Annotated in this window: 51 protein-coding genes (1 of these 51 running past the window's edge); 37 read left to right on the forward strand and 14 right to left on the reverse strand. The window is 38.3% G+C overall.

The window, feature by feature from the left end; all coding sequences use genetic code 11:
- Nucleotides 1-141: 141 nt before the first annotated feature.
- From GHI93_RS04955 to recU, 3 genes are read right to left on the reverse strand one after another with little or no spacing between them, the layout of a single operon-like run.
- The gene (locus GHI93_RS04955; protein ID WP_153495970.1) at nt 142-771 is read right to left on the reverse strand and encodes an MBL fold metallo-hydrolase; all 630 of its coding nucleotides are present in this window, start codon (nt 769-771) and stop codon (nt 142-144) included.
- Nucleotides 772-777: 6 nt separating this feature from the next.
- On the reverse strand, nt 778-2,805 hold the full coding sequence (locus GHI93_RS04960; RefSeq protein WP_153495971.1) for a transglycosylase domain-containing protein: 2,028 nt from the start codon (nt 2,803-2,805) through the stop codon (nt 778-780).
- Nucleotides 2,795-3,481 carry a Holliday junction resolvase RecU gene (gene recU / locus GHI93_RS04965; RefSeq protein ID WP_153495972.1) on the reverse strand — a complete coding sequence of 229 codons (687 nt, stop codon included), beginning with the start codon at nt 3,479-3,481 and terminating at the stop codon, nt 2,795-2,797. Before recU ends, GHI93_RS04960 begins: the two co-directional genes overlap by 11 nt.
- 74 nt (nt 3,482-3,555) lie before the next feature.
- On the opposite strand from recU, the gene GHI93_RS04970 reads away from it, so the two are divergent.
- The 6 genes from GHI93_RS04970 (at nt 3,556) to GHI93_RS04995 (ending at nt 7,255) form a co-directional block, all read left to right on the forward strand.
- Nucleotides 3,556-4,080: an SLOG family protein gene (locus tag GHI93_RS04970; RefSeq protein ID WP_153495973.1), complete on the forward strand. Its 525-nt coding sequence runs from the start codon at nt 3,556-3,558 to the stop codon at nt 4,078-4,080.
- A 202-nt stretch (nt 4,081-4,282) separates the two neighbouring features.
- A complete protein-coding gene (gene spx / locus GHI93_RS04975) occupies nt 4,283-4,672 on the forward strand; it encodes a transcriptional regulator Spx (RefSeq protein ID WP_343030315.1) in 390 nt (129 codons plus the stop codon).
- Between the two features lie 2 nt (nt 4,673-4,674).
- Nucleotides 4,675-4,956, forward strand: coding sequence for a UPF0223 family protein (locus GHI93_RS04980; RefSeq protein ID WP_153495974.1), 282 nt, complete (start codon nt 4,675-4,677; stop codon nt 4,954-4,956).
- Nucleotides 4,922-5,710: an inositol monophosphatase family protein gene (locus tag GHI93_RS04985; protein ID WP_343030316.1), complete on the forward strand. Its 789-nt coding sequence runs from the start codon at nt 4,922-4,924 to the stop codon at nt 5,708-5,710. Before GHI93_RS04980 ends, GHI93_RS04985 begins: the two co-directional genes overlap by 35 nt.
- A gap of 73 nt (nt 5,711-5,783) precedes the next feature.
- Nucleotides 5,784-7,067, forward strand: a complete 1,284-nt coding sequence (murA, locus tag GHI93_RS04990) for a UDP-N-acetylglucosamine 1-carboxyvinyltransferase (RefSeq protein ID WP_153495975.1) — start codon at nt 5,784-5,786, stop codon at nt 7,065-7,067.
- Nucleotides 7,067-7,255, forward strand: coding sequence for a DNA-directed RNA polymerase subunit beta (locus tag GHI93_RS04995; protein ID WP_153495976.1), 189 nt, complete (start codon nt 7,067-7,069; stop codon nt 7,253-7,255). The genes murA and GHI93_RS04995 overlap by 1 nt, the downstream gene beginning before the upstream one ends.
- A gap of 123 nt (nt 7,256-7,378) precedes the next feature.
- Here the strand turns inward: GHI93_RS04995 and GHI93_RS05000 are convergent, their stop codons facing one another.
- Nucleotides 7,379-8,611 (reverse strand): MFS transporter, encoded by a 1,233-nt coding sequence (locus GHI93_RS05000; protein ID WP_153495977.1) that lies wholly within the window; start codon nt 8,609-8,611, stop codon nt 7,379-7,381.
- Nucleotides 8,612-8,854: 243 nt separating this feature from the next.
- On the opposite strand from GHI93_RS05000, the gene tig reads away from it, so the two are divergent.
- Together tig and pflA are read left to right on the forward strand one after the other, a co-directional pair.
- Nucleotides 8,855-10,138 (forward strand): trigger factor, encoded by a 1,284-nt coding sequence (tig, locus tag GHI93_RS05005; RefSeq protein ID WP_153495978.1) that lies wholly within the window; start codon nt 8,855-8,857, stop codon nt 10,136-10,138.
- Nucleotides 10,139-10,366: 228 nt separating this feature from the next.
- On the forward strand, nt 10,367-11,149 hold the full coding sequence (pflA, locus tag GHI93_RS05010) for a pyruvate formate-lyase-activating protein (protein ID WP_153495979.1): 783 nt from the start codon (nt 10,367-10,369) through the stop codon (nt 11,147-11,149).
- Between the two features lie 325 nt (nt 11,150-11,474).
- Here the strand turns inward: pflA and GHI93_RS05015 are convergent, their stop codons facing one another.
- On the reverse strand, nt 11,475-11,645 hold the full coding sequence (locus GHI93_RS05015; protein WP_153495980.1) for a hypothetical protein: 171 nt from the start codon (nt 11,643-11,645) through the stop codon (nt 11,475-11,477).
- A gap of 258 nt (nt 11,646-11,903) precedes the next feature.
- Between GHI93_RS05015 and GHI93_RS05020 the strand changes: the two genes are divergently transcribed.
- The 3 genes from GHI93_RS05020 to pepT are packed head-to-tail and all read left to right on the forward strand — an operon-like array spanning nt 11,904 to nt 14,900.
- On the forward strand, nt 11,904-12,848 hold the full coding sequence (locus GHI93_RS05020; RefSeq protein ID WP_153495981.1) for a manganese-dependent inorganic pyrophosphatase: 945 nt from the start codon (nt 11,904-11,906) through the stop codon (nt 12,846-12,848).
- A 7-nt stretch (nt 12,849-12,855) separates the two neighbouring features.
- Nucleotides 12,856-13,644, forward strand: coding sequence for a DUF1803 domain-containing protein (locus GHI93_RS05025; RefSeq protein ID WP_153495982.1), 789 nt, complete (start codon nt 12,856-12,858; stop codon nt 13,642-13,644).
- A gap of 11 nt (nt 13,645-13,655) precedes the next feature.
- On the forward strand, nt 13,656-14,900 hold the full coding sequence (gene pepT / locus GHI93_RS05030) for a peptidase T (RefSeq protein ID WP_153495983.1): 1,245 nt from the start codon (nt 13,656-13,658) through the stop codon (nt 14,898-14,900).
- A 38-nt stretch (nt 14,901-14,938) separates the two neighbouring features.
- Here the strand turns inward: pepT and recQ are convergent, their stop codons facing one another.
- Nucleotides 14,939-16,723 (reverse strand): DNA helicase RecQ, encoded by a 1,785-nt coding sequence (gene recQ / locus GHI93_RS05035; RefSeq protein WP_153495984.1) that lies wholly within the window; start codon nt 16,721-16,723, stop codon nt 14,939-14,941.
- A 339-nt stretch (nt 16,724-17,062) separates the two neighbouring features.
- Here recQ and adhP point away from each other — a divergent pair, with 339 nt between their 5' ends.
- Entirely contained in the window at nt 17,063-18,085 is a 1,023-nt protein-coding gene (gene adhP, locus GHI93_RS05040) for an alcohol dehydrogenase AdhP (RefSeq protein WP_153495985.1), read from the forward strand.
- Between the two features lie 15 nt (nt 18,086-18,100).
- Nucleotides 18,101-18,364, forward strand: coding sequence for a hypothetical protein (locus GHI93_RS05045; RefSeq protein WP_153495986.1), 264 nt, complete (start codon nt 18,101-18,103; stop codon nt 18,362-18,364).
- A 182-nt stretch (nt 18,365-18,546) separates the two neighbouring features.
- Here GHI93_RS05045 and GHI93_RS05050 read toward each other — a convergent pair whose 3' ends face one another.
- On the reverse strand, nt 18,547-19,998 hold the full coding sequence (locus GHI93_RS05050) for a UDP-N-acetylmuramoyl-L-alanyl-D-glutamate--L-lysine ligase (RefSeq protein WP_153495987.1): 1,452 nt from the start codon (nt 19,996-19,998) through the stop codon (nt 18,547-18,549).
- Nucleotides 19,999-20,053: 55 nt separating this feature from the next.
- Between GHI93_RS05050 and GHI93_RS05055 the strand changes: the two genes are divergently transcribed.
- Both GHI93_RS05055 and pepO read left to right on the forward strand, forming a co-directional pair.
- The gene (locus GHI93_RS05055; RefSeq protein ID WP_153496111.1) at nt 20,054-21,721 is read left to right on the forward strand and encodes an oligosaccharide flippase family protein; all 1,668 of its coding nucleotides are present in this window, start codon (nt 20,054-20,056) and stop codon (nt 21,719-21,721) included.
- Between the two features lie 83 nt (nt 21,722-21,804).
- A complete protein-coding gene (pepO, locus tag GHI93_RS05060; protein WP_153495988.1) occupies nt 21,805-23,688 on the forward strand; it encodes an endopeptidase PepO in 1,884 nt (627 codons plus the stop codon).
- 114 nt (nt 23,689-23,802) lie between these two features.
- Here the strand turns inward: pepO and GHI93_RS05065 are convergent, their stop codons facing one another.
- Complete coding sequence (locus tag GHI93_RS05065; RefSeq protein WP_153495989.1) at nt 23,803-24,660, reverse strand: oxidoreductase; 858 nt, start codon at nt 24,658-24,660, stop codon at nt 23,803-23,805.
- Between the two features lie 61 nt (nt 24,661-24,721).
- Nucleotides 24,722-25,105, reverse strand: coding sequence for a MerR family transcriptional regulator (locus GHI93_RS05070; RefSeq protein WP_153495990.1), 384 nt, complete (start codon nt 25,103-25,105; stop codon nt 24,722-24,724).
- A 172-nt stretch (nt 25,106-25,277) separates the two neighbouring features.
- On the opposite strand from GHI93_RS05070, the gene GHI93_RS05075 reads away from it, so the two are divergent.
- From GHI93_RS05075 to rpoC, 3 genes are all read left to right on the forward strand, one after another.
- Nucleotides 25,278-27,395, forward strand: a complete 2,118-nt coding sequence (locus GHI93_RS05075; RefSeq protein ID WP_153495991.1) for a YhgE/Pip domain-containing protein — start codon at nt 25,278-25,280, stop codon at nt 27,393-27,395.
- Nucleotides 27,396-27,724: 329 nt separating this feature from the next.
- Nucleotides 27,725-31,348: a DNA-directed RNA polymerase subunit beta gene (gene rpoB / locus GHI93_RS05080; protein WP_153495992.1), complete on the forward strand. Its 3,624-nt coding sequence runs from the start codon at nt 27,725-27,727 to the stop codon at nt 31,346-31,348.
- 102 nt (nt 31,349-31,450) lie between these two features.
- On the forward strand, nt 31,451-35,086 hold the full coding sequence (rpoC, locus tag GHI93_RS05085; protein ID WP_170272396.1) for a DNA-directed RNA polymerase subunit beta': 3,636 nt from the start codon (nt 31,451-31,453) through the stop codon (nt 35,084-35,086).
- A gap of 175 nt (nt 35,087-35,261) precedes the next feature.
- Here rpoC and GHI93_RS05090 read toward each other — a convergent pair whose 3' ends face one another.
- The 4 genes from GHI93_RS05090 to GHI93_RS05105 form a co-directional block, all read right to left on the reverse strand.
- A complete protein-coding gene (locus tag GHI93_RS05090) occupies nt 35,262-35,885 on the reverse strand; it encodes a putative bacteriocin export ABC transporter (protein WP_153495993.1) in 624 nt (207 codons plus the stop codon).
- A gap of 1 nt (nt 35,886) precedes the next feature.
- The gene (locus GHI93_RS05095; protein ID WP_153495994.1) at nt 35,887-37,881 is read right to left on the reverse strand and encodes a DUF1430 domain-containing protein; all 1,995 of its coding nucleotides are present in this window, start codon (nt 37,879-37,881) and stop codon (nt 35,887-35,889) included.
- A 332-nt stretch (nt 37,882-38,213) separates the two neighbouring features.
- Entirely contained in the window at nt 38,214-39,068 is an 855-nt protein-coding gene (locus GHI93_RS05100; RefSeq protein ID WP_153495995.1) for an Rgg/GadR/MutR family transcriptional regulator, read from the reverse strand.
- A gap of 320 nt (nt 39,069-39,388) precedes the next feature.
- Nucleotides 39,389-40,312, reverse strand: a complete 924-nt coding sequence (locus GHI93_RS05105) for a diacylglycerol/lipid kinase family protein (RefSeq protein ID WP_153495996.1) — start codon at nt 40,310-40,312, stop codon at nt 39,389-39,391.
- Between the two features lie 143 nt (nt 40,313-40,455).
- Between GHI93_RS05105 and GHI93_RS05110 the strand changes: the two genes are divergently transcribed.
- From GHI93_RS05110 to sufB, 11 genes are all read left to right on the forward strand, one after another.
- The gene (locus GHI93_RS05110) at nt 40,456-41,142 is read left to right on the forward strand and encodes an amino acid ABC transporter permease (RefSeq protein WP_153495997.1); all 687 of its coding nucleotides are present in this window, start codon (nt 40,456-40,458) and stop codon (nt 41,140-41,142) included.
- Nucleotides 41,139-41,873, forward strand: a complete 735-nt coding sequence (locus GHI93_RS05115) for an amino acid ABC transporter ATP-binding protein (RefSeq protein ID WP_153495998.1) — start codon at nt 41,139-41,141, stop codon at nt 41,871-41,873. Before GHI93_RS05110 ends, GHI93_RS05115 begins: the two co-directional genes overlap by 4 nt.
- Nucleotides 41,874-42,140: 267 nt before the next feature.
- The gene (locus tag GHI93_RS05120) at nt 42,141-42,845 is read left to right on the forward strand and encodes an adaptor protein MecA (protein WP_153495999.1); all 705 of its coding nucleotides are present in this window, start codon (nt 42,141-42,143) and stop codon (nt 42,843-42,845) included.
- Between the two features lie 9 nt (nt 42,846-42,854).
- Nucleotides 42,855-44,174: a glycosyltransferase family 4 protein gene (locus tag GHI93_RS05125; protein WP_153496000.1), complete on the forward strand. Its 1,320-nt coding sequence runs from the start codon at nt 42,855-42,857 to the stop codon at nt 44,172-44,174.
- Nucleotides 44,175-44,341: 167 nt separating this feature from the next.
- Nucleotides 44,342-45,124: a Fe-S cluster assembly ATPase SufC gene (gene sufC / locus GHI93_RS05130; RefSeq protein ID WP_153496001.1), complete on the forward strand. Its 783-nt coding sequence runs from the start codon at nt 44,342-44,344 to the stop codon at nt 45,122-45,124.
- 68 nt (nt 45,125-45,192) lie between these two features.
- Nucleotides 45,193-46,449 carry a Fe-S cluster assembly protein SufD gene (gene sufD / locus GHI93_RS05135; RefSeq protein WP_153496002.1) on the forward strand — a complete coding sequence of 419 codons (1,257 nt, stop codon included), beginning with the start codon at nt 45,193-45,195 and terminating at the stop codon, nt 46,447-46,449.
- A 1-nt stretch (nt 46,450) separates the two neighbouring features.
- Nucleotides 46,451-47,677 (forward strand): cysteine desulfurase, encoded by a 1,227-nt coding sequence (locus GHI93_RS05140; protein WP_153496003.1) that lies wholly within the window; start codon nt 46,451-46,453, stop codon nt 47,675-47,677.
- A 51-nt stretch (nt 47,678-47,728) separates the two neighbouring features.
- The gene (locus GHI93_RS05145) at nt 47,729-48,457 is read left to right on the forward strand and encodes an SDR family oxidoreductase (RefSeq protein ID WP_153496004.1); all 729 of its coding nucleotides are present in this window, start codon (nt 47,729-47,731) and stop codon (nt 48,455-48,457) included.
- 11 nt (nt 48,458-48,468) lie between these two features.
- Nucleotides 48,469-48,810, forward strand: coding sequence for an FMN-binding protein (locus tag GHI93_RS05150; RefSeq protein WP_153496005.1), 342 nt, complete (start codon nt 48,469-48,471; stop codon nt 48,808-48,810).
- Nucleotides 48,810-49,268: a Fe-S cluster assembly sulfur transfer protein SufU gene (gene sufU / locus GHI93_RS05155; RefSeq protein WP_153496006.1), complete on the forward strand. Its 459-nt coding sequence runs from the start codon at nt 48,810-48,812 to the stop codon at nt 49,266-49,268. Before GHI93_RS05150 ends, sufU begins: the two co-directional genes overlap by 1 nt.
- 56 nt (nt 49,269-49,324) lie before the next feature.
- Nucleotides 49,325-50,722 carry a Fe-S cluster assembly protein SufB gene (sufB, locus tag GHI93_RS05160; protein ID WP_153496007.1) on the forward strand — a complete coding sequence of 466 codons (1,398 nt, stop codon included), beginning with the start codon at nt 49,325-49,327 and terminating at the stop codon, nt 50,720-50,722.
- A 52-nt stretch (nt 50,723-50,774) separates the two neighbouring features.
- On the opposite strand, the gene GHI93_RS05165 is transcribed toward sufB, so the two are convergent.
- Nucleotides 50,775-50,945, reverse strand: a complete 171-nt coding sequence (locus GHI93_RS05165) for a hypothetical protein (protein ID WP_153496008.1) — start codon at nt 50,943-50,945, stop codon at nt 50,775-50,777.
- 242 nt (nt 50,946-51,187) lie between these two features.
- Here GHI93_RS05165 and GHI93_RS05170 point away from each other — a divergent pair, with 242 nt between their 5' ends.
- From GHI93_RS05170 to GHI93_RS05205, 8 genes are all read left to right on the forward strand, one after another.
- Nucleotides 51,188-52,366: an SLC13 family permease gene (locus GHI93_RS05170; protein WP_153496009.1), complete on the forward strand. Its 1,179-nt coding sequence runs from the start codon at nt 51,188-51,190 to the stop codon at nt 52,364-52,366.
- A gap of 96 nt (nt 52,367-52,462) precedes the next feature.
- Entirely contained in the window at nt 52,463-53,023 is a 561-nt protein-coding gene (locus tag GHI93_RS05175; RefSeq protein WP_153496010.1) for a GNAT family N-acetyltransferase, read from the forward strand.
- A 138-nt stretch (nt 53,024-53,161) separates the two neighbouring features.
- Complete coding sequence (locus GHI93_RS05180) at nt 53,162-53,398, forward strand: helix-turn-helix transcriptional regulator (RefSeq protein ID WP_153496011.1); 237 nt, start codon at nt 53,162-53,164, stop codon at nt 53,396-53,398.
- Entirely contained in the window at nt 53,395-53,940 is a 546-nt protein-coding gene (locus GHI93_RS05185; RefSeq protein ID WP_153496012.1) for a hypothetical protein, read from the forward strand. The genes GHI93_RS05180 and GHI93_RS05185 overlap by 4 nt, the downstream gene beginning before the upstream one ends.
- Before the next feature lie 202 nt (nt 53,941-54,142).
- The gene (locus GHI93_RS05190; protein WP_153496013.1) at nt 54,143-55,048 is read left to right on the forward strand and encodes an ABC transporter ATP-binding protein; all 906 of its coding nucleotides are present in this window, start codon (nt 54,143-54,145) and stop codon (nt 55,046-55,048) included.
- Nucleotides 55,049-55,059: 11 nt separating this feature from the next.
- Complete coding sequence (locus tag GHI93_RS05195; RefSeq protein WP_153496014.1) at nt 55,060-56,403, forward strand: ABC transporter permease; 1,344 nt, start codon at nt 55,060-55,062, stop codon at nt 56,401-56,403.
- Between the two features lie 48 nt (nt 56,404-56,451).
- Nucleotides 56,452-57,129: a ComEA family DNA-binding protein gene (locus GHI93_RS05200; protein WP_153496015.1), complete on the forward strand. Its 678-nt coding sequence runs from the start codon at nt 56,452-56,454 to the stop codon at nt 57,127-57,129.
- On the forward strand, nt 57,122-57,671 hold the beginning of the coding sequence (locus tag GHI93_RS05205; protein ID WP_246177035.1) for a DNA internalization-related competence protein ComEC/Rec2. Its footprint extends 1,667 nt past the window's final position; 550 of the gene's 2,217 nt are visible here — the first part of the coding sequence; its start codon is at nt 57,122-57,124; its stop codon lies beyond the right edge, outside the window. Before GHI93_RS05200 ends, GHI93_RS05205 begins: the two co-directional genes overlap by 8 nt.

Below are 57,671 nucleotides of genomic sequence, written 5' to 3' on the forward strand. Positions count from 1 at the left end.
GCGCAAATGGACCGATGGGAATCTTCTTAATCATCGCCTCAACCCTTCTTGTCGCAGCAATGGGACTCGTCATCTCTTATTATTATCGCCCAAAAAGACAAGGGTAAGTTAAAAAAGTTCTGTCAGTGCTGACAGAACTTTTTAACGTCTAAAAAATGGATTAAAGTGTATTTCATGACCGATGCTACTTGAAGAACCGTGTCCAGGAAAAATTTGATAATGCTCAGGGAGGGTAAAAAGTTGTGTTTCAATGGAGTGACGCAGTTGCTCATAATTTCCAGTCGGCAAATCCCAACGACCAATCGCTTCGTAAAAAAGCGCATCCCCTGTGAAGACGAGTTGTGAAGTGTCAAAAACTAAACTTACACCTCCAATGGAATGTCCAGGCGTTTCTAAAACTTTAAAGTGAAACTCACCCAAATCAAGAGAGAGACCAATTTTATAAAAACAATCCGCATCAGGAGCTAAAACATCTTTCCCTAAAAGAAGTCGCGATGCGTTATATTCGGGCGCTTTGGGCCACGTTTTTTCAGCCTCATGAAGATAAATCAAAGCATCAGGAAAATGCTGCTTTAAAGCGGATAAGCCCATGATATGATCAAAATGAGCATGACTCAATAAAATAGCAATCAAAACCAATCCAGATGATGAAATTGCATCAATGACAGCTTTAGGATCACTTCCAGGATCAATCACGATACAAGACGTTTCTCCCTTCAATAAATAAGTGTTTTCCTGTGCGATCGGATTAATAAATCGCTCAATTTCCATTTCTAATTACCCCTTATCATTGATACTTGCAAAGCTCCCATTGACCGTGACGTTACTTGGTGCTGTCCAATCAGAGACTGAAGAAGGATCAGGATAAAGACTTCCCATTACACTGGAGAAGACCTTCGTTGCGCAAAGAATCGTATCCCCATAAACAGGCGTCATGCGATTTTGATAGCCCGTCCAAACCGCCATCGAATACTGCGGCGTATAGCCGACAAAGTTTTCATCAGGAGAAACCATACCAGAAATATCACCATACTTATTTGTAATTTGTGTGCGTTCATCATCTGTATAATTAGAAGTTCCTGTTTTCCCAGCCAAAGCAGTCATCCCAGGAATATTTGCATTTCCACCCACAGAAATAGAAAGCGGTAATTTTACAATGCCTTGCAAGATATTTGTGATAATATAGGCTGTCGAAGGTTTCATTGCTCGAGAACGTGAAGGTTTATAATCAATCTCACGTCCATCAGGAAAAACAATTTTAGTCACATAGTAAGGTCTTGTATAAACGCCATCGTTTGCAAATGCAGCATAAGCAGCAGCCATAGATTCTGAGCTTGCCCCGTGCTTAGGATTTGAGGTATTACTTGAAATGGCATTTGCCCAATTGAGCGGTCCTAAATCAATGCCTACTTTTTTCAAAAAGTTTGATGAATTTTCTTTTCCCACCTTGACGAAAGTTTCCACAGCTGGAATATTTCTTGAATATTGTAAGGCCGATTTCACAGTCATCGCTCCTAAATAACTATTATCCCAGTTATTCAACGGCGTGCCATCAGGATAAGTTGTTGGCTCATCCATTACTGTATCACTTGTCGAATCATAAACCCCATCTTCAAAAGCCGGACCATAATCGACTAATGGTTTCATTGCAGATCCCCAATCCCGATCGACTCGAAGTGCACCATTTGTTCCAAAAGTAACATTTTTAGGAAGATTTCTCCCCCCAATCTGAGCCACAACAGCTCCAGTTTCAACATTGATTAACGTTGAAGCGACTTGCAAGTCCTTATCTGGAAAATCAACATACTGATTTGTATTTACAACATTATAAAGAGTTTCTTGTGTCGAAGTATTTAAAGTTGTATAAACTTTAACCCCCGCATTTGCTGTATCCACACCAGCTAATTGATCTGCTTGAGCTTTAGCTTCTTTTAAGAAATTATCTGCAAAAGCAGGAATCGAAACACTATGCTTGAGAGGCAAGAGACCGTCTGTGATAGGAGTAGCCAGTGCTTGTGCTTTTTGTGCGGCCGATATTTTATCGTAATTATACATGGCGTTGATAACTAAATCGCGCCGATATTTTGCTGCAGATTGATTGACATAAGGATTATAAGTCGTTGGTGCTTGAGGCATTCCCGCCAATAATGCAATTTGAGCGATCGAGAGTGCCGTCAAATCTTTACCATAATAAGCTTTAGCAGCAGTTCCCATCCCGTAATACCCATTGGCCATATTGACTTTATTGACATAAGCTGTAAAAATTTGCTCTTTTGTCCATTTTTGGTCTAATTGCAATGCAAGCCAAGCTTCTTGAACTTTAACGCGAAGATTTTGATCACTTTTATCCGTTGAAAACATACCAAGTTTCACTAACTGCATGTCTAAAGTGGAACCTCCATTAATGGAATCTCCCTTTAAATTATGCACAAAAGATCCTGCAATCCGGATAGGATCAATGCCACGTGTACTAAAAAATCGATGATCCTCAATGGAAGTCACAGCATTGACCAATTGAATGGGAATATTATTTGCTTGAACTAAAGAACGATTTTCAGCACCCATCGTAGCAATCACAGTATTACTCGAATCAAAATATTGACTTGATGGCGGAGATTCTAGCTTTGAAAGATCTAATTTAGGTGCATCTTTAGCATAATAAACAAAAACAGCACCACCAGCTAAGACCGCTAAAATGATGACAGAAAAGAACACAATAAAAAAGACTTTAATTGCCGTTAACCACGGTCTTTTTTTCAGAGCTGGTGTTTTTTTGGGGGTTTGATTTGAAGTTTTAATTTTCATTTACCTCACACAGTTTTTTTAAAATATCTAAATAAGGGATACGAGGGATTTGTTGTGTTGGAATTTCAAATCCAAATTCTCGAATGTATTGAATGGGAATTGACTTTAAGCCATGTTTCTCATAGTAGAATTTTATCAGATTTATTGAAGGAAGTAAATAAGTTTCTTCGATTGATGCAAAATGAAGCAAAACGAAAGCGATTCCTTTTTGCTCAATGACACGTTCCATATGCACGATTTGATGTTCATGGAAATTTTTGAGTGGAAAAACTGTTTTTTGTTGTGTTTCTTTCGCTTCAAAATCGATATATTTTCCCTGCCAAACGCCAGAATAATCTGTTGTAGAAGCTTGCCTAAAATATGCTTCTGTGATTTTAGCTTTGCTTCGCTTAGGGTAATCCACTTTTACAATCTGGATTGGCGTGGGTTTTTTATGAATCACTGCAATGTGATGTGCCAAATAATAAGCATTTGTTTCATTAATCTCAGACTCAAAGTTCATTCCACGTTTTCCAAATTCAACGAGATTTTGAACTTGTTTTTTGGATAGACGGAGCGCACGTTCTTTTTTTGACTGGTGTGTTGATTCTGTAGCACTCACAAAAGCACGAGCATTTTTTTTGCTCTCTTTTTGAGGGGGACGTGTTCGTGAGAGTCCTTTAGGATAATTAATCATTGATAGCCCTAGTTTTTATTCTATGTGTAGTATAATGTAAATTATAGCATATTTTATATAAGGAAATAAAGTTTATGAATGCACTTTTAATTATGGGTTACACAAATTTTGAATTAGGAATTTTTAAAGCATCAGATCCAAAAATTACTGTGATCAAAAAAGCCTTTAGAAAACGACTGGAATCTTATCTCGCACAAGGGTTGAAATGGGTGATTTTTACAGGTGCTTTGGGGTTTGAGTACTGGGCACTTGAAGAAACAAAAACAATGCAAAAGGATTTTGATTTTGAGATTGCAACACTGTTTGATTTTGAAACACACGGCAAAAACTGGAATGAAGCGAATCAACAAAAGCTAGAAATTTTCAAGTCAGTTAACTTTGTCAAAGCTGCGTATGAAACCTATGAAAATCCAAGTCAATTTCGACAGTATCATGCTTTTTTAATTGAAAATACACAAGGAGCACTCTTGTTTTACGATGACGAAAATGAAACGAAACTTCACTTTTTGATTGACAAAATGAAACAAACACCAGATTATCGACTGGATTTTATTACTTTTGAGAATTTACAAGAAACCTATGAGGAGATGAATGAATAAGGATGTCCCCATTTAATCTCCTCAAAAAAAGAATATTCATTTTATTTTTTCGTTTGCCCTTTTTTTAAAGCGAGGATTTTGATATAATGAAAAAGAAAAGATGCCACTCCGTTTTTAAAAATAAGGGTGGAATTGCGTTATTTTCGAGTGTTTAGTGAGAAAGTAAAGTAAGAAAAAATATTACTAGAGAGCAGGAACAAGAGTGATCGATTTGTATTTGTCTCCTTCATGCACGAGCTGTCGCAAGGCGCGCGCATGGCTTCAAGGACATAAAGTTCCATATATTGAACATAATATATTAACTCAACCTCTAACGCCAGAAGATTTGCGAAAAATTTTAACTAAAACAGAAAATGGCACAGAGGATATCATCTCAACGCGCTCAAAGGTTTTTCAAAAACTGGCCGTTGATGTTGATAATTTAACCATCAACGAACTCATTGAGCTCGTTTCAGAATTTCCTAATTTATTGCGTCGTCCTATTATCACAGATGATAAACGTCTTCAAATCGGTTTTAATGAAGATGAAATCCGTGCTTTTTTGCCGCGAGATTATCGTCGTGCGGAATTGTCAACGTCGGCAGAAAGTTAAAAATGAAAGAAAATTATGCTTATCCGATTGATTTAGATTGGAGTACTGATGAAATGACAGTTGTGCTTGCTTTTTTAAATCAAGTGGAAGATTTTTATGAAACAAAAGTAGAGAAAGTCAAATTTTTAGAAAAGTATCAGGCGTTTAAAACAATCGTCCCCTCAAAAATGCAAGAAAAACAAATCGGTCGAGAATTTGAACAAAAGAGCGGTTATTCTCTCTATCAGGCAGTAAAGGAAGTATCGTCAAGTGAAAGAAAGTACATCAGTCATAAAAAAGCTTGAACAAGCCAAACAATGGGTTCAAGAAGCGGGGCAATTTTTAAGAGAAAATCTAGCAGAACCACTAGAAATTACTGAAAAAACACGCTATGATGATTTAGTGACGAATTATGATAAGGCCGTTCAAAAAAGGATCATCTCCAAAATCTTACAAGCCTACCCTAAAGATTTCATCTTAGCAGAAGAAGATGAAAAGAAAGTTGAATTTTCAGAACAAATTTCTCAGTTGTGGGTGCTTGATCCAATAGATGGAACAACGAATTTTATTGTTCAAAAAGACGATTTTGCAATCATGTTGGCGTACTTTGAAAATGGTGTGGGAAAATTTGGAATTATTTTGGATGTGATGAATGAAAAACTGTATTGGTCAAATGATCACGCAGCATTTTGCAATGAAAAACAGCTCCATGAAAATGTGGCACCACTTCATCAAAGTTTACTTGCAGTGAATGCCTATATGTACCGTACAAATACAGGTGGACTATTAGATTTGAGTCATCACACGCTTGGCGTAAGATCCTGCGGAAGTGCTGGCATTAGTTACACAAAGCTTTTAGATGGAAAAATCATCGGTTATTTTAGTCATCTTCAAGTCTGGGATTATGCAGCAGGTATGATTATTTCAGAAAAATTAGGGTTTGTGACGAAAGCATTAGATGGAGAAAATCCACATTTTAATGGGCGTGAGATGGTTTATACAGTTCCTAAAAGGCTACTTGGACTGATACAAGAAAAAATGCAGGGAAGTGAAAACTAATTTCTCTGTTCATTTTTTATGTTATAATGATTAAGCTTTAAAAATAATCAAAGTTTGAAAAGGGATAATTTAAATGGATAAAATTATTGTAAAAGGTGGAAAAACCAGACTTCAGGGTGAAGTTGAAATTGAAGGGGCAAAAAATGCCGTTCTTCCATTACTTGCTGCGACATTACTTGCAAGCGAAGGAGAGGTTCAATTAGGGAATGTTCCAATCTTGAGCGATGTTTTTATGATGAATAACTTAGTGAAGCACTTGGGAGTGAAGCTGACTTTTGATCAATCCACAAAGCAAATCATTGCAGGGGCTGGAAAAACGATTAAAAGTAATGCGCCATACGAGTATGTCAGTAAAATGCGTGCATCCATTGTTGTTATGGGGCCAATTTTATCAAGAAACGGTGCTGCTCGTGTTTCTATGCCAGGAGGATGCTCAATTGGCTCACGCCCGATTGATTTGCATTTACGTGGCTTTGAATTAATGGGGGCAAAGATTACCCAAAAAGCAGGCTATATCGAGGCTTCTGCGGAACATCTGAGAGGGGCTCAAATCTATCTGGATTTTCCATCCGTTGGAGCGACTCAAAATTTGATGATGGCGGCAACTCTTGCTGATGGGACAACAACGATTGAAAATGCTGCGCGTGAACCAGAAATTGTTGATTTAGCTAATCTCCTCAATAAAATGGGAGCACGCGTCAGAGGAGCTGGGACGGATACCATTGTCATCAAAGGAGTGAAAGCGATGCACGGTGCGCATCATTCTGTGGTTCAAGATCGGATCGAAGCAGGGACATTTATGGTTGCAGCGGCGATGACGAAGGGAGATGTCCTGATTAAAGATGCCATTTCTGAACACAATCGCCCATTAATCTCAAAATTAACAGAAATGGGTGTTAGATTTATTGAGGAGCCAGAAGGAATTCGTGTGATTGGTCCTGAACGCTTGAAGGCAACGAATGTTAAAACACTTCCTCATCCTGGTTTTCCTACAGATATGCAATCTCAAATGACTGCCGCTCAAGCGGTCGCAAAAGGTGAATCTACGATGATCGAAACAGTTTTTGAAAATCGGTTCCAACATCTGGAGGAAATGCGTCGGATGGGATTAAATGTTGAGATTACACGAAATTCTGCATTGATTGAAGGAACCACACAACTTCAAGGTGCTGCAGTAAAATCAACAGATCTGCGTGCTTCAGCAGCATTGATTCTTTTGGGATTAGTAGCGCAAGGGGAAACAGAAGTATTTAAATTAAATCATTTGGATCGTGGGTATTATCAATTCCACGAAAAATTAAAAGCTTTAGGAGCAAACATTGAGCGTGTTAAAGCAGATGAAGATGAGGAAGAATAATGTTTAAAAAAACCATAAAATTTTTAGGAGTTAGAGTTTCTTTATTACTACTCGTTTTGATTTTGTTGGTTGCTGCTGCTGTCTTTGGATTGATGTTGGGATACGGTGTTTTAGGCGGAGGAAATCCAACGCATATATTCGATCGCGGACTTTGGCATGAAGTATTGAATAAGCTGAATCCAAAATAAGAGGTCGGAATTCAAAAATAAGTGTTCAATTTATCATAGAAAAGGCACAAGAGGTCTTTTTTATTTGTAAGATAAAACCAATGGAGTATAAAAATCCATTGGTTTTTTGTGTTATTTACTCATTCAGGTTAAAGGTGGATTAATGTGTTTTGTTGTCGTTAAAAAGTGGACAAAATTAAGTGCGATAAAGAGTGCACCAGTAATAAAAATTCCACGATATCCGAAACGATTGGCCACAAAGGCACCGATTAATGGACCAATCACGCCACCTATTGACATGAAAGATTGATTATATGAAAAAATACGGCTGGTCATTTCGGTTGGGGTTGATTTTGTGAGTAGTGCATTGATTTGTGGGAGCATGGTCGCATCTGAAATTCCAATCATAAAACGAAGAAACATCAATAAAAAAATGCTAGATACAAAAGCTGTGGGAATTTGGACGAGAAAAGCTAAGATAAATCCACCGATTAATAAATATTGTGGTCCGACTTTGTCCCCTAGTTTTCCAAATCTTGGAGCGGCAATGATGGTTGAAATACCAGGAAGTGCAGCAATCATTCCGACAAGGAGTGTGGTATTCATCGTACTGTGATTTATCTCACGTACAAAAAGAGCCATGATGGGATTAATTGAGGTATTCACGATTTGGATGACCATCGTTGTGATAAACATGCCAAAGAGGAGATTTTTATTGGCTAAATGTTTGAATGGATGTCGCTCTTGTGGCATGTTTTGAAATTGGGCTTGTGTGGGGACGTGAGTCTCTGTGACAGCAAAAATAACCAATAGAAAAACGAGAAATAAAAGCGCACCAGTAATTAGAAAAGTACCGCGATAAGAAAAGATGGAAGCAATAATTCCGCCTAATAACGGTCCAATCAGTTGTCCAGAAGTGGTGCCTGTGACAATAATTCCTAAAGCACGTCCAGCTTTGGCTTTTGGCGTTTGTGTCGCAATCAAGGCTGTTGCATTCGAAATGAATCCGCCAAAAAAACCTTGCAGTGCTCTTAAGAGAATTAATTCCCAGACGTTTGTGACACAGGCCATCAAGCTAATGACAATCGCCATGCCTAAAGAGGCACGAAGGAGCATTGGTTTTCGACCATATTTGTCTGCAAGTTTGCCCCAATAAGGAGAGATGAGTGCGGTCATCACAAAACTAATGGCAAATGTGATGCTGGATAAAAGATTTAAAACCGAAGTACTAAAATGTCCCAGTTGCTCAATGTAAAGCGGGAGAAAGGGCATAAAAGCAGAAAATCCCATGCCAGCGATAAAAACGCCAAACCAAAGGACAATGAGATTTTTTTGCGCTTCTGAAGTTGTTTTTTTTGTTAGAAAATGGATGTTCATTATTTAATTATAAGATAACCAAAAACTATTGTCAATAGTTGAAATGCTATGTATGATAATTTTCATAGAGAAGGAGCTTTATTTTTTATAAAATCAGAGAAAGAAATGGTGTAAAGACTTGAAATAAGCGCCAGTTTATGCTATTCTTGAAAGGTATGAAATTCTAGGGGAGCGTAATGCGAACTCGCGAAAGTGCGACAAACGTTGCCATATTAATCCTCTAAAATAAGGAGAATCTAAAAAATGACTGCAAGTTTTGAAAAAACTGGTGTAAATAACGGCACACTTACCTTTTCAATCGATCAAGAAACGATCAAAAAAGGGCTTGATAAAGCGTTTAACAAAGTAAAAGGGAACATCACTGTTCCAGGTTTTCGTAAGGGTAAAATTTCTCGTCAAATGTTTGAACGCATGTACGGTGAAGAAGCATTATACGAAGAAGCTTTGAACGCTGTTCTTCCTGAAGCTTACGATGCTGCTGTTAAAGAAGCTGGAATCGAACCTGTTGCTCAACCTAAAATTGATGTTAAATCATTAAATAAAGGTGAAGATTGGGAATTGACTGGAGATGTTGTTGTAAAACCTGAAGTAAAACTTGGGGAATACAAAGGACTTGAAGTTTCAGTTGATCTTACGAAAGAAGTGACAGATGAAGACGTTGAAGCACGTCTTGCTTCAAGCCAAAATAATCTTGCTGAACTTGTTGTGAAAGAAGAAGCTGCTGAGAATGGAGACACTGTTGTCATCGACTTTGTTGGTTCTGTTGATGGTGTTGAATTTGAAGGAGGAAAAGGGAATAATCACAGTCTTGAACTTGGTTCTGGTCAATTTATTCCTGGCTTTGAAGAACAATTGGTTGGGACTAAAGCAGGAGATGAAGTTGAAGTAAAAGTGACATTCCCTGAGGATTATCAAGCTGCTGATTTAGCTGGAAAAGCTGCTGTTTTTGCAACAAAAGTCAATGAAGTTAAAACAAAAGAAGTGCCTGAACTTGACGATGAACTTGCAAAAGATATCGATGAAGAAGTTGAAACTTTGGATGAATTGAAAGAAAAATTCCGTAAAGAATTGACAGAACAAAAAGCTGAAGCATTTGATGATGCTGTTGAAACTGCTGCGATTGATGCTGCTGTAGAAGCTTCTGAAATCGTTGAAATTCCTGAAGAAATGATTCATGAAGAAGTGCATCGTGCGATGAATGAATTCCTTGGTGGAATGCAACAACAAGGCATCTCTCCAGAAATGTACTTCCAAATCACTGGTCAAACAGAAGACGATCTTCACAAACAGTATGAAGCTGATGCTGACAAACGTGTTCGGACGAATTTAGTTGTTGAAGCGATTGCTGCAGCAGAGAACTTTGTGACGACAGATGCTGAAGTGGAAGCTGAAATCGCTGATTTGGCAGGTCAATATAACATGCCTGTTGATCAAGTGAAAAACTTGTTGCCACTGGATATGTTGAAACATGATATTGCTGTGAAAAAAGCAGTGGATTTGATTACTTCATCTGCTGTTGTAAAATAAAAACGTGTTAAAAATCTGTCAGTACTGACAGATTTTTTTGTACTGTGAAAAACTGTGAAAACGCTTGAAATCTCTTGTTAAAAATGGGAAAATGCGTTATAATAAGACAGTAAAGATGCGAATGATTTTACGTTTTGTTTCATTTGGAAATAAAAATATCAATTTTTTCTTTAGCGCTGGTGAAACAGATGAGCGTAATATTTTGCAATCAATGGATCGGAGACAGAGATGGTTGAGGATGAGAAACAAGTCACAGGATTAATCCATTCAACGGAAACGTTTGGGACAGTCGATGGCCCTGGGGTTCGTTTTGTTGTTTTTGTACAAGGATGCAGGATGCGGTGTAAATATTGTCATAATCCAGATACGTGGGCGATGAAAAATAGTAAAGCCACAACGCGTACTGTTGAGGACGTAATGGAGGAAGCACGGCGTTTTCAAGGATTTTGGGGGACAAAAGGTGGCATTACGGTTTCTGGTGGAGAGGCACTTTTACAAATTGATTTTGTGACAGCGCTGTTTAAATATGCACATGAATTAGGAATTCATACGACACTTGATACAGCAGCACAGCCTTTTAATACGGATCCTTATGTCACGGAGCGGATTGATGATTTGCTTGCTGTGACGGATTTGGTCTTGCTTGATTTGAAAGAAATCAATCCAGAGCGCCATAAAACATTAACGGGAAATAAAGTCGATAACATTTTAGAATTTGCACAGTATCTCTCAGATCATGACAAAGCCATGTGGATCAGACACGTGCTCGTTCCAGGTGAATCTGATTTTGATGAGGATCTGGTCGCATTAGGTGAATTTGTAAAAACATTGAAAAATGTGCTAAAATTTGAAATTTTACCTTATCACACGATGGGAGAATTCAAGTGGCGTGAGCTGGGCTGGAAATACCAACTGGAGGGCGTCAAACCACCAACGAAATCACGTGTTCATAACGCACAAGCTTTGATGGATACAGAATCATACCAAGATTATTTAGAAAGAATTAAATAAAAATCTGTCAGTACTGACAGATTTTATTATTCCAAATTTAAGAAAAATTGAGCGAAAAAGTTGAAACGTCACTAAAAAGAAGAATGAAAAAAAGAGGTGTCTAAAGTGAGAATGTGTGGTATTTTTTTGACATCGCTAGAGATGCTGGATCAGAAATGCTTTTATCACACGCAAAAGTGCAGGGGAGTTTTTGTGTTGATGAGGGAAAACTTGGAGAATTGGATTGACCAGACTCATCAAAGAAAAACTTGCGAAAAACGGTTTTATTCATCGGATCATTTAGTGATTAAATGATTTCTGTCAGTACTGACAGAAATCAAAACGCTTATTCTGAAGAATTTTGATTGATCCAATAATAAATGAAGAGGTCAAAAATAAAAAATAAGAGAAACCACAATCCCATCAGCTGCGGGAAATGGTGATTGAGATAAAGCACAAGAATTAAAAGTACTGCACTAATTGCACCGCCTAAAATCATTTGGTTGTATTTTTTCATTATCATCTCCTTGAGTATCGTATTTATTGTACTACGAAACTTCATGGATTACAACTCAAAAAAGAATGAAACGATGAAATGTTGTGTTTTTTTTGATATAATAGAATGTACACAAATAAAAAGTGTCAAGAAAGCTGAATTTTTGAACCTGCTTGCACAAAAAACAAAACTTCCTTCTTTCTTGCCCCTTTTTGAGCGATTTGCGCTTACATCTTAATATAATAAAAAAAGAATAAAAATTTAAAAAGAGGTATAAAAATGTCAGACAAAATTTTCGTCTTTGGACACCAAAAACCAGATACTGACGCTATTGGCTCATCTATGGCGTTTAGTTACTTATCCAATCACCGTAAAAACATGAAATTGAACACAGAAGTGGTTGCACTTGGCCCTGCCAATGAAGAGACTCAATTTGCATTGGACACGTTTGGACTCGAGTTGCCACGCATCGTCACATCAGCTAAAGCTGAAGGTGTAGATACCGTCATTTTGACAGATCACAATGAATTTCAACAATCGATTTCTGATATCGAATCACTGACGATTATGGGCGTGGTTGATCACCATCGCATCGCCAATTTCCACACGGCAAGTCCATTGTTTATGTCCGTTGAGCCTGTCGGATCTGCTTCATCAATCGTGTATCGTAAATTTCTTGAAGAAGGACTTGAAATTCCTAAAGCACTTGCAGGGATGATGTTATCTGGTTTGATTTCTGATACGCTGCTTTTGAAATCTCCAACAACACACCCAACAGACTTTAAAGTGGCAGAAGAATTAGCTGAAATTGCTGGTGTTGATCTTGAAACGTACGGTCTTGCCATGCTTAAAGCAGGCACGAATCTAGCATCAAAAACAGCAGAACAACTGATTGATATTGATGCAAAAACGTTTGAATTAAACGGTAAAAAAGTACGTGTAGCACAGGTCAATACCGTTGATATTCCTGAAGTTTTAGAACGTTTAGATGAAATTAAATCGGCAATCTCAGCTTACATTGAAGCAGGACATTTTGATGACTTTGTGTTGATGATCACAGATATTGTTAATTCAAATTCTGAAATTGTTGAAGTGGGGACAGATGCTGACAAAGTAGAAGCTGCATTTAACTTCAAATTAGAAGAGGGACATGCATTCTTAAAAGGCGCTGTTTCACGTAAAAAACAAGTCGTTCCACAATTGACTGATGCGTTTAATGATTAATTTTTGAATGAACATAAAAATATATCAAGAAAATCGACTGACCCGTCAGCCGTTTTTCAAAACTTTAATTACTTATTTGTCTGAGAACAATGAAGTTCAGTTGCGCACGCTCCATCAGGAATTTTCAAAAGAAAGTCATTTGGATCGGAAAATTGGAACTTATATTGATGCGGGCTTGATTTTGCGGAAAAATAAACGTTACAGCAACGCATTTCACGTATTTTCTGATGCTGATTTTGAACCCAAGCAAATAGAAATTCACACGAACACGCCACAACATTTATCTTATGATCACCCGTTTTTTGTGGCAAAAGGAAGTCAGATTGAACGTCTTTTGGATGCTTCACAGATTTATCAAACTTTGAGTAATGATGTAAACGCCATTAAACTTCATGAAACGACACAATTCGGCTTTAAAACTCCAGAAAATAATAATCCAGTTAAAGCAACGTTAGCAAATTATTTTATCAAATTAGAAGAAGGGGTGCCTTTGAGTGCTTTTGAGAATGAAATTTATGCACGAATTGGAGATGTTGATCCAAATTATGCCCTCAAATACATGACAACGTTTTTGCTCAAATTTTCCAACCACTCACACATCAAAGCAAGAACGGATATTTTTATTGAAACGCTTGAAAAATATCACTACATTGAGCAGATTTCTGAAAAAGAATATTGTTGCAAACTTAAATTTTCAACGCTTTGCCTTGAAACGAAACATTTTGATGAGGCAAAAGACTTTATTGCTGCTCAAATTGGACAAACTCAAAACTTACCTGATTTTATTGAAATTTAAAAAGGAAAAAAATGAAATACGAAAAATTATTACCCCGTTTTCTTGATTATGTCAAGATCAATACGCGTTCAGATGAAAATTCAACAACCATCCCTTCAGTGCCTGCTTTAGTTGAGTTTGCGCATAAAATGGCAGAAGAACTTCGTGCGCTTGGCGTTCACGATGTTCATTATCTTGAAAGTAATGGCTATGTAATTGGGACTATTCCAGCCACTACAAGCAAAAAGGTACGTAAAATTGGATTGATTGCTCACATGGATACGGCAGATTTCAATGCGGATGGAATCCAGCCACAAGTGCTTGAGAATTATGATGGTAAATCCGTGATTGCGCTTGGAGAGTCAGGATTTAAACTGGATCCTGCTGAATTTCCACAGCTGAAAAACTATGCAGGTCAAACGTTGATTCATACAGATGGAACAACGTTACTTGGATCAGACGATAAATCTGGTATTGCAGAAATCATGACTTTGGCAGATTATTTATTGAATATCGCGCCTGAGTTTGAGCATGGAGAAATTCGGATTGGTTTTGGACCAGATGAAGAAATTGGAACAGGGGCAGATCGGTTTGATGTCGCAGATTTCAATGTTGATTTTGCTTATACTGTTGATGGCGGGCCACTAGGGGAGTTAGAGTATGAGACGTTTAGTGCTGCGGGGTTAAAAGTGCATGCTCAAGGACGCAATGTTCACCCAGGAACAGCAAAAAATCAGATGGTTAATGCCCTTCAATTGTTAATTGATTTTCATGATCAGCTGCCAAAAGAAGCGCGTGCTGAGTTGACGGAAGGACGTGAGGGATTTTTCCACTTGCTTAAGATGGACGGGACTGTTGAAGAAGCAGAAAGTCAGTACATCATTCGCGATCACGATGCACGAGAATTTAAAGCTAAAAAGGATTTTGTTGAACGCATCGCCAAAAAAATGAATCAAACTCTTGGCAGTCCACGGCTCACAATCGATCTTAAAGACCAGTATTATAATATGGCACAGATCATCGAAAAAGATATGTCCATCATTGATATTGCCAAAGAAGCAATGGAAAATCTGGGGATTGAACCTAAAATTGAACCCGTAAGAGGGGGAACTGATGGATCTAAGATTTCATTTATGGGACTTCCTACACCCAATCTTTTTGCGGGTGGAGAAAATATGCATGGGAGATATGAGTTTGTCAGCCTTCAATCAATGGAAAAAGCGGTAGATGTTTTACTTGAAATTTTGCGCTTGAATAACAAGGTCATCACATCTTAACATGGATGTTGCTAAAAAGCGGGAATAAAAACACTGAGTTATGCCTCAGTGTTTTTGATTCCTTTAATTTTTTTGAGAAAGGCTTGACCATATTTTTGGAGTTTGACAGGGCCGACTCCTGAGATATTCAGGAAATCTGCAGCTGTCACAGGCAAATCTCTCGCCATTTCTTTGAGTGAGACATCTGAAAAAATCATAAATGGAGGAACTTTTTCATTCTTTGCAATTTCAAGACGAAGAAGTCTTAACGTTTCAAAATGGGTTTGTGAAAAACTCGTGTCAGTACTGACAGCGCTCGTGTCAGTAAGGAGCGTTGTTTTACGGTAGACCTTTTTTTGCCCCAAAAGAACTTGTTTTCCTGTTTCAGAAACGGTGAGGAGAGGAAAAGTACCGCCAGTGATTAAAAGATAATGTTCAGCAGATAAAAAATCGATTAACTCACGCACGGATTTTTGGGAAACACCTTTCATGATCCCGTAAGTAGAGAGCGTTTCAAAATGCCATTTTTCAAGGGTTTTGTTTTTGGATCCTATAAGCACTTGTGCTGTGGCTGTTTTTCCAAAACGCTCCCCCATACGAATGACACAAGAAAGAACTTTTTGGGTATCTTGTGTGATGTCTTTTTTTACACGTTCATCAACACAATTTTGACATTTTCCGCAGGATTCACCCTCATCACCAAAGTACTGTAAAATATAGCGTTGTAAACAGTCTTCTGAGTTGGCGTATCCCTGCATTTGACGAAGTTTTTCATACTCGTTTTTCTTGTGCTTTTCATCGGCATCAGATTGGTCAATGAAATAAGTTCTCAAGCGTAAGTCATTAGGAGAATAAAGTAAAATTGCATCTGCTGAAAGTCCATCGCGTCCTGCTCGCCCCGCCTCTTGATAATACGCTTCAATTGTACTTGGAAGACTATAATGGATCACGAAACGCACATTTGATTTATTAATCCCCATTCCAAAAGCATTTGTTGCGACCATCAGAGGAATAGCATCATAAAGAAAAGCTTCTTGATTGGCTTTTCGGTCAGCTTCGCTGCACCCTGCATGATACTTGGTAGCAGGGATATTCAACTTTTTAAGCGCATCAACCAATTGATCGACTTCTTTTCTTGTTGCAGCATAAATAATGCCAGCTTCATTTTTGTGCTGGTTGAGATACTGCTTGAGAAAAGTACTCTTGTCCTGACCTTTAACGACCTCAAAACGGAGATTTTCACGCAGAAAACCAGTTTGAATCGTATGATTTTGTTGAATACCAAGTAATTTTTGAATGTCAGCACTGACAGCAGGGGTCGCTGTTGCTGTCAGTGCTAACAGCGTTGGGTGTGTGGGCAATGCTTTAAGGTAAGTGGCAAATTCAACATAGGAAGGACGGAAATCATGTCCCCACTGACTGATACAATGGGCCTCATCTATTGCGACACAATCAATTGAAAGTTGAGTCAAAAAATGTCGAAAATCCGACTGCAAAAAACGCTCAGGTGCGACAAATAAAAGTTTGATTGATCCTTTTTCGACTAGTCTCATTCGAGTAGAGCACTCGGATTCGTTAATGGTTGAATTAATAAAAGTCGCTGGAATTCCAGAGACAGTGAGCTGGTCCACTTGATCTTTCATCAAAGAAATCAAAGGAGAAACCACCAGAGTCACTCCATTTTGAAGGAGCGCTGGAAGCTGGTAACAAATGGATTTTCCAGCACCAGTTGGTAAAATGCCCAACGTATCAATTCCTGACAAAACTTGCGTGATGATTTCTTTTTGACCATTTCTAAAATGATCGTAGCCGAAATATTTTTTTAATGCTTCTTCTAAGTTCATACCCATTAATTATACGTGAAAAAAGTGAAAAAGTAACACAACAACGTTTTTAAATTTTTTCTAGTCAAAAAAAGACAACTTTTCTTGCAATAATGAATTCAAAAGCGTATACTGTAGTTAATGGATATTAAGTGAATGAATGAGCCGAATACTCCATTAGTCTATTCAACTGAAAAAAATTGAAAAGGTACCTTTTTTCTTGTTATTCTAACAAGAAAAAAGGTACCTTTTTTCTTGTTATTCTAACAAGAAACACTAAATGCATATGTTTAAATCAATTCTAACAACAGTGATAGATTTGAAAAATCATTAAAAATTTAATAAAAGGAGCTTTTTATCATGAAAGCAGCAGTTGTACGTCAGAATCCAGATGGATATGCTGATGTTGTTGAAAAAAAATTACGCCCACTCAAAGCGAATGAGGCTTTATTAGACATGGAGTATTGTGGAGTCTGTCATACAGATCTTCATGTCGCAGCAGGCGATTATGGAAATATGGCAGGAACGGTTCTTGGACATGAAGGAATTGGGATTGTTAAAGAAATTGGCGACGATGTAACGTCACTCACAATCGGTGACCGTGTCTCCGTCGCTTGGTTCTTTGAAGGTTGTGGACACTGTGAATACTGTGTCTCTGGTAACGAAACTTTCTGTCGTGAAGTGAAAAATGCTGGTTATAATGTCGATGGTGGTATGGCTGAACAAGCGATTGTGACAGCAGATTATGCCGTGAAAGTGCCAGAAGGACTTGACCCTATTGAAGCAAGTTCGATTACCTGTGCGGGTGTGACGACTTATAAAGCCATCAAAGTTTCAGGGATTAAACCAGGTCAATGGCTCGTTGTTTTCGGTGCTGGTGGTCTTGGAAACTTGGCAATCCAATATGCGAAGAATGTTTTCAATGCAAAAGTTATCGCCGTTGACATCAATCAAGACAAACTCAACCTTGCAAAAACAATCGGTGCAGATATCATTATCAACTCGGGTGAAGTCAATCCAGTGGATGAAATCAAAAAATTGACAGGTGGTTTAGGTGCCGAAGCTTCTGTTGTCTGTGCGGTTGCACGCGTTGCCTTTGAACAAGCTGTTGCTTGCTTGAAACCAATGGGACAAATGGTTGCTGTCGCTCTTCCTAATACAGATATGACTTTATCAGTGCCTACAACAGTCTTTGATGGTGTCAAAGTCGCAGGTTCACTCGTTGGAACACGCGAAGATTTGAAAGAAGCTTTCCAATTTGGCGCTGAAGGCAAAGTGAAACCGATCGTTGCCACACGTAAATTGGAAGAAATCAATGATATCATCGATGAAATGAAAGCAGGAAAAATCGAAGGTCGGATGGTCATCGATTTCACAAAATAAGAAAGCTGGCATAAGATGACCTCTGAATCTTTAAAACAATTTTCGAGTGATGAGTTTAAACAATTAACAGAATTTCAACAAGAAGAAATTACGAATAATTTTAAAAAAGCGATTATATATAAGATGAAAGAAAAAAATCTTGATATTGACACAATCGCTGAAAAGTCAAATTATTCAGCACGTCAACTCTCTTCTCTTTTATACTCAGATTCTGTAGATTATGAAACGCACCAAGAACTCCAACAGATTCTTGCAATAACTAATGGTTTTCCCGATTGATTCACTTACATACGGAAAAAAAGTGAAAAACGCTTCAGTGCTTTGGGGCGTTTTTTGCGTATTTATGTCTTTTTTTATTTTATTTGTAAAGAAAAAAGCTCAATTATTTTCTGTCAGTACTGACAGAAAATAAAAACGGATGATGAACTCAACCGTTTAGTGTTGTCAGTACTGACAGATTTTTATAAATATTTGCTTGCAGCAGCAGTGTCACCGATATAAAATACGCGTTCATCGTGATAGAGCTGGAATTTATCAGTCCCTTTTCCGGCAATAATGACCGCATCATTTGCATTGGATACTTGTGAAATGGCTGATTTGATTGCTTTTTCACGATCTTCAATAAAATCAACTTTTCTTGTGACGTAAGATGAGATTTCGGTTGCAATTGCTTTTGGGGATTCACGATTCGCATCGTCTGTTGTCAAAATAACGTCAAGACGCGGGTGATTTTCAATCACATCACCAAAGTCTTTCCTACGACTTTCTCCTTTATTTCCTGTTGCACCAAGGATCAGCATGATTTTTCCAGGATGGTGATTTTCTACTACGCTGACCAAATTTTCAAGGGAGATGCCGTTATGGGCGTAATCAATGTAAAGATGTGCCCCATTTTTTGCGGTTAAGAGTTCCATTCGTCCAGGGACAATCGCTTTTTGAAGCCCTTTTTGAATGTGCTCTAAACGTGCACCTAAATGAGAAGTCATTAAAGCTGTTGCTAGAGCATTTTCCTGATTGAATCGTCCAAGTAAGCGAATCTTAAAAGCTCCTGCAATTTTTCCTGAACTGACAAAGCCAAATTGTTCGCTGTCAGTAATGACATTTATTGAACCTTCGCCGTAGAAATCACAAGGAACCCCTAGGTCCTCTAATTTTTGCTCAATCAAATTGAAATGATGCATCTCATGATTGGCGACAAAATACGCTGCATGCTCCACTAATTGAGATTTACAGTAAAAATAATCTTCCATCGTGGGATGTTCATTTTTTCCGATGTGGTCAGCAAAGAAGTTTGTAAAGCCAGCGACATCAAAATCAAGTCCATAAACACGTTTTGTTTTGTATGCTTGACTTGATACTTCCATGACAAGATGGGTCATCCCATTTTCTACTGCGGTCGCCATCATTTTCATCAAATCTAAACTCTCAGGAGTTGTGAGTTCAGATTTGAAAAATGTTTTTCCATCTAATGTTGTTTCTGCTGTGGATAAAAGTGCTGTTTTTCCACTATTCATCTCATCTAAGATTGCTTTAGCAAAATAAGCAGACGTTGTTTTTCCTTTGGTGCCTGTAATGGCTAACGTTTTGAGCTTTTTTTGAGGATAATCATAAAAATCTTGAGCAATTAGACTCATGGCGCGTTTTACATCATTCACGATAAGGGCAGGAATAGTGACCTCATAATCTACCTCTGAGAGATAAAAAGGGACGTTTAAATCCGCTAAATAAGCGCGTTTAAAATGGATTCCTTTGGCAAAAAATAATGTTTTTTCGTCTGTTTTTCGGCTGTCATAAGACAAAGCATCAAAGAAAAGCTGCTGTGAAGAGTTGTAATAATACTCATCATTCACGATGATTTCTCGGAAATTTGCATCTTGTTTCAAAATTTTAATTATTTGTTGTAAACTGATCATATCTTTATTATAATATTTTCTTCCAAAAAAAGCTAAATTAGGGTAAAATAGAATGATGGAATATAGAGATCAGATTGAAAAGAGCACGTTTACTGCTCAAGAGGGTGCAAAAAAAGCCAAGGATCAGATGCTTTCTGGGACTGCTTGGCGAACGGGTGCCGATATGCTCGGCAAAATTTTAGGCGTGATCTATATCATTCCATGGTTTGCATGGATGGGACACGCCGCTAATCAGGCCAATGCTTTATATAGCATGGGCTACAATATTTATGCGTTGTTCTTGCTTGTTTCGACCGTCGGAATTCCGTCAGCTGTGGCTCGTGAAGTGGCACGTTATAATACTCTAGGCGACGAAAATATGAGTTATCGGCTCGTTCGGCAAATGCTTGGAATTATGACGCTTTTGGGAGTACTCTTTGCCATTATCATGTCTGTTTTTGCAGGCCCGCTCGCTCGTCTGCTTGGTGGAAGTACAGCGTTGATTCCCGTGATTCAGAGTTTGTCGCTTGCGATTTTGCTTTTTCCTTCAATGTCGGTCATCCGTGGCTATTTTCAAGGATTGAATCAAATGAAAGCTTATGCCATGAGCCAGTTGTGTGAGCAGGTCATCCGAATCATCTGGATGTTAGTGACCACTTTTGCAATCATGAAACTTGGCTCACACCACTGGCAATCAGCAGTGACACAATCTACATTTGCTGCGTTTGTGGGGATGTTGGCATCTTATGCGGTTTTACTTTTCTATCTTTATCGCTCTGGAAATCTAAAACATTTGATTCATCCAGGAGTTGCAAAAAGTAAAATTAACCCGCTTCAAGTCATGGGAGAAACCATGCGTACAGCGGTGCCATTCATTGTTTTGGGCTCTGCCACACAAGTTTTTCGTTTGATTGATAATTCGACGTTCATGCATTTTATGCCGATTTTTACAAATTTAAGCCATGGTACTTTGATGAGTTATTTAAGTTATTTTTCGGCGAACACTGATAAATTAACTCTCCTCTTACTTGGTGTCGCACTGACATTGGGCTCAGTATCAGATCCTCTCATCACAGAGCATTATGTCCGAGGAAATAAGCATGCGTTAGCGACATTAGTGGGGTACAATTTCCAACTTTATGCTGGATTTATGCTTCCTGCTGTTGTTGGAATGTCACTCTTAGTCAAACCAATTTACACGTTGTTTTATCAGATTCCATCTAGTTTTCAGGTTGCTTTGTTTGTCTTTACGGTGCTTCAAAGCTTTTTACTGGGACTTTATATGTTAGTGTATCCTCCATTGACGGTGATGAGTCATAAGCGCTTGGCGATGAAATTTTTCTTTGAGATGTTGATTGTGAAGGTCGTTTTGCAAGTGCCTGCACTCTTTATATTCCATAGTTATGGGCCATTAATTGCGACTACGATTGCTTTTGTTTTTGGTGATTATCTTTTTATTAGAAAATTGTATCACTTAACGCACTTTTCACTCAAAAATACCATGCGTGGTATCCAAGGAGCGGCATTGTTGACAGTAATCATGTCGATTGTGGTCGTTTTTGTAGAGTTGATCTTAGGATTAATTTTTGGAAAAACGCCAGGACGGATGATCTCAGCACTTCTCTTAGTAGTGAGTGGAGGATTGGGATTTTATGTTTATCTCTTCTTAGCGGCGCAATTAGGGCTTTTAGAGAAATGGTTTGGTGAGCGAGGCACAAGTCTAAAGCGCAAACTCCATCTTTAATTCATGTGACTTTAAAAAGCCTGAAAGGGCTTTTTTGTGTTATAATGAAATGGATTAAAATATTAAAAATAGTGGAGACAATAATGACAAGAATACAAGATAATTTGTTTGAAGCGGTCAATGCGCAGTGGCTAGCAACAGTTGAGATTCCTTCAGATAAGCCAAGAATTTCTGCGTTCGATGAACTTGTCCTAGAAATTGAAAAAAATTTGACCGCTGATTTAATTGATTTATCGGCGCATTTACCCCTTGAAAATCCAGAACTTCTTGAAGCCATTAAGTTTTATGTGAAAGCTGGCGATTGGGAAAAGCGGAATGCAGATGATTTGTCAGCGGTAAAAAAAGAATTACAACACATTCAAGCATTGACTGATTTTTCAGCGTTCAAAGCACAAGCCGCGGAGCTGATTTTGCACTCACAAGCTCCAGTTCCTTTCTCACTTGGTGTAGAACCAGATATGAAAGATGCCGTGCATTACGCATTGACTTTGACTGGACCTGGTTTGATTTTACCAGACACGACGTATTATGATGAAAGTCACCCCAGAAAAGCAGAATTGCTTGATTTCTGGCAAGAAAATTCCAGTGAAATCCTGAGTGCATTTGGGATTGAACACGCAAAAAAAATTGCTGCGGATGCGGTTGCTTTTGATGCACTTTTGGTTCCATCAGCGAACACATCAGAAGAATGGGCAAAATATGCAGATCTCTACCACCCTGTCAGTACTGACACATTTTTAAAACAACTCTCGACACTTGATTTTAAAGCAATTATTGAAAAATTAATTCATAAAGTTCCTGATCAAATCGTTATTTTTGAAACGCGGTTCTTTGAGCAATTTAATGCACTTATTACGCAGGAAAATTGGGAACTGATCAAGGCGTGGATGCTGACGAAGGCGGCGCGAAAAGCAACAACTTATTTGTCAGATGAGCTGAGAATCAAAGGCTCTGCGTTTAGTCGTCGTGTTTCAAATGTCGCTCAAGCGCGTGCAAAGGACAAGCATCAACTGGATGTCGCTGAAAGTTATTTCAATCAAGTTATTGGCCTTTTTTACGGAAAAAAATATTTCGGTGAAAAAGCGAAAGCGGATGTGAAAGAGATGACAGATAAGATGATCAAAGTTTATCAAGATCGCTTGCGCACGAACACATGGTTGAGTGAAGAGACGCGACTTAAAGCAATCGAAAAATTGGATGCGATTACTGTTAATATTGCCTACCCTGATCAGTTGCCAGAAGTGTATCGCCGATTGAAAACAGGCGAGGGAAGTTTGTATGAGGATACACTTTTATTTGATGACATCTTAACTGCACGTCATTATGAAAAATTCTCAGAAGAAGTGGATAAAAAAGAATGGCACATGCCCGCTCACATGGTCAATGCTTATTATTCGTCAGATGCGAACAGTATCAACTTCCCTGCTGCGATTTTGCAAGCGCCATTTTACAGCTTGGATCAATCAAAATCTCAAAATTATGGTGGCATTGGAGCGGTAATTGCACACGAAATTTCGCATGCATTTGATAATAACGGTGCTCAATTTGATAAGTATGGAAATTTGAACAAATGGTGGCGTGATGAGGATTATGCTGCATTTGAGAAAAAGCAAGAAGAGATGATTGCGGCATTTGATGGCGTTGAAACCTCAGCAGGTAAAGCCAACGGGAAGTTGAATGTATCTGAGAATATCGCAGATCAAGGCGGCATCACAGCTGCCATCACAGCCGCCCAGTCTGAAGATGAAGTAAACTTAACAGATTTCTTTGAACAATGGGCGAGAATTTGGCGCAATAAAGCCAGTTTGGAATTTCAACAAATGTTGCTTTCATTGGACGTGCATGCGCCAGCAGAGCTTCGTGCCAACATTCCACCGACGAATTTACAAGAATTTTATGATACATTTGATGTTGTCAGCACTGACAAAATGTATCGTGCGCCAGAAAAGCGTGTGAAAATCTGGTAATAAATCTATCCAAGCACTCCTAGAAAAAACAAAAAGATTTAGCCTTTTGGCCAAATCTTTTTTTACTTAAAAATATTTTGTCAGTACTGACAGCTTTTTTTGTGGTGGTTTTGCTTAATCGAGCCAATATCCCTCATCTCCAAAGTCTAAATGTATTGCATCTTCGTGATACAATTCAAATTCTTCTAGCGCTGCTTTAAATGTTGACGTTGCTAAGTGGTAGGCATCTTTTCCCATCAAATAGTGCATTGGCGGGGTTTTAAGTTGCGAAAGTTTGATCATTGCTTTGGCCGCAAGTGCTGGATTTCCAGATTGCGTTCCTGAATAAGTATTGAGCAAATCTAACGTGTGATGTGCAGATTCATACTCCTTGATGCGCTCAGGTGCACTTTCTTTGGAACGCCCTGCCCAATCTGTTCTAAATGAACCTGGTTCAATATTTGTTACAAAAATTCCTAAAGGTTCCACTTCTTTTCGTAGGGTTTGAAAAAGTCCTTCCATGGCAAATTTTGTGGCATGATAATAGGCTAGCGTTTCTGTTGTCGTAAGTCCGCCTCGGGAGGTAATATTGAGGATTCTTCCTGATTTTTGTGTTCTCATGTGTGGAAGAACAGCACGTGTCATATCATTTGCACCCCAAAAATTCGTTTCCATCATTCGTCTCACAGCAGTTTGATCTGATTCTTCCATGACGCCAAAATAACCAAATCCCGCATTATTTACTAAAACATCAATGCGTCCAAATTTTTCAATTGTTTGAGCAACAACAGCAGTAATCATGTCTTTTTTCGTCACATCCAGTGCGACTTTGAGGAGACGATTTCCATCAGGAAAAATGTCAAGTGCTGCGCGGTGCCTTGCGGTTGCAACAACTGTCATGTTTTGCTCAAGTAACGCAGTGACGAGTGCGCGTCCAAATCCAGAAGAACATCCTGTTACTAACCAGACGGGAGTTTTAACTTTTTGTGTCATATTCTACCTCTTTTTATTTTGATAAACTGATGATAACACTTCGCGCGCGGACGAAGGCAAGTCATTTATCTTTATTTTTTGAAGCATCACCGAGATGTTTGACTCTATCGTAATACACACTCACTTTCCAATCTAAAAAATCTACGGCGTCAGCTAAGCTCTGAAGACGTTGTCTTGCAACGATTGCTTCATCTGCTAACAGCTGTTTTTGTTCTTTATCATGGTTTTCATCGTCATCTAATAACGCACAATAATGTCTCAAAAAATCAATGCCACACCCCGCTGCACGAAGCTGAGTAATCAGTCGCAAACGCTCCAAATTGGCTGTGGAGAATTCACGATAACCAGACTGATTTCGAGCAATCGTAATCAAGTGCTCTTTTTCATAATAACGAATGGCATTTGCACTTAACCCAGTTTTTAGGGTCACATCTTTTATTTTCATAAATTGATTATACACCTTCGTGCGCACAATAAGGCAAGCAAAATCAGCGCTCCCCTAAAAATTTGTTTTTGTCAGTACTGACAGATTTTTTTTTAGAAAGTATGCTATAATAAGCGTAATCAAAAAATAGTAAAAAGCGCTTTAAAAAATTTCTCGCACAAAGGAGCACCCGATGATTAAATCAGAATGGAAGTCCATCTTGACACATAAATTTTTATTGCTCAGTCTTATTTTTGTGGCACTGATTCCCATGTTTTATGCGCTCATATTTCTTGCTTCAATGTGGGATCCTTACAATCATCTCAATCAGCTTCCTGTGGCGATCGTAAATCAAGATCAACGTGTAAAAACAGAGGAGTTTTCTTTTGATTTAGGGCATCAAATCATCTCGAAAATGAAGCGCACAAAACATTTAGATTATCATTTTGTTTCAGAAACAAAAGCGCAACAAGGGATAAAAACAGGACAATATTATATGGCGCTGGTGATTCCAAAATCATTTTCCAAAAATGCAACCACGCTATTGACCAAACACCCAAAGGCGATGCTTTTGACTTATGAAACGTCTAAAGGCAGAAGTTTTACCGCAGCAAGTGTCAGTGATGACGCTGCAAATGCACTTAAAACACAGCTTTCAAAAGAAATGACGTCTTTTTATGTCAGTACATTACTCCATACGATTAAAAAAGTTACCACCTCAAGTGGACAAACGCTTTTAGGGGTTTCAAAATTGAGTAAGGGTGAAAATCAGATTTTGACTGGAGATCAAGCGTTCTCACTTGGATTTTTAACCTATCAAAATGGACTGACGCATTATTTGGCAGGGGTCAAAAAATTGAGTGCAGGAACGGCTCAACTCTCACAAGGATTAGAAAAACTTGCGATAGCGATTCCAAATCGAGATCAAGAGTTGTCAGTACTGACAGAAAATTTACCACAGTTACAAAAAGGCATTAATCGCCTCAATGCACAAATCGTGACGGCACAAACATCGGCAAGTCCACAGCTGCAAGCACTGACAAAGGAATGTTCAGAAATCGCATCCCTCCTAGATGCCCTCTCACCGCTCATCCAAAAAATGAACGAAAACACGCTTAGGACAGCGATTCATCAACAATTAGCCAGCGCAATCGAACACACAGCAGCATATAAAAATGCACGTCCAAACGATCAAAAAGCATTGATTTCAGCAACAGATCAAGCCACAAAAACGGTTCTTGATCAATTAGAAATCACAAAACTGACAACAGCATTTTCAACTGTGAAAACAAAAGTACAAACTTATGAAACGCTGAGTCGTCAATTAAATCAAGAGTTCACAGCGTTGAAAACGAATTTCCAAATCATTAATCAAGCCAATAATCTCCTCACTCCAAGAGCAGTTTTTGCCATTACCGCACAAGAAAAAGGACTCTCAGACATCAAGCAGATTTTGACCACAACAATCGTTCCCGCCAGTCAAACCATCGCAACTCACAACAAAACACTGGCAGATGATGCCACGCTCATTCAATCAGGAACGAAGCATTTGACGCAGGATCATCAAAAAATTCTGTCAGCACTGACAAAAGAAAATTCAGGGCTCAAATTATTAAAAACGAACCTTAAAAGTGCAAATGCGGCACTCCGACTTGTTTCAACAGGACCAAAAAATGTCACAGAAATTGCAGCACCAATCCATCTCACACATACTGACTCCAGTCATGTTCCAAACAATAGCACCGCAGTCGCTCCTTATATGATGTCAGTTGCTCTTTTTGTCGGTGCAATCTCGATTTGCACCGTCTATAATGTTTATGAAGTGAGAAGAAAACCGCGTTCTGCATGGCGATGGTGGGCCAGTAAAGCCAGTGTTTTATATGCTTTGAGTCTATTACAGGCTTTTGTCATGTTGCTTGCGATTGCATCACTCAATGGCTTGAATGCCAAAAATAGTGGAACCACCTTACTTGCATTAATTGCAGAGAGTTTTGCTTACATGAGTCTTGTCGCTTTTTTCAATGCACTACTTCGGAAATACAGTCCACTCATTATTTTACCGCTCATGGTGATTCAACTCTCCAGTTCAGCAGGAATGTTTCCCATTCAACTCTCAAGTCGCATTTTCAGATTCTTTAACCCCTTTGTCCCCATGACTTATGGCATTGAAGCGCTACGTGATACCATTTCAATTGGAAGCTCTGCACGATTAGACATTACGATTCTCTTTTTGATTACTATTGGAACCAGTGTATTGACAATCCTATATTTACACCACGCGATTGCTGCCAAAAAATATGTACAACTCTAAAAAAGCGCACAAAAATAAGAAGCGATAAAGGAATTCAGGACCTTGAAATCAGTCTAAAAACATGATATAATGATAAGTAATGGTTTGTCAGCAATATCCAAAGGAAATCTTGTCCCGGCGGGTCTTGTAAGCAGCGAAAAACAACTGTTTCTCGTTGCTTTTTTGGCGTTTTTTTCCTGAAAAATTTAAAAAGTTATTAAAAAGACAAACTACTGACTTTTCAATTTTTTTAATGAAAAACTCATCAAATTCACAAATTAAACTTATTTTACATGATTTTCTCAGCACTTCAAAAAGAGAAAATCAATTATGATTAGAGGAGAAACAACTTGGCAGGACATGACGTACAATACGGGAAACACCGTACAAGACGCAGTTTTTCGCGCATCAAAGAAGTAATCGGATTACCCAATCTGATTGAAGTTCAAACTTCAAGTTATCAAAACTTTCTCGACACTGGCCTCGCAGATGTATTCAAAGAAATGTTTCCGATTGACAACTTTTCAGGAACAATGGAACTTGAATTCGTAGGCTACGAAATGAAAACCCCTAAATACACTGTTGAAGAAGCGCGCGCACACGATGCGAACTTTTCAGCACCGATTTATGTTACTTTCCGTCTCGTCAATAAAGAAACAGGCGAATTAAAAACCCAAGAAGTTTTCTTTGGAGATTTCCCATTGATGACAGAGATGGGGACTTTTATTAACAATGGTTCTGAGCGTTTAATCGTCAGCCAATTGGTGCGTAGTCCAGGATCTTATTTCCACTTAAAAACAGACAAAAATGGAATCGAAAGCTATGGACACACGACAATTCCTAACCGTGGAGCATGGTTTGAATTAGATACGGATGCCAAAGGTGTTGGATATGTCCGCATTGATCGGACACGTAAATTGACCTTTACAACAATGGTCCGTGCACTTGGATTTGGCTCAGATGAAGACATTCGTGAACTTTTTGGGGAAAGTGAACTCCTTGAGACCACATTGAGCAAAGATGTGCATAAAAATCCTAGTGATACAAGAACTGAAGAAGCACTCAAAGACATCTATGATCGTTTGCGTCCAGGCGAACCAAAAACCGCTGATAGCTCTCGTGGTCTTTTGGTGGCACGCTTTTTTGATCCAAAACGTTATGACTTTGCACCCGTCGGCCGTTACAAATTCAATAAAAAATTAGCACTCAAAAATCGTCTCCTTAACTTGACACTTGCTGAACCCATTGTTGATGAAGAAACAGGAGAAATCCTTGTGGAATCAGAGACATTGGTGACGCGCGATGTCTTAAACATCATTGAACCTTTACTTGACAACGGTTATGGAATGACAGTATATCATCCTTCAGAAGATGGGGTCATGCTTGGAGATGCTATCGAGGTTCAAACGCTCAAAGTTTATTCACCAAAAAACCCAGACCGTGTTGTGACACTGATGTCAAACGGTCAAGTTGCACCAGAAGATCGTGTCTTAAAACCAGCCGATGTGCTTGCAAACATTAACTATTGGCTTGGACTTTTTGAAGGCATTGGAAAAGTCGATGATATTGACCACCTTGGAAATCGGCGCATCCGATCTGTTGGAGAACTTTTGCAAAACCAAGTCCGTATTGGACTTTCACGGATGGAACGTGTCATTCGTGAGCGGATGTCATCATCAGAAAATGAAAATATCACACCGCAAGGCTTGATTAACATTCGTCCTGTGACTGCGTCAATCAAAGAATTCTTTGGTTCATCACAATTATCACAATTTATGGATCAACACAATCCTTTATCAGAACTTTCACACAAACGGCGTTTCTCTGCCTTAGGACCTGGTGGTATTTCTCGTGACCGTGCATCGTATGAAGTGCGTGACGTTCACTATACTCACTATGGTCGCATGTGCCCTATTGAAACACCTGAAGGACCAAATATCGGATTGATCAACAACCTCTCAACATACGCTAAAATCAATGAATATGGTTTTATTATGTCACCATTCCGTCGGATTGATCGTGCGACTGGTCTTGTAACAGCGGATGTCGAATATTTGACAGCAGATGAAGAAGATAATTATACCGTTGCTCAAGCGAATTCTCCACTGACAGATGACAACCATTTTGCAAATGATACCGTCATGGCGCGACACGCTGGAGCAAATATTGAAATCGAAGCTGGAACAGTAGATTACATGGATGTTTCTCCTAAACAGGTTGTGGCGACAGCTGCTGCATGTATTCCTTTCCTTGAAAATGATGACTCCAACCGTGCACTGATGGGAGCCAATATGCAACGTCAAGCGGTTCCATTGATTGACCCACACAGTCCATTAGTCGGAACAGGGATGGAATATCAAATCGCACACGATTCAGGTGCTGCAAGTATTGCAAAATATGACGGAACTTGTGAATACGTTGACGGAAATGAAGTTCGAATTCGTCGTTCTACTGGTGAACTTGACATTTACAATGTGACGAAATATCAACGTTCTAACTCTGGAACATCCTACAATCAGCGTCCACTCGTCAAACTCGGCGATAAAGTTGAAAAAGGAGATGTTGTTATTAATGGTCCATCAATGGCTGATGGTGAATTAGCATTAGGAAATAATCCTTTGATCGCTTATATGACGTGGGAAGGGTATAACTTTGAAGATGCGGTTATCATGTCAGAACGTATGGTTAAAGACGACGTTTATACTTCTATTGCAATCGAAGAATATGAATCAGAAACACGCGACACAAAGCTTGGCCCAGAAGAAATCACACGTGAAATTCCAAACGTAGGAGATGATGCCATCAAGAATCTTGATGAAGATGGAATTATCCGCATTGGGGCTGAAGTTGCTGATGGCGATATTTTAGTTGGTAAAGTCACACCAAAAGGTGAAACAGATCCTACACCAGAAGAGCGCTTGTTACGTGCCATCTTTGGTGAAAAAGCTCGAGAAGTACGAGATACTTCACTTCGTGTACCTCATGGTGGTGGCGGAATTGTCCACCAAGTCCATGTCTTTACGCGCGAAAATGGGGATGAGTTGCCTTCAGGTGTGAATACACTGGTTCGTGTATTTATTGCTCAAAAACGTAAAATCCGCGTCGGAGATAAAATGTCAGGACGGCACGGAAATAAAGGGGTTGTCTCAAACATTGTTCCAGTTGAAGATATGCCTTACCTCCCAGATGGTACACCGATTGATATCATGTTGAATCCACTTGGGGTGCCTTCACGGATGAATATTGGACAAGTTAAAGAACTTCATTTAGGAATGGCCGCTCGTATTTTGGGAATCCAAAATCGCGAAGCAGGAAAAGATGAGGACTTCTATGTTGCAACTCCTGTTTTTGATGGCGCTTCCGATGAAGAAATCTGGGATACCGTTAAAGAAGCTGGAATGGCAGCAGATGCTAAAACGGTCCTCTATGATGGTCGCACGGGGGAACCGTTTGATAACCGGATCTCAGTTGGGGTCATGTACATGATCAAACTTCACCACATGGTTGATGACAAGCTTCATGCGCGTTCAGTTGGACCTTACTCTCTTGTGACGCAACAGCCACTTGGTGGTAAAGCACAGTTTGGTGGACAACGTTTTGGAGAAATGGAAGTTTGGGCGCTTGAAGCGTACGGGGCATCTAATGTGCTCCAAGAAATTCTGACGTATAAGTCAGATGATGTCATTGGACGGACACGTGCTTATGAAGCCATTGTAAAAGGTGAGCGAATTCCACGTCCAGGCCTTCCAGAATCCTTCCGCGTGCTCGTCAAAGAGTTACAATCTCTTGGATTGGATATGAAGGTGCTTGATGCCGATCATAACACGATTGATTTGCGTGAATTGGATGATGATATGGATAATCGTCAACCAGAACCAGAGATTACTGCTGAAATGCTTGAAGCACAAGAAGCGATTCTTGATGAAGCAAAACAAGTAGAACAAACGTTGATTGATACGAATAAAATAGATTAATTGATCCATGCGCTTTTTACGGTAAAAACGGCTAAAAGAGGTCTGAATCGTAAAGAAGAGCAGCAATGAAAAGGATCAAACGAATAAGAAGTGGAGAAAAAATTGGTCGATGTAAATAAATTTGAGAGTATGCAGATTGGAATCGCATCTCCCCAAAAAATTCGGTATTGGTCATTTGGTGAAGTTAAAAAACCAGAAACCATCAATTATCGAACACAAAAACCAGAACGTGAAGGACTTTTCGACGAAAGAATTTTCGGTCCACAAAAAGACTGGGAATGTGCGTGTGGCAAACTTAAAGGCGTTTTCTATAAAAATCAAGTGTGTGAAGTTTGTGGGGTTCAAGTGACGACAGCTAAATCACGTCGTGAACGCATGGGACATATTGAACTTGCTGCTCCTACGTCACACATTTGGTATTTCAAAGGAATTCCTTCACGGATGGGCTTAGCACTTGACATGAGTCCTCGTGCACTGGAAGAAATCATTTATTTTGCTAGTTATGTGGTTACGGATCCTAAAGAAACTGATCTTGAGAAAAAACAACTTTTAACAGAGCGGGAATATCGCGAACAACTTTTGAAAAATGGTTTTGGGTCATTCGTTGCAAAAATGGGTGCTGAAGCAATTCAAGACTTGTTAAATGATGTAGATTTGGATAAGGAAATCGCTGAACTTAAAGAAGAGTTGAAAGTAATTTCTGGACAACGTCGGGTTAAAGTCATCCGTCGCTTAGATGTATTGTCTGCTTTCCGTAAATCTGGCAATCGTTTGGAGTGGATGGTCCTTAATGTGCTTCCTGTGATTCCACCGGATTTGCGTCCGATGGTTCAACTGGATGGCGGACGTTTTGCGACTTCTGATTTGAATGATTTGTATCGACGTGTGATCAATCGGAACAATCGGTTGAAACGTTTGATGGAGCTCAACGCCCCAAATATTATTGTTCAAAATGAAAAACGGATGCTTCAAGAAGCAGTAGATACACTGATTGATAATGGCCGTCGTGGTCGTCCGATTACGGGCGCTTCAAATCGTCCATTGAAATCACTTTCTCACATGTTAAAAGGAAAACAAGGACGTTTCCGTCAAAACTTGCTTGGGAAACGTGTGGATTATTCAGGACGTTCTGTTATTGCTGTTGGTCCGACCCTTAAAACCTATCAAATGGGACTTCCACGTGAGATGGCGATCGAATTATTTAAACCATTCGTGATGTCTGAACTTGTGAAGCGAGAATTGGCTGCTAACATTCGTGCAGCTAAACGGAAAGTGGAACGCCAAGATTTTGAAGTTTGGGATGTGTTAGAAGATGTGGTCAAAGAACACCCTGTTCTTTTGAATCGCGCACCGACCCTTCACCGTTTGGGGATTCAAGCGTATGAGCCTGTTTTGATTGATGGTAAAGCCATGCGTCTTCATCCATTAGCTTGTGAAGCTTTCAATGCGGACTTTGATGGAGACCAAATGGCGATTCACTTGCCTTTGTCTGAAGAAGCACAAGCTGAAGCAAGATTGTTGATGCTTGGTGCTGAACACATCTTGAATCCTAAAGATGGAAAACCCGTTGTTACTCCTTCACAAGATATGGTCCTTGGGAATTATTATATTACGATGGAACAAAAACATCGTGAAGGTGAAGGAATGATTTTTGCGAGTCCTGAGGAAGTTGAGATTGCACGAACAAATGGAATTGTGCATTTACATTCTCGTGTCGGAATTTTAGCAAGTGCGTTAGATCGTCCTTGGACGCAAGATCAAAAAGATAAAATTTTGGTCACTACTGTTGGTAAAATTTTATTTAATAACATCATTCCATCATTGATGCCGTTCATTAATGAACCAACAGATGCAAATTTGACCACTCAAACAGAGGATCGTTTCTTTATGACTTCAGGTGAAGATATTCATGAATTTCTTGAAAATCTTCCTACAGTGTTGCCATTTAAGAAAAAATATTTGGGTAAAATTATCGCTGAAGTCTTCAAGCGTTATGGGACTACTGCAACATCAATGTTTCTTGATGAATTGAAAAATCTGGGCTATCACCAATCTACTTTGGCTGGCTTGACTGTCGGAATCGCTGATATTCCAACGGTTGATAAAAAACCTGAAATCATTGAAGCAGCACATGAAAAAGTGGCTCAAATCACCAAACAATTCCGTCGTGGGTTGATTACGGATGATGAGCGTTATACGCACGTGTGTGATGTTTGGCGTGATGCTAAAGAAGCACTTGAAAAAGAATTGATTGCGCATCAAGACATTTCAAATCCAATCGTTATGATGATGGATTCTGGTGCGCGTGGGAATATTTCAAACTTCTCACAACTTTCTGGAATGCGTGGACTGATGGCAGCTCCTAATGGTAAAACCATGGAACTTCCTGTTATTTCAAACTTCCGTGAAGGATTGACCGTACAAGAAATGTTCTTCTCAACTCACGGGGCGCGTAAAGGGATGACTGATACGGCACTTAAGACAGCTGAATCTGGTTATTTAACACGTCGTTTGGTTGACGTGGCACAAGATGTGATCATCCGCGAAGAAGATTGTGGAACAGATCGTGGACTTTTGGTTAAAGAAATTGCCAATGGAAAAGAAATGATTGAACCTTTGTTTGAACGTTTGGTTGGTCGTTACACGAAAAAAACAGTCGTTAATCCTGAGACGGGTGAAACCATTATTGGTGAAAATCAATTGATCACTGAGGAAGTGGCAAATCAAATTATTGATGCTGGTGTTGAAGAAGTGACGATTCGTTCAATCTTTACATGTAAAACTCCTCATGGCGTATGTAAACACTGTTATGGGATGGACATGGCAACAGGTGGGATAGTTGAAGTTGGTGAAGCTGTCGGAATCGTTGCGGCGCAAGCCATTGGTGAACCTGGAACTCAATTGACCATGCGTAACTTCCACTTTGGTGGTGTGGCTGGTAATGCCGATATCACTCAAGGGCTTCCTCGTGTTCAAGAAATTTTTGAAGCACGAAATCCTAAAGGGGAAGCAACCATCACAGAAGTCACTGGAGTTGTTCAAGCTTTTGTTGAAGATGCTGCAACTCGGACGCGTGAAATCACGATTAAAGGGGAGACAGACACACGTTCTTATGTGGTTCCAATGTCGTCACCATTGATGGTGGAAGAAGGAGAATTCATTCATCGTGGGGCTCCGCTTGTTCAAGGTTCTATTGAGCCTAAACACTTGCTCCAAGTGCGTGATGCTTTATCTGTTGAAACGTACTTGCTTGCTGAGGTCCAGAAAACTTACCGTGGTCAAGGGGTTGAAATCGGCGATAAGCACATTGAGGTGATGGTTCGCCAAATGTTGCGTAAGATTCGCGTGATGGATAACGGCTCAACAGATGTCTTACCAGGTTCGTTGATTGAAATCGATGATTTTGAAAAGATTAATGAAACTGCTTTGTTAAATGGTGAAATGCCTGCGACAGGTCGTCCGGTCTTGATGGGAATCACTAAAGCCTCACTTGAGACAAATTCGTTCTTGTCAGCTGCTTCATTCCAAGAAACAACGCGTGTATTGACGGACGCTGCAATTCGTGGTAAGGAAGATCACTTGCTTGGATTGAAAGAAAATGTCATTATCGGTAAGATTATTCCTGCTGGTACTGGGATGGCACGTTATCGCAATTTGGAACCATTGTCAGATTTGACAAATGCTCCAGAAATTGTGAAACCTGAACCAGTCGTTGTTGTTGAGACGGTGAAAAAATAATAAAAAACAAGTTTTTTGATGTGTTGTTCAAAAAACTTGTTTTTTTCATTTCTGTCAGTACTGACAGAAATTTTTGAGTTGAAAATGCGAATCATCAGTAAAAAATGGTTCGTTTTTCTGTTGTGATTGTAAGGAGATTTTTCTTATACGTTTTTTGAAGTATAAAGAGACTAAATCATCCTAGATGAACTTGTTCATCCATTTTATTCCAAACAAATGGGCTGTGCGTTGCGATAATCACTGTTGATGATTCTGTCAACAATGACAAAATCAAATCAATCACTTCTCGTCCATTTTTTTCGTCTAAACTAGCAGTAGGTTCATCTGCAAGAATTATTGGTGGATTTTTTATCATCACTTTTGCGATTGCAACCCGCTGAGCTTCTCCACCAGATAAAGAGTAGATTTTTCGCTTCATATCGGGAATTAAATTTACTTTTTTTAATGTTTCTATCATTATATTTTGGCGATCAATTTTTGAAATTTTTTTTCCTATAAATGCTAAATCTAAATTATGTTCTATCGTTTCATTATCAATCAATCCATAATTTTGAAACAAATAACCGATATCATCTCGAAAATAAAATTGTTCTTTTATTTTTTTTAAATCTTTTCCATCAATCAGCACTTGACCAGAATTTATTTTTTCAAGTTTTCCTATAATATTTAAGAGTGTAGTTTTTCCTGAACCAGAATTCCCGACTAAAGCATAACTCTTTCCAGTTTCGAAACGATAAGAAAAATCAATTAATATTTTGTGATCACCGAAATATTTCGTTATATTTTTCAATTCAATCATTTTATAATCCTTTCAAATAAAGTACGTTTGCTTGTATATCCCGCCATATCTGTATAGCAAATAAACTAAATATTAAAAATAAGTAAATCACTGAAACAAGAAGTGCTTCATTCGGTAGATGAAGTAAGTATTTAGCGACAAGCGAAATCAAAGTGAGCAGAAGAAAGACAATCGTAAGATAAGATTTATGAATCTCTAAACGAGATTTTCCTGCTAAACGTAAAATCAAGAACTGTTTTCGATTTTGATAAAGATAGATTGAGTTGAGCAGAGATATTAAAATTAAAGAAGAAAAGAGACATAAAATATTGACCGCTATTAATAGATTGCGTTGATGGGTTGCACGTGAAACACGTGCTGTGATACCATAATAGCCGTTTACGAAAGCACCAATGGTATTTTCAAGATGATATTTTTGAGCTAAAATTTTTATTTCTGAGGGATGAGTGATGATGATTTGAGAACTTGAAAGAAACATTTCAAAGTAATTTGAAATCGTATCCGCAGGGATTTTTTCAAAAGATTTTTCATTTACGATAATAAAAATTGGACTTTGTGAAAAAGATTCTGTGCTTGCTGTGTAAGGGGCAATGACGTTAAAAGCAAAAAAGGGGTGATCATCTGAGTATGTTGTTATGATACTATTTTTCATTAAACCGATGGACGTTTCATTCACGGCCCATTTGGCGCCTAGATCTTCTATGTTTAAATGTCTTTGAGATGGAATTAAAATGCCATATTGTCCACTTTTTAACTGATTGAGTTTATTTTTTAAATCATTATCTAAATGAATTTTTGAAGCTTTCAAATAATTCATATTAACCATCATCACATTCGCTCCAGGATTCAAAGGAGAATATGGAGAAGTGTCTAATGTACTCATTGTTTTTTTCATTTCATCAAGTCCAATGCGTTGTGAAAAAGTATTTGTCGCTAATATTGTATCGGGAAGGTTGAGTAAATTCAGCGTAAATTTTTTGATGTTTTCGGGATTTTCATTAGATAAAGAGAGTGTGGTTGCAAAATATTGCTGTTTCTTTTTCCAAGCTGTTTGACCGGATTGAAGATTTGATAGAAGATGAGAGGCCTGATTTAAGCTTGTTATAGAGTGCATTGAAGCAAAAAGTGCGAAAGATTGGAAAAAAACAGTCACCACAAAAATGAGTATAAAAGGACTCTTTCCTTTAATTGAAAGATTTATTGGTTGGATTTGTAGGAGGTAGAACAAGAGGGTAGAAATGATTAAGGAGAGCATAAAAAAGATCAGTCCACCAATACTGAGCGTCGTCAAAATAATTTGACTATAATAAAATGAAAAATGTCCTTGAATTGTAAACCATCCAATTGCTAAACCACTAAATAGGATTGTTAAAAATACAATAAATTGACCTTCTTTTAGAATGCCAAAGAAAGCTAAACGAAATCGACTGATTCCAGAAAGACGGCGAATCCCATCACTTTTTAATCGCTCAATTGCACAAACTAAAACAAGTGCAGCAAATGCGATTAAAATAATTCCTACAGGGATTCGATAAATCAAATTCAAATCATTAAGCGTACTCCAGCGAATATCATTGGACAATAAACCAGCTTGATTTCCTAGTGCATTAAGCTGTTTAACCAGTGTGTTTGGACGAATGCTATTTCCAATAATGTAATAGTACCCAATGTCTGGTGCTTTTGAGAGAATGTTTGATTTTTTTTCTTCTGGAAAATTATTAGGAAGGGTTCCTTTCCCAATTTTTTCAAAGACATAGGTTGTGTTTCCTGTGCCATCATTCTTATCTAAATAAATTTCCTTTGCAATAATGATATGATGAGTTAAAGCAATATTTTCCAACTCTTTATGAAGATTCAAATTTGCTTTGTTAATGCTAATAAAAGGTTTTGTTCCACTGGCATACCCTGAGGAAATTGTAGTAATCGTATAAATTGTAAAACAAGTTAAAAGTGCAAAAGAAAAAATAAGCAAAAAATTTTTCAAAAATCGATACATTAATATCCTCCTGATAAAAGAAACGTCTATTTTAAAAGAGACGCTTCTTTTGGTTTATTTATTTACAGAATGAACATCGTTGCTTGCTGATGTTGAAAATGTGACACCACTGGAAACAGAGATATTTCCGAAGCTTAGGCGAGCATAAGATGGGGTAGAATGTACAACACCAGTATTGGTTATTTTAGTTCCGTTATAATAAACAGATGAAACAGGCGTTGCTACATTATCGGTTAATTGAGAGAAAGCAGAAGGATTCCTTAATAAGAGTATAGCAAAAAATAAGGTTTAAAAATTAACCCTTTGCATATCTGCACAAGGGGAAATTTTGTTTATAAATTCTTTATTTCTTCTCTTAGATTTTTTGCTAGCCCAGAAAAACCATATTTTTCTAAAAAATCCGCACTTTCGTGCATTTTTATTTTTCCGCTTTCATGTCCTGCTTTGTAATAATACCATCCTTTATTATAATTCATCATTACTTTTTCATAGAGAAAATCAACATTAATCGTCATTGCTTCCAAATAATTGATATATCTTAATGCCTGACTCAAGTCATTTCTTTCAAGCCAAATCGCTGTAAAATTTAAGAAAGTTCTGATGGCAATTCGCTTATTTAACATAATGTTCTGATAAAATTTATCTTTTTCTACCGCGGCACGTCCTAGCATTTTTAATTCACTGTCCTTAAAAATACTTACCGTATTTCCAAGCACCCAAAATTCATATCTTCCCCATTCTTCAACATTTAATAAGTATTCTTTAATATATTCCACTTCATTACGACCAATTCGAAATTTGATTAAAATGTGAGATAATACTGTTTTTACTACAATGGCATTAATTTTTAAATGCATTTTTTGCGGATTTTTGATACTTTTTTCTTCCCAAAATGTTATCATTTCGCTGAGAAGTTTAATATTTCTTTCATCATACGCTGTTTTTAATTCTTCTCGAAAAGAAAATTCTTCTGACATATTATAATTGTCTGCAATGCTTTGAAACTCATCAAGCGTAACAGACATATTTTGTAGAAGTAATAAAAATTTATTGATTGTGAGTGTTGTTTCTCCATTTTCAAATCGACTAATTTGAGATTGTGAAATTTCTTTGTCAGCAATCATCGCACGTGACATTTTCTTTGATTCTCTTACAATACGTAAAATTTTTCCAGAATGATCTAACATGTATGGGCTCCTAGCAGATATGCAACTTATTTTTTTTATTTTTATTTTTTGGTGTATGATGAAAAATGGAGGTTTCTTTAAGAAAGGGGATCGAATGAAAAAATATTATCCTATTTATACGCTTGTTTTTGAACTAGTCATCGTTACTTATTCTATTATTTCTGTTGTTACTGTTTTTTGATTTAATTTCAGTCAGGATTATTCTTAAGTGCGTTATCATTTGTATTTTGGACGAAGCGTAAATGGAAAAAAGTTAAAAATCATCTATTTTTCATTTCTGTCAGTACTGACAGAAAATTTTGAGTTGAAAATGCGAATCATCAGTAAAAAATGGTTCGTTTTTCTGTTGTGATTGTAAGGAGATCATCTTTTGTGATGGTGTAAGTTTCGCCATCAATTTGGACGGGTTGCGTGCTTTGGGGCTGGATTGTGAACTGTGACGCAATGGTGTGGAAAACTTTAGGATCGCTCAGATGTGTGGCTTTGAGGAGTTTTGGAATCAAAGTGAAAATACGAGGTAAAGGGTGACGCTCCACTTCTACCAAATGAATGTCGGCGTTGTGATTGCTTGCTTGGGGGGGAATTTTAAGGCCACCACCGAAATAAGGATGTTTTGTGAACGTCATTAAAAAAGCACGGTTAAAGTGGATTTCTTTTGTTATTTGATTTTCTGTCAGTACTGACAGCGTTGCTTCAAACGGTTTTTTTGAAAATAAAACATGTAATGCGCTCATCAGATAAGCCAATTGTCCGAGTTTTACTTTATTTAGGACGGTTTTGAGTCGACTGTGATTGGTGGCTTTTACAATCGCAGCATCCAGTCCAATCCCGATATTATTAAGGGCGTAACCTTCAAAGGTTTGTGCAGAATACTTCAAAAGATACAGTTCGCGCGCTTTTGCGTGTTCAAGTGCTAAAAAAGCAGTGATTGGATCAAGAGAAATGCCTAAACTTCGTGCGAAATCATTGCCCGACCCTGCTGGGAGATAGGAAAATGGGAGATCTTTTGGCCAATGGTCGATCACAAGTGAAAGCGTCCCATCGCCACCGATGACTAAAAAACGATCCGTTTTTGTCATTTGTGATAAAATGGTTTGAATCAACTTTGCTTCTTGATTGGTTTGTGTGGTTGAAAAAAGTTTGTGATCAATCTGATGTGCTTTGAGATACGGAATTAATATTTCTACGGTGTGTTGCCCTTTTTGAGCACCAGAATGTGGATTTGCCAGGATAAAATAAGTCATGTTCTTATTTTATCAAAAAAAGGCAGTAAAGTATCTTTTTAAAATTACAAAAACTGAAAAAAATTGACTTGCATTTTTATGCAAAATATATTATAATTATACTTAATTTAAAAATTAAATTTTCTAAAGAAAAGAGAGAACTGATGAGCTGGAGTTTTTTACCGCATTATTTGCCTTATTTTAATGATGGAATGGTTTTTACTATCATTATTTCAATTTTTGTTGTTGTTTTTGGAACCATTCTTGGCATTTTACTTGCCCTTGGAAAGATGTCTAAAATCGCTCCGTTACGCTGGATTTTAAATGCGTATATCGAAATATTTCGTGATACACCCATGTTGGTTCAAATCATGGTTGGCTATGCAATCATGGGGGGAGCCAATTGGCCAACAGTCCATGTTGGTATTTTAGCAGAAGATTTAGGACGTCTTGTTCCTGGAATTTTGATTTTATCACTTAATTCTGGTGCTTATATGGCTGAGATTGTACGTGCGGGGATTGAATCTGTTCCTGCAGGGCAAAGAGAAGCTGCATATTCGCTTGGAATTCGTCCTGCTCAAGCGATGTCAAATATCATTTTACCGCAAGCGGTGAGAAATATTTTACCCGCTGTTGGGAATGAATTTGTCACAATCATTAAAGATAGCTCGTTACTTTATACTATTGGCGTGATGGAAGTGTTCAATGGGGCGTTGACTGTTGGAACGATGACTTATCAGACGTTGTCTCCAATGTTGTTTGCTTCACTTTATTATTTCATTGTCTGCTTTGCGTTGAGCCGCTTGTTGTCACGTTTTGAAAAGAAACTTGGAAAGGGATATGTGAAATGAACGACTATTTAATTGAAATTAAAAATCTTCATAAAAATTTTGGAAAAAACGAAGTTCTAAAAGGACTGGATATCCAAATTAAAAAAGGCGAAGTGGTTGTGATGATCGGACCTTCAGGCTCTGGGAAATCTACTTTTCTTCGCACGATGAATCTGCTTGAGAGTCCTACAAAAGGTGAGGTGTATTTTGAGGGCACTAATATTGCTGATAAATCCGTTGATGTATTTAAACATCGTGAAAAAATGGGGATGGTTTTTCAACAATTTAATCTTTTTCCTAACATGACGGTTTTGGATAATTTAACCCTAGCACCTGTAAAAACAGGAAGACTCAGTAAAGAAGAAGCAGAAAAAAAAGCACACGAGCTCCTTGAGCGTGTTGGCATGTCAGATAAAGCACAAGCTTATCCTCAAAGTCTTTCTGGAGGACAGCAGCAGCGTGTTGCCATTGCTCGTGCATTGGCGATGACACCTGATGTGATGCTCTTTGACGAACCAACCTCAGCACTTGATCCTGAGATGGTTGGCGAAGTTTTGAATGTCATGCAAGAGTTGGCAAAAGAAGGCATGACAATGGTTGTGGTCACACATGAGATGGGCTTTGCTAAGAATGTCGCAGATCGCGTGTTATTCATGGCTGACGGCGTGATTGTTGAAGAAGGAAAACCAGAGCAAGTCTTTGATCATCCACAAGAAGCACGCACACAAGATTTTTTGGCTAAAGTATTGTAAACTGAGCGTTCTGTCAGTACTGACAGCCCTTAAAATGCTGAGTTCTGTTTATTTTGAGCAGTCTAAAAACATTAAAGGACAAAGCTTAAATCAAAAACAAGTGCTTTAACTTCTCTCTAAGTTCTGTCAGTACTGACAGAACTTTTTTTCAAAATGGAATATCTCAATAACTTTTTTCGAGACTGTGGTATAATGAAGATAAGAATCTAAAATGTGTGTGCATTTTAGCGAATGAAAATCAAGTGTTTAAGACAGAAAAGAGTTCCTATGAAATTTGAAAATATCAATGAAAATACCATTAAAATAAGTTTAACTTTTGAAGATCTATCAGAACATGATGTAAAATTATCTGATTTTTTCCAAAATCAACAAGTTATTGAACAATTGTTTTATGAGTTGGTTGATGAATTGGGCCTTGAGAATCGCTTTAATCAAACTGGAGTCCTGACGTTCCAAGTCCAGCCCCATCCTAAAGGCGTTCATTTAATTGTTTCAGAAGAACTTTTAGGGGATGGAGATGGTGAAATTCCTGATGATCCAGAAGAATTTGAAGAAATGATGAATGGATTTTATAATAAACTCAATGAAATTGGATCTAATATGGCTGCAGAGCGTGGAATTAAAGATTTTAATCCGGGATTAAATATTTCTGGATACAGTAATCTCAAAGAAAAACCTAAAGAAGTAGATTTTATTTTTTATGCCATTCGATTTGCAGATCCAATGTCTGTACTCGAGGCAGTTAAGAATGTTGTTTTTAGTGAAGAAACTTCCGAGTTATTTGAATGTGACGGTGCATTTTATCTGGTGGTGCTTGATAGCATCAAAAAACATGGTCACCTTCAAGTGGATAGTATGCGTGCGCGGTTGATGGAATTTGGGGCGCATTCAGAGTATAGTCGTGAGTACTTACAAGAGTATGGTCATTGTTTAATTTCAGATCATGCGATGGAAAAACTCAGAAAAATTTAAAGGTAGCCTATGTCAATTTCATCAATGCCCTTTGTGCTAAAATTTTTGATTGTTTTGATCATTACATTTAGTATTTCACTTCTTTTAACACCGCTGATGACGTTTGTCTCAAAAGCGATTGGTGCAGTGGATAATCCTAACGCAAGGCGGGTCAATAATAAGCCAATGCCAACCGGTGGAGGACTTCCGATTTACATTGCTTTTGTCATTACGACGCTGATCATTCTTCCAATGATTGTACATGTCCAGCCTGCGTTCATCTCAACTATCCCTCTAAAACATGGCACACCACCGCATTTGCAGTCGTACTTCAATTACGTCTTTCCGTTTGTGATTGGTGGTGGAATCATTGTTTTGACGGGACTGATTGATGACATTAAAGAAATTTCACCTAAAATGAAATTATTAGGTCAAACGATTGCAGCTGTTTTTATCTGGTTTTTCACACATGCGCGACTGGATAATATTAAAATTCCATTTGGTGGACCATTGGTCATTTTCCCAGAGTGGTTATCCTTTATTTTTACCGTTTTTTGGATTTTAGCCATCACCAATGCGATTAATCTCATTGATGGTTTAGATGGATTAGCCAGTGGAGTTTCTGTGATTTCGCTGAGCACAATGGGATTAGTTTCTTATTTCTTTTTGCAAAGTCCCAACGTTTTTTTACCGATCACGATTTTTGCGTTGGTCGCTGCGATCATGGGATTTTTTCCTTATAATTATCATCCTGCCATCATTTTTTTGGGGGATACTGGCGCATTGTTTTTAGGCTTTATGATTGCAGTGACATCTTTGCAGGGCTTGAAAAATGCGACTGCTGTGGCAGTTGTCACGCCACTTTTGATTTTGGGAGTCCCACTGACAGACACAGTGATGGCGATCATTCGACGCCGATTAAATAAACAAAGCATTACTGCTGCTGATAAGCGCCACTTGCATCATCGCCTGATGGCTCTTGGATTTACGCATCGAGGAGCGGTCTTGATTATTTATGGGATTGCAGGAATTTTTGCGTTTATTTCCATCATTCTTCAAGTTTCTAGTCGATTGGGTGGTGTTTTACTTGTCATTGCGTGTTTATTTGGATTAGAAATTTTTATTGAATTAGTTGGGATTTTAGGTGAAAATCGTCAACCCATGTTAAAAGCACTGCGATTCATTGGAAATTCGGGCTATCGTGATGCAGTTTTAAAGCATGAAAATTATGAAAAAAATCAGGATAATGAAGACACGATTGAAGTGGATATTCCGATCATTTCCCCAAAAAATACGGAGAAAAAACCGGCAGCAAGACTGAGTCGGGTGAATAAGGATAAAAAAGAGTAAAAAAATGAAAAAAAACAGCTTGGTTTCTACCATTTCCGCTGTTTTTTTGTTAGAATAGAACTGTTTAAGAAAAATGTCAAATTAAATTGACAAATTAAAAATAGACAATACAATTCACTCTATTTTCAGTTGAAAAGAAAAAGAAGAATTGTAAGTAAAGGAGCGATATGTCAACTTTAGAAATCAAAGATTTGCATGTAGGCGTTGATGAAAATGGCGTACACACAAATATCCTCAAAGGGGTGAATTTAACAATTAACACGGATGAAATTCATGCGATTATGGGGCCAAATGGAAATGGGAAATCCACACTTTCAGCAGCGATTATGGGAAATCCACATTATCATGTGACACAAGGTGAAATTTTATTTGATGGAGAAAATATTTTAGAGATGACCGTTGATGAACGTGCACGTTTGGGCCTTTTTCTTGCGATGCAATATCCAAGCGAAATTCCTGGCATCACGAATGCAGAATTTTTACGTGCTGCGATCAATGCGCGTCGTTCTGAAGAAGATAAAATCAGCGTGATGGCGTTCATCAAAAAATTGGACAAAAATATGGACCTCTTGAACATGAAAGAAGAAATGGCTGAACGCTATTTAAACGAAGGTTTTTCAGGAGGTGAAAAGAAACGCAATGAAATTCTTCAGCTTTTGATGTTGGAACCTACATTTGCGATTTTGGATGAGATCGACTCTGGACTTGATATTGATGCACTCAAAGTTGTTGCTAAAGGCGTGAACTCGATGCGAGGAAATAAATTTGGTGCGATGATCATTACACACTATCAACGGTTGTTGGATTATATCACACCAGATTACGTCCACGTGATGATGGATGGTCGCGTTGTAAAATCTGGTGGCGCAGAGCTTGCGCTTCGCCTTGAACAAGAAGGGTACACAGGAGTCGCAGCAGAACTCGGTTTAGATTATAAAGAAGAAGAATGAGGAGGTTATGGTCTTGATCTTTGCGGTTACGTGATGTGACTGTCAAGGAAAAAGGGATCAAAAATGGTATGAACGAAGAAATATTAAAATTTTCTCAGGCCCATGCTGAGCCTGTATGGTTAAAAGAACGCCGCCTCAATGCTGCTCAAATTTTTGAAACATCAAACGTTCCGTTCATTGAAAAAGTACGTTTGGATCGTTTTAAATTAGACGAATTAAAAATTGCTGAATCAGAAGTTTCATCAAACGTGCCTTCGTTTACTGAAGTGTCTGATCATCCTGTTTTAGCACAAGTTGGAAGTCAAACGGTCTTTGAACAACTGACGCCAGAGCTTTCAGAAAAAGGCGTGATTTTCACAGATTTCTCACAAGCACTGACAGAAATTCCAGAAGTGATGGAAACGTATTTTTCAAGTCTTGTGACTGCTGACGAAAATAAGTTGACAGCTCTAAATGTGGCAGCTTTTAATTCTGGTGCTGTCCTTGTTGTGCCAGATCATGTTGAAGTTAAGGTTCCACTTGAGAGTTTATTTTATCAAGACCGCTCAAGCGATGTTCCGTTTTACAAGCACATCTTGATTGTAGTCGGAAAAAACAGTAAAGTGGATTATCTTGAACGTTTTCAAAGTTTGGGCGATGGAAATCAGCAGGTTAAAGCGAATATTGTTGTTGAAGTCATTGCAAAAGATGGGGCACAAGTCAAGTTTTCTGCGATTGATGAATTGGGTGAAAACGTCACTGGATTTATCACACGTCGCGGATTGATTGGTGAGAATGCAAGTATTGATTGGTCTATCGGTGTGATGAACGATGGGGATATTGTTGCAGATTTTGATAGTGAATTGCGAGGTCAAGCGAGTCATAGTAATATTAAAGCTGTCGGGATTTCCACAGGAAAACAAATTCAAGCCATTAATACGCGCGTGACGAATTACGGAAAAAATTCAGTCGGTCACATTTTACAAAATGGCGTCATTCTTGATCGTGGGACATTGACGTTTAACGGGATTGGACACATCATTCACGGGGCTTCTGGAGCAGATGCACAGCAAGAAAGTCGTGTATTGATGTTGACTGATAAAGGACGTGGAGATGCGAATCCAATTCTGTTGATTGATGAAAATGATGTCACTGCAGGTCATGCAGCATCCGTTGGTCAAGTGGATGAGGAAGATTTGTTTTATATGCAATCGCGTGGAATTGATGAAGAAACGGCCAAAAAGCTTGTCATTCGTGGTTTTCTTGGTGCAGTTGTAACAGAAATTCCAATTAAAGCAGTACAAAAAGAATTCATCGAGACAATCGATAGAAAGCTGGACATTTAAAATGTTCGATCCCAAAGCAATCCGGAAATCTTTTCCGGTATTAGATCAAAAAGTCAATGACGAACCATTGGTTTATTTAGATAATGCGGCCACAACGCAAAAACCGTTGTCAGTACTGACAAAAATTCAAAGGTACTATGAAACTGATAATGCAAACGTGCATCGTGGGGTTCATAGCTTGGCTGAGCGTGCCACAGCAGATTATGAAGCAGCACGAGAAAAAGTGCGTGCGTTCATCCATGCGCGCTCAACAAAAGAGATTTTATTCACACGTGGGACCACAACATCACTCAATTGGGTTGCGAAATTTGCAGAACAATGCTTAAGGCCACAAGACGAGATTTTATTGTCTATTATGGAACATCATTCAAATCTTGTCCCTTGGCAGCAAGTGGCTGAAAAAACAGGGGCAAAAATTCAGTTTGTCGGGCTTAAAAATGGCGAACTTGACATGGAAGCACTCAAAAATAAACTCTCAGATCGGACAAAATTTGTCTCGATGACGCAGGTGTCAAATGTATTAGGATGTATTAATCCTGTTAAAGAAATTGCACAATTAGCACATGAACACGGCGCTTACATGGTCGTTGACGGTGCACAATCGACGCCTCACATGGCGATTGATGTGTGTGATATGGATGCAGACTTTTTTGCATTTAGTGGACACAAGATGCTTGGTCCCACAGGGATTGGCGTTTTGTATGGAAAAGAAGCGCTGCTCAATCAAATGAACCCTGTCGAATTTGGCGGTGAAATGATCGACTTTGTTTATGAAGATCACTCGACATGGACAGAGCTGCCTTGGAAATTTGAAGCAGGAACACCAAATATTGCGGGGGCAATTGGACTTGGGGCAGCGATTGATGAGCTGTCAGCACTGACAATGACCGATGTCGCGGCTCACGAACATGAGCTCATCAGATACGTGATGCCCAAACTGCGCGCAATTGAAGGACTAACGATTTATGGCCCTTTAGATGATGAAAAACGAAGCAGCGTTATTGCATTTAATCTTGCAGGACTACATCCACATGATGTAGCAACTGCGCTTGATATGGAAGGTGTTGCTGTTCGTGCAGGACACCACTGCGCTCAACCATTGATTACCCGTTTAAATACGGAAGTTGGAGCGACAGCGCGCGCGAGCTTTTATATTTACAATACAAAAGCAGATTGTGACAAACTCGTAGAAGCACTTCTTAAAACAAAAGCATTTTTTAGTTTTTAACAAGAAAAACATCTTGTTTGACAGATAAAAATAAAAATAAGGAGTCTAAAAATGGTAGTAAAAGATAAAGTTGTTATTATCACAGGTGCATCATCTGGTATCGGAGAAGCAACAGCACGGATACTAGCTGAAAAAGGAGCAAAAGTCGTCCTTGCAGCACGTAGAGAAGAAAAACTCCAAATATTATCAAAAGAACTCGGCGATAATGTCATTTATAAAGTCACAGATGTCACAAGAATGGCAGATTTAGAAGCTTTAGCTCATTTTACGTTAGCGCAATTTGGCAAGATTGACGTTCTTGTCAATTCCGCAGGGTTATCTCCTTTTTCTAATCTAATCGATAAACACGTTTCCGAATGGGACGCGATGATTGACATCAATCTCAAAGGAACTCTTTATGGGATTGGTGCTGTTTTACCTTATCTTGTCGCGCAACAGTCAGGACAAATTATCAATTTATCATCTATTGCAGGACACGTCGCTCATTCAGGAAGTGCCGTTTATTCAGCGACTAAGTTTGCTGTTCGTGCGCTTTCAGATAGTTTGCGCGAGGAGATGGATAAAGCACACACAAAAGTGCGTGTAACCGTGATTTCACCAGGTTGGACAGATACACCAATCACCCAGTCAATTACGGATGAAAAATACAAAGCAAGTACACAAAAAGCAATGGCAAATAGTGGAATGCCAGTTGAACGCGTTGCAAACACGATTGTAGAGGCAATCAATCTCCCAGAAGACAGTGAATGGAATGAAGTTATTCTGAAGTCAAAAAACTAAGGAGGAGAAAGATGTTATCCCACAAATTTTTAGAAGCCTTAGAATACGAAAGCGCAATTTCTTTGACATCGTGGGCAGAGAGAATAACCCCTCAGGTCACAGCAGACGCGCGCGTACTTGCACCAGCTATAGAAATGTACAAGCTGGAAAATGACATTGCTTTGAATGATAACCTTCACAGCATCATTGATATTTGTGAAGCTAAAGGACATCATGGTTATGGCATCGGTTTTAGACGCACCTCAAAAACAGTATTGATTAGCACAGGAAAGAAATTGGATAGGATGAAAGAAAAATATCCTATCTTACGTAAAGTTTTAGTGCTAATCCCAACAGATTTGGAGCAATTATAATGGCACTTACAAAATTAGATAATCTTTATCGTGCCGTCATTTTGGATCACTCAGCACATCCAAGACACGCTGGTGAATTAGAAGTCGGATGCGTGATTGACTTAAATAACCCGACCTGTGGCGATGTGATTCGCTTAACAGTAGCGTTTGACGGCGAAAAAATCTCAGATATCGCATTTAGTGGGCATGGATGTACGATTTCCACGGCCTCAGCTTCAATGATGTCAGAACTCGTTTTAGGAAAAACAAAAGCACAAGCGCTTGAACTGGCACACGTCTTTTCAGAGATGGTGACTGGAAAATCAGATCCTGCTCAAGAAAATCTTGGGGATGCTCAGTTTTTAGCTGGCGTTTCTAAATTTCCAGCACGCGTAAAATGCTCAACACTTCCTTGGAATGCGTTGAAAAAAGCACTCGATCAAGAAAAATTGACGAGTGAAGTTGCAAATGCACACTAAAAATCACCCATTCACATTTTAAAATTGAGTGATGAAAAAATTGGAAAGGTAAAAATATGACTGAAGAAATCCCAGAATTGGGCGAATATAAATTCGGATTCCATGACAATGCGGAACTCGAATATACAACAGGACTTGGTTTGACTGAAGAAGTCATTCGCGAAATTTCAGCAACGAAAAAAGAACCAGAATGGATGCTTGATTTCCGTTTGAAATCTTTTGAAGTATTTAAAAAGATCGATTTACCAAAATGGGGACCGGATTTAACGGATATTGATTTTGATGATATTGTGTATTATCAAAAACCATCTGCAAAAGCGGCTCGAAATTGGGAAGATGTTCCAGAAGAGATCAAAAATACATTTGAGCGTATCGGAATCCCAGAAGCAGAGCGTTCTTATCTTGCTGGAGCTTCTGCACAATACGAATCAGAAGTCGTTTATCACAACATGAAAGACGAATTTGAAAAGTTAGGAATCGTCTTTACAGATACAGATACTGGATTGCGAGAATATCCAGAACTGTTCAAAAAATACTTTGCAAAACTCGTTCCTCCAACAGATAATAAATTGGCTGCATTGAATTCCGCTGTTTGGTCAGGTGGCTCGTTTGTTTACGTGCCTAAAGGGGTGAAATGTGAGATTCCAATTCAAGCGTATTTTAGAATCAATAACGAAAAATCAGGACAGTTTGAGCGCACACTGATTATTGTGGAAGAAGGAGCATCCATTCAGTATGTTGAAGGATGTACTGCTCCGACATACTCCGCTAGCTCATTGCACGCTGCTGTGGTTGAAATTTTTGTTGAAGAAGGGGGATACATGCGTTATTCGACCATCCAAAACTGGTCAGATAATGTCTACAATCTCGTAACAAAACGCGCGACAGCTAAAGCCAATGCAACAGTAGAATGGGTTGATGGTAATCTTGGGTCACGTGTATCTATGAAATACCCTTCTGTCTTTTTGGACGGGCCAGGAGCACGTGGGACAATGTTGTCCATTGCATTTGCAGGTGAAGGACAAAATCAAGATACAGGGGCAAAAATGATTCATAATGCACCAAATACTTCAAGTTCTATCATTTCAAAATCCATTTCTAAAGGTGGCGGTGCAGTAAATTATCGTGGACAAGTGAAATTTGGACCAAAATCTAAAAAATCAGCATCTCACATTGAATGTGACACGATCATTATGGACAATCTCTCACGTTCAGATACAGTACCGTATAACGAAATCCACAATTCACAAGTTGCCCTTGAACACGAAGCAAAAGTGTCTAAGATTTCTGAAGAACAGCTGTATTATTTGATGAGTCGTGGATTGACAGAAAAAGAATCCACAGATATGATCATCATGGGCTTCATTGAACCATTTACAAAAGAATTACCAATGGAATATGCCGTCGAATTAAACCGCTTAATCTCGTATTCTATGGAAGGATCAATTGGATAAATTTCTTGATTTTAGAGCAAAAAAAAACACCGTTCGGTGTTTTTTTATTGCATTATTTTTCTTGTGCAACTTTTTGCTCTGGTTTAACGACAGTTTTCACTCCGACTTTGTTAAAGTGTTTGCTTCCGCCGCTTTTACGGTTACGTTTCCCAGCTTTTCTTGATTTATAAGCCATTTTTGGTATCCTTTCATTATTTCTAACGCCAAAAATGGCATCATTCATTTTCTTATTCTACCATAATTGTGCGCGTCTTTCAAGATTTTCTGTTGTTTGATGGTGCATCATAAAAAAGAAGTCGTTTTAAGCGATTTTTTTCTGTCAGTACTGACAGAAAATTTTCGAGATGCCCTTAAATCAAAAGTATGTTACTTTTTTTTAAAAAAAGCGAAAAAGTATTTTGATTTTCGCAAACGAACTGTTATAATTAAAGAAGTGTGTTTTAACAATAAAAGTTAGGGGAAAAGATGGAACATACCTCGTTTGAAGCTGGAAATAAAAAGATTCTGACTAAAATTTGGCAATTTTTTTACAGAGATAAAGTTTTTTTAATTTCTTTCTTCATTGCGCTCAATGCAATGGTTTTTGGGCAAGCGCATTTTACAACTAAGTTTTTTGATTGGAAAGTCATTGCGACGGTTTTTGGATTAATGCTTGTGATTGGTGGGTTTAGAGAATCTGGACTTTTGCGCTATATCGGTGAGACGATGGTCAGTAAATCCAAAACAACGCGACAACTCGTCCGTTTTACAACGAATTTGACTTTTTTCTTAGCTGTATTTTTTACCAATGACCTCACGATTTTGACCATGCTTCCATTGTATCTCTACATTACAAAGCACGTCGAAAATCGAAAAAGTGTTTATTTAGGTGCTGCGTTTATTGTGCCAGCCTGTCACATGGGCTCAACCTTGCTTCCATTTGGAAACCCTCATAATCTTTATGTTTATAATTTTTTCCACATGTCCACCAATAATTTAGAATTTTTCAAAGGAACGATTCCAATGTGGTTAATGGGATTACTTGTTTTAAATCTCGCGTGTTTTTTAATTGATCGTGATCCGATTCATGTTGATACAAAACCCAAAGATTTTAATATCGTTGAAGTGATGGTTTTTGTTGCATTGATGGTGTTAATGGCAACTTCTGTTTTTACAAAGGTTGCGATTGGGGGAATAAATTTCTACTGGTTTGCAGCAGGAATCACTGCTTTAATTGTATTTCTTTATAAACGTGAATTATTTAAAACTGCCGATTATCATCTGATTTTGACCTTCATGTGCTTCTTTATTATTGTTGGAAATCTTGTGGATATTGATCAAATTACAACGTTTGTGTCTCATATTGGATCCAGTTCTCAAGGTGCATTTCTTGGCACGGTTTTGATTAGTCAGGTAATTTCAAATATCTCCTCTGCTGTTTTAATGTCTCCTTTTACCAGCCATGGGATGGCCGTTTTATTGGGAGCTGATGTTGGTGGCGTCGGAATGCTTACAGCGTCTATGGCCACGTTGATTGCTTACAAAGTCATTGCCATTCAAGCGCGCGGAGAATTAGCAGGATTTGCGAGATATTTTGCTTATTGCATGGTTGCTTTCTTGATTATTTTATCCGTTTTAGGATTGATTGTTGTTTCTGTCATTTAATTCAAAGTTGGCGAAAGTCAGCTTTTTTTCTTTTGAAGACTTGTTCTTTTTTAAGAAAACGAGTATAATAAAACAAAAATAAAAAAGGAAATGATTATGGAAATACGATACGCTAGGGTTTCTGATGCGCAAGCTTGTCTTGAAATTTATACCCCTTATGTCTTAAATACAGCGATTACGTTTGAATTAGAAGTGCCAACACTCAAAGCATTTGAAACACGCATTCAAAAAATTTCCACTGAATTTCCTTATTTAGTGGCGTGTGAAAATGGAGAAATTCTAGGGTATGCGTACGCTTCACGCTATCGTGAGAGAAAAGCTTACGATTGGGTCGTTGAACTCTCTATTTACGTGAACAAAAATGCACAAGCACAGGGGCTTGGGACAGCGTTATATCACACGTTGCTGTCAGCACTGACAAAACTTCATTATCAGCGCGCGTATGCGTGTATCACGTATCCTAATGATCAAAGCATTCAATTTCATGAAAAATTGGGATTTGAACCGATTGGACAATTTAAAAAATCAGGCTATAAGTTTGAAAAATGGTTTGACATCCTCTGGATGGAGCTTGCGCTACAAGAAAGTGAAAAACTAGCCCAAGTTCTTCTTTTGTCAGCACTGACAGAACGTGAAAAAAATGCTCTCATCCAATAAACGACAAAAAAATTGCTGTCAGTACTGACAAAAAGGCAATTTTTTATTTTGTCAAAAATATAAGAATAAAAGTAAGATATAATTGACTTTTAGAATATTATAGTTTATAATTTGTTTAAAAGAAAAAGAAGGAGTACGATGGAAAAAAACAAAAATTTGAAACTGAAAGCAGCACGAACACTCCTTGGAATGACACAAAATGATCTCGCTATCGCTGTGGGAGTGACCAGACAAACCATCGTTGCTGTTGAATCTGGAAAATATAATCCGACCATTACACTTTGCCTTGACATCTGTCATGCACTCGGTAAAACACTAGATGAGTTATTTTGGCAAGACGATAATGACCAAAATGAAAGAAGGGATAAAAAATGACGCAGCATCAATGGGGGTTTTTCTTTGGAATAATTTTTGGATTTTTGATTCTTTTTATCGCGTTTTGGGTGAGAAGAAAACAAAATAAAAATCGAACGCACTACGACGAGCGTCAAAAACTGATCCATGCGATCGTAATCAAACATAGCTTCATCCTCTTGATTGTCCTTCTCTTTGTAAACAGTGCAATCGTTACGATAATCACACCTTACACGAGTCCGATCAGACAAAGTTTGATTCTTTGTGGTGTGGTAAGTTTTTATTATATGCTTGAGCTTAACATTCGTGGAGCTTATTTTGGGATGGATATGGATCGTAAAAAAATCCGATTCTATAAGCTCTTATGGTGTTTTTATCTATTGACCTTCATTCCAGATCTGTATCGATTTATCAGTGGACGACTCCAGTGGCAAATCAAAGGAGTTTTGAGTGATGCTGGGGCACATTTCTTACTTTGGTTATGGCTATTTGCACTTTACAGTATCATTGTTTGCTTTTGGGAATTGAATGCAAAAAGAGAAAAAAAAGAAAATAAATTATAAAAATTAGAAAATTATTTCATTTTGATTAAAAATGGATTGTAGCAGATTTGTGAAAATGATATAATGAGTTTAATTTAAAGCCATAAAAAAGGAGAATCGGATAAAAAACGAGCAATAAACTGTTGAAAAAAGTGAATCACGAATGCTCTTTTTGCTGCGATAAGCGGTTTAAGAACATCAACTTTGAGTGAAAAGGAGACTCATGACTTTAAAACTAGAACACGTCACAAAGCGATTTGGTGAAAAAATTGCAGTGAATGATTTAACGATGCAGATTCAACCTGGCGAGGTGCTGGGTTTGATCGGACAAAATGGGGCGGGAAAAACGACCACTTTTCGAATGATTTTAAAATTTATCACCTTAGATCAAGGTGAAATCACATGGAAAGGAGAAGCGATTAGTCAAAAAACAAAAGAAAGAATCGGTTTTCTTCCAGAAGAGCGTGGTTTATATCAGAAAATGACGGTAGAAGATCAGATTTTGTACTTTGCTGAATTACACGGGATGAAAAGATCTGATGCGCGTGTGCAATTGCAAGAATGGATGAAGCGTCTTGAAGTCGTTGGAAAAGCAACGGATAAAGTACAAACATTATCAAAAGGAAATGCTCAAAAAGTTCAATTTATCGCAACACTTTTACACCAACCAGATTTTCTGATTTTAGATGAACCCTTTACTGGACTCGATCCAGTTAATACAGAGCTTTTACGTAATGAAATAAAACGATGTCGAGATCATGGTGCAGCGGTCATTTTTTCAAATCATAATATGAGTGATGTGGAGCGATTATCAGATACATTAGTGATGCTAAAAGATGGTCAAACGATTTTGCACGGAACAGTGCAAAAGATTCGTGAAGCATACGGTAGAACAAGAGTGTATGTTGAATCAAAAGTACCAGATCAGGATTTACTCAACATCCCAGGGGTTTTATCACTGACAAAACAAGGCTCAGGGCGGTCCATCAAGATTGAACACTCAGACATTGGACGAGAAATCTTTAAAACTGTCACACAAGAAGGGTATGTCCAAGCTTTTGTTCAAGCACCGCCTTCTTTGGATGAGATTTTCAGAATGGAAGCTTCAAGCCATCAACCACTTGATTAGGAGAATTAAAAATGAAAAATCAAACTTGGCTTGTTGCCAAAAATATCTATCGAAATCGGATTAAAGGAGCAGGATTTTGGGCATTAGTCCTCTCCCCCTTTTTAATGGCTGCCATTTATCTTGTGATCGGATTAGTCGTAAGTTCGGGGGTGAACGCGACACCACATTTGGCTGTTGTGAATGCCCCAATCGTCGCAAAAGTCTTAAAACAAGATCATTCACTTAACGTTGACATCAGTGAAGTTTCAGAACGTTCAAAAGCACAAGAAAAACTCTCTAAAGACAGTATCGACGGCTATCTCATTCAAGATGGTGGCTCCTATACGATTGTGACAGGAAAAAAATCTGCTGTAAAATTTGATCAAACCAGTTTTCAAGCTGCACTCAGTCAGCTTAAGATGAGTCAAACGGCTCAAAAATTGGACATTAGTGCTGCAAACGTTCAAGCATTGCTCACTCCTGCAAAATTAACGATTCAAACGCAAACGTCGGCTGGAAAAACATCCGAAGCTGGCGATCAAATGGGCGCAAATATCGCAGTAGGAAGCGTTTCTTCAATCTTAATTTTCGTTCTTTTGATGATGTATGTGGGCATTATCGGACAAGAAATCGGAAATGAAAAATCTAGTCGAATCATGGAGACCTTGCTTGCAGCAACGAGCTCAAATGTTCAATATTACGGAAAAATCATTGGTGTGATTTTACTTGCGTTCACTCAAATTGGTATTTATGTTGTTGGATTTGCAGCATTGTATCCATTTATCAAAACACAAGCTGTGGTGATTCAGATTCAGTCAATGTTGAGTGGAATAGATCTTGGATTTGGCATTTATCTTGCACTAATGACTTTAGTAGGCATTTTGGGTTATCTTTTTCTTGCGTCAATTGTTGCGTCTTTGGTTAATGAACAAGCGCAGGTGCAGCAAGCCACACAGCCGATTGCCTTTCTTTCGATGGTCGGCTACATTGGTGGAATCGCGGGTGCTGCGGTTCCTGGAAATCTCATTTTAAAAGTGCTGAGCTTTATTCCATTTGTCAGTCCGACATTGATGACATCAAGATTTGCCATTCAATATGCAACGGCCACACAAGCTTGGATTGCTCTTTTTCTGCAACTCGTAGGTACGGTTTTGATTGCAAAAGCAGGAGAGAAAATCTACGCACGCAACGTGCTTTCTTATAGTGATGACAAGATTATGACGCAGTTGATTAGAAATATCACTGGCGCGGAAAAATCTAAACCAAAAAAAGAAAAGAATTTAGATCAAAAAAAGAAAAGAATTCAACCGTGGCGCGTGATTTTAGCTGTTGTTATCATCATTATTGCGCTAATTTATCGCTTTTTTATCAAATAAAAAAATTAAAACCAGTGACAATGTGCTGGTTTTTTCGTATAAAAAAGTATGGAAAAACTAATCGAATGGTTCAAACAAAATGTAAAAATACTGATCATTGGTGGTCTTGCACTTTGTCTAGGTGGGGGTTTTTATCTCGTGACACAACCTAAAAATCCACCAGAAACGTTTTCGCCTTCTGACATTACTGCTGTCAGCACTGACAAAAAAGCTGTCAGTACTGACAGTCATCAGGGTTCAGATTTTTCAAAAGAAAAAGCATCTGAAAAAATAGAAGTCGATCTTAAAGGAGCAGTAAAAATTCCTCGTGTCTATACGATGCCTAAAGATTCGCGTGTGGATGAACTCATCCAAATGGCTGGTGGATTTACGTCAGAAGCGGATCAAAACACGGTCAACCTTGCTGCAAAACTCAAAGATGAGTCCGTCATTTATGTGGCTAAAAAAGAAGAACATGCGCCATCAGTCGCCCAAACTGCAGAGATTACAATACCGAATGCTTCGTCAGCACTGACAGAAAATTCGGCTACTCAAAAAGTCAATATCAATACTGCTGATCTTACAGGATTGCAAACGTTGAGCGGTGTTGGGGCGAAAAAAGCACAGGATATTATTGATTATCGTACGCAACACGGTCCATTTCAAAAAGTTGAAGATTTAGGAAATGTCAAAGGATTCGGCGATAAAACAATAGAAAAATTGAAAGAAAACATCACTGTTGATTAAAAAATTAAATGTCCCACTTGTTTTTTTGGCACTCCCATTGATTGTCCTTTATTTTTGCATTTTCACTCCCAATTTAACACTTTGGTTTTGTTTTTTTGCTTTCCTTTTCTTACTTTTTTATCGAAAATATTGGAAAATATTCCCGATTTTATTTGTTTTTGGGCTGTATTTTTCTATTGTTCATGTGCAAAGTGAAAAGCTTGAGCACACTCCGATTGCAACCCTCACAAGCGTCATTCCGATTTCAGATACCATCCAAGTCAATGGTGATCTTTTGAGTTTTCAAGCGCTCAGTCATCACAGAAAATTTCAGGTGTATTATCAAATCAAATCAAAACAAGAGCAGCAGTTTTATAAAACATTATCAAAAAATGTGATTTTGGATGTGGATGCGACACTTGAAAGTCCAGAAATAAAGCGTAATTTTAATGGGTTTGACGATCGTGCATTTCTTTTGAGTCAAAATATTGGGCAGATTGTCACGCTTCAAAAAATCAAAAAAATTACTGACTTAAGACCACAGTTATTTGATCTACGACTTT

Source organism: Lactococcus hircilactis, from assembly GCF_009601015.1.
Taxonomy (GTDB): domain Bacteria; phylum Bacillota; class Bacilli; order Lactobacillales; family Streptococcaceae; genus Lactococcus; species Lactococcus hircilactis.

Bases quoted from the DNA above. Each gene is read 5' to 3' on its own strand.
- GHI93_RS04955 (WP_153495970.1), bottom strand. From the start codon at position 771: ATGGAAATTGAGCGATTTATTAATCCGATCGCACAGGAAAACACTTAT.
- GHI93_RS04960 (WP_153495971.1), bottom strand. From the start codon at position 2,805: ATGAAAATTAAAACTTCAAATCAAACCCCCAAAAAAACACCAGCTCTG.
- recU (WP_153495972.1), bottom strand. From the start codon at position 3,481: ATGATTAATTATCCTAAAGGACTCTCACGAACACGTCCCCCTCAAAAA.
- GHI93_RS04970 (WP_153495973.1), top strand. From the start codon at position 3,556: ATGAATGCACTTTTAATTATGGGTTACACAAATTTTGAATTAGGAATT.
- GHI93_RS04980 (WP_153495974.1), top strand. From the start codon at position 4,675: ATGAAAGAAAATTATGCTTATCCGATTGATTTAGATTGGAGTACTGAT.
- murA (WP_153495975.1), top strand. From the start codon at position 5,784: ATGGATAAAATTATTGTAAAAGGTGGAAAAACCAGACTTCAGGGTGAA.
- GHI93_RS04995 (WP_153495976.1), top strand. From the start codon at position 7,067: ATGTTTAAAAAAACCATAAAATTTTTAGGAGTTAGAGTTTCTTTATTA.
- GHI93_RS05000 (WP_153495977.1), bottom strand. From the start codon at position 8,611: ATGAACATCCATTTTCTAACAAAAAAAACAACTTCAGAAGCGCAAAAA.
- tig (WP_153495978.1), top strand. From the start codon at position 8,855: ATGACTGCAAGTTTTGAAAAAACTGGTGTAAATAACGGCACACTTACC.
- pflA (WP_153495979.1), top strand. From the start codon at position 10,367: ATGGTTGAGGATGAGAAACAAGTCACAGGATTAATCCATTCAACGGAA.
- GHI93_RS05015 (WP_153495980.1), bottom strand. From the start codon at position 11,645: ATGAAAAAATACAACCAAATGATTTTAGGCGGTGCAATTAGTGCAGTA.
- GHI93_RS05020 (WP_153495981.1), top strand. From the start codon at position 11,904: ATGTCAGACAAAATTTTCGTCTTTGGACACCAAAAACCAGATACTGAC.
- GHI93_RS05025 (WP_153495982.1), top strand. From the start codon at position 12,856: ATGAACATAAAAATATATCAAGAAAATCGACTGACCCGTCAGCCGTTT.
- pepT (WP_153495983.1), top strand. From the start codon at position 13,656: ATGAAATACGAAAAATTATTACCCCGTTTTCTTGATTATGTCAAGATC.
- recQ (WP_153495984.1), bottom strand. From the start codon at position 16,723: ATGAACTTAGAAGAAGCATTAAAAAAATATTTCGGCTACGATCATTTT.
- adhP (WP_153495985.1), top strand. From the start codon at position 17,063: ATGAAAGCAGCAGTTGTACGTCAGAATCCAGATGGATATGCTGATGTT.
- GHI93_RS05045 (WP_153495986.1), top strand. From the start codon at position 18,101: ATGACCTCTGAATCTTTAAAACAATTTTCGAGTGATGAGTTTAAACAA.
- GHI93_RS05050 (WP_153495987.1), bottom strand. From the start codon at position 19,998: ATGATCAGTTTACAACAAATAATTAAAATTTTGAAACAAGATGCAAAT.
- GHI93_RS05055 (WP_153496111.1), top strand. From the start codon at position 20,054: ATGGAATATAGAGATCAGATTGAAAAGAGCACGTTTACTGCTCAAGAG.
- pepO (WP_153495988.1), top strand. From the start codon at position 21,805: ATGACAAGAATACAAGATAATTTGTTTGAAGCGGTCAATGCGCAGTGG.
- GHI93_RS05065 (WP_153495989.1), bottom strand. From the start codon at position 24,660: ATGACACAAAAAGTTAAAACTCCCGTCTGGTTAGTAACAGGATGTTCT.
- GHI93_RS05070 (WP_153495990.1), bottom strand. From the start codon at position 25,105: ATGAAAATAAAAGATGTGACCCTAAAAACTGGGTTAAGTGCAAATGCC.
- GHI93_RS05075 (WP_153495991.1), top strand. From the start codon at position 25,278: ATGATTAAATCAGAATGGAAGTCCATCTTGACACATAAATTTTTATTG.
- GHI93_RS05090 (WP_153495993.1), bottom strand. From the start codon at position 35,885: ATGATTGAATTGAAAAATATAACGAAATATTTCGGTGATCACAAAATA.
- GHI93_RS05095 (WP_153495994.1), bottom strand. From the start codon at position 37,881: ATGTATCGATTTTTGAAAAATTTTTTGCTTATTTTTTCTTTTGCACTT.
- GHI93_RS05100 (WP_153495995.1), bottom strand. From the start codon at position 39,068: ATGTTAGATCATTCTGGAAAAATTTTACGTATTGTAAGAGAATCAAAG.
- GHI93_RS05105 (WP_153495996.1), bottom strand. From the start codon at position 40,312: ATGACTTATTTTATCCTGGCAAATCCACATTCTGGTGCTCAAAAAGGG.
- GHI93_RS05110 (WP_153495997.1), top strand. From the start codon at position 40,456: ATGAGCTGGAGTTTTTTACCGCATTATTTGCCTTATTTTAATGATGGA.
- GHI93_RS05115 (WP_153495998.1), top strand. From the start codon at position 41,139: ATGAACGACTATTTAATTGAAATTAAAAATCTTCATAAAAATTTTGGA.
- GHI93_RS05120 (WP_153495999.1), top strand. From the start codon at position 42,141: ATGAAATTTGAAAATATCAATGAAAATACCATTAAAATAAGTTTAACT.
- GHI93_RS05125 (WP_153496000.1), top strand. From the start codon at position 42,855: ATGTCAATTTCATCAATGCCCTTTGTGCTAAAATTTTTGATTGTTTTG.
- sufC (WP_153496001.1), top strand. From the start codon at position 44,342: ATGTCAACTTTAGAAATCAAAGATTTGCATGTAGGCGTTGATGAAAAT.
- sufD (WP_153496002.1), top strand. From the start codon at position 45,193: ATGAACGAAGAAATATTAAAATTTTCTCAGGCCCATGCTGAGCCTGTA.
- GHI93_RS05140 (WP_153496003.1), top strand. From the start codon at position 46,451: ATGTTCGATCCCAAAGCAATCCGGAAATCTTTTCCGGTATTAGATCAA.
- GHI93_RS05145 (WP_153496004.1), top strand. From the start codon at position 47,729: ATGGTAGTAAAAGATAAAGTTGTTATTATCACAGGTGCATCATCTGGT.
- GHI93_RS05150 (WP_153496005.1), top strand. From the start codon at position 48,469: ATGTTATCCCACAAATTTTTAGAAGCCTTAGAATACGAAAGCGCAATT.
- sufU (WP_153496006.1), top strand. From the start codon at position 48,810: ATGGCACTTACAAAATTAGATAATCTTTATCGTGCCGTCATTTTGGAT.
- sufB (WP_153496007.1), top strand. From the start codon at position 49,325: ATGACTGAAGAAATCCCAGAATTGGGCGAATATAAATTCGGATTCCAT.
- GHI93_RS05165 (WP_153496008.1), bottom strand. From the start codon at position 50,945: ATGAATGATGCCATTTTTGGCGTTAGAAATAATGAAAGGATACCAAAA.
- GHI93_RS05170 (WP_153496009.1), top strand. From the start codon at position 51,188: ATGGAACATACCTCGTTTGAAGCTGGAAATAAAAAGATTCTGACTAAA.
- GHI93_RS05175 (WP_153496010.1), top strand. From the start codon at position 52,463: ATGGAAATACGATACGCTAGGGTTTCTGATGCGCAAGCTTGTCTTGAA.
- GHI93_RS05180 (WP_153496011.1), top strand. From the start codon at position 53,162: ATGGAAAAAAACAAAAATTTGAAACTGAAAGCAGCACGAACACTCCTT.
- GHI93_RS05185 (WP_153496012.1), top strand. From the start codon at position 53,395: ATGACGCAGCATCAATGGGGGTTTTTCTTTGGAATAATTTTTGGATTT.
- GHI93_RS05190 (WP_153496013.1), top strand. From the start codon at position 54,143: ATGACTTTAAAACTAGAACACGTCACAAAGCGATTTGGTGAAAAAATT.
- GHI93_RS05195 (WP_153496014.1), top strand. From the start codon at position 55,060: ATGAAAAATCAAACTTGGCTTGTTGCCAAAAATATCTATCGAAATCGG.
- GHI93_RS05200 (WP_153496015.1), top strand. From the start codon at position 56,452: ATGGAAAAACTAATCGAATGGTTCAAACAAAATGTAAAAATACTGATC.